47 protein-coding genes and 5 pseudogenes are annotated in these 56,519 nt (G+C 71.2%); 28 read left to right on the top strand and 24 right to left on the bottom strand.

Annotated features, from left to right (window positions below):
- Positions 1–25: 25 nt before the first annotated feature.
- Both ACT2CW_RS45435 and ACT2CW_RS45430 read right to left on the bottom strand, forming a co-directional pair.
- Positions 26–805, bottom strand: coding sequence for an ABC transporter ATP-binding protein (locus ACT2CW_RS45435; protein WP_445520798.1), 780 nt, complete (start codon positions 803–805; stop codon positions 26–28).
- The gene (locus ACT2CW_RS45430) at positions 772–1,593 is read right to left on the bottom strand and encodes an ABC transporter permease (protein WP_445520797.1); all 822 of its coding nucleotides are present in this window, start codon (positions 1,591–1,593) and stop codon (positions 772–774) included. The genes ACT2CW_RS45435 and ACT2CW_RS45430 overlap by 34 nt, the downstream gene beginning before the upstream one ends.
- Before the next feature lie 585 nt (positions 1,594–2,178).
- On the opposite strand from ACT2CW_RS45430, the gene ACT2CW_RS45425 reads away from it, so the two are divergent.
- The gene (locus ACT2CW_RS45425) at positions 2,179–2,844 is read left to right on the top strand and encodes a GntR family transcriptional regulator (RefSeq protein ID WP_445520796.1); all 666 of its coding nucleotides are present in this window, start codon (positions 2,179–2,181) and stop codon (positions 2,842–2,844) included.
- Positions 2,845–2,881: 37 nt separating this feature from the next.
- On the opposite strand, the gene ACT2CW_RS45420 is transcribed toward ACT2CW_RS45425, so the two are convergent.
- Both ACT2CW_RS45420 and ACT2CW_RS45415 read right to left on the bottom strand, forming a co-directional pair.
- On the bottom strand, positions 2,882–3,553 hold the full coding sequence (locus ACT2CW_RS45420; RefSeq protein WP_445520795.1) for an HAD family hydrolase: 672 nt from the start codon (positions 3,551–3,553) through the stop codon (positions 2,882–2,884).
- Positions 3,554–3,567: 14 nt separating this feature from the next.
- Positions 3,568–4,452: a MurR/RpiR family transcriptional regulator gene (locus tag ACT2CW_RS45415; protein ID WP_164427360.1), complete on the bottom strand. Its 885-nt coding sequence runs from the start codon at positions 4,450–4,452 to the stop codon at positions 3,568–3,570.
- Positions 4,453–4,845: 393 nt separating this feature from the next.
- On the opposite strand from ACT2CW_RS45415, the gene ACT2CW_RS45410 reads away from it, so the two are divergent.
- From ACT2CW_RS45410 to ACT2CW_RS45390, 5 genes and pseudogenes are all read left to right on the top strand, one after another.
- Entirely contained in the window at positions 4,846–5,967 is a 1,122-nt protein-coding gene (locus tag ACT2CW_RS45410; protein ID WP_445520851.1) for an aminotransferase class I/II-fold pyridoxal phosphate-dependent enzyme, read from the top strand.
- Positions 5,968–6,073: 106 nt separating this feature from the next.
- Positions 6,074–7,045 (top strand): amino acid ABC transporter permease, encoded by a 972-nt coding sequence (locus ACT2CW_RS45405; protein WP_445520794.1) that lies wholly within the window; start codon positions 6,074–6,076, stop codon positions 7,043–7,045.
- Positions 7,046–7,104: 59 nt separating this feature from the next.
- A pseudogene (locus ACT2CW_RS45400) lies at positions 7,105–7,860 on the top strand (amino acid ABC transporter ATP-binding protein).
- A gap of 51 nt (positions 7,861–7,911) precedes the next feature.
- The gene (locus tag ACT2CW_RS45395; protein WP_445520793.1) at positions 7,912–8,880 is read left to right on the top strand and encodes an ABC transporter substrate-binding protein; all 969 of its coding nucleotides are present in this window, start codon (positions 7,912–7,914) and stop codon (positions 8,878–8,880) included.
- An 85-nt stretch (positions 8,881–8,965) separates the two neighbouring features.
- On the top strand, positions 8,966–10,384 hold the full coding sequence (locus tag ACT2CW_RS45390; RefSeq protein WP_445520792.1) for an alkaline phosphatase family protein: 1,419 nt from the start codon (positions 8,966–8,968) through the stop codon (positions 10,382–10,384).
- Here ACT2CW_RS45390 and ACT2CW_RS45385 read toward each other — a convergent pair.
- Positions 10,314–11,468 carry a serine hydrolase domain-containing protein gene (locus ACT2CW_RS45385; protein WP_445520850.1) on the bottom strand — a complete coding sequence of 385 codons (1,155 nt, stop codon included), beginning with the start codon at positions 11,466–11,468 and terminating at the stop codon, positions 10,314–10,316. The two genes, ACT2CW_RS45390 and ACT2CW_RS45385, sit on opposite strands and share 71 nt — an antisense overlap.
- Before the next feature lie 167 nt (positions 11,469–11,635).
- Complete coding sequence (locus tag ACT2CW_RS45380) at positions 11,636–12,469, bottom strand: IclR family transcriptional regulator (RefSeq protein ID WP_445520791.1); 834 nt, start codon at positions 12,467–12,469, stop codon at positions 11,636–11,638.
- Positions 12,470–12,564: 95 nt separating this feature from the next.
- Here ACT2CW_RS45380 and ACT2CW_RS45375 point away from each other — a divergent pair, with 95 nt between their 5' ends.
- The 3 genes from ACT2CW_RS45375 to ACT2CW_RS45365 are packed head-to-tail and all read left to right on the top strand — an operon-like array spanning position 12,565 to position 15,898.
- Positions 12,565–14,094 carry an ABC transporter substrate-binding protein gene (locus tag ACT2CW_RS45375; protein WP_445520849.1) on the top strand — a complete coding sequence of 510 codons (1,530 nt, stop codon included), beginning with the start codon at positions 12,565–12,567 and terminating at the stop codon, positions 14,092–14,094.
- Entirely contained in the window at positions 14,091–15,065 is a 975-nt protein-coding gene (locus ACT2CW_RS45370; RefSeq protein ID WP_445520790.1) for an ABC transporter permease, read from the top strand. Before ACT2CW_RS45375 ends, ACT2CW_RS45370 begins: the two co-directional genes overlap by 4 nt.
- A complete protein-coding gene (locus tag ACT2CW_RS45365) occupies positions 15,062–15,898 on the top strand; it encodes an ABC transporter permease (RefSeq protein WP_445520789.1) in 837 nt (278 codons plus the stop codon). The genes ACT2CW_RS45370 and ACT2CW_RS45365 overlap by 4 nt, the downstream gene beginning before the upstream one ends.
- A gap of 30 nt (positions 15,899–15,928) precedes the next feature.
- Here ACT2CW_RS45365 and ACT2CW_RS45360 read toward each other — a convergent pair whose 3' ends face one another.
- Positions 15,929–17,128 carry an RNA-guided endonuclease InsQ/TnpB family protein gene (locus ACT2CW_RS45360; RefSeq protein WP_445520788.1) on the bottom strand — a complete coding sequence of 400 codons (1,200 nt, stop codon included), beginning with the start codon at positions 17,126–17,128 and terminating at the stop codon, positions 15,929–15,931.
- A gap of 155 nt (positions 17,129–17,283) precedes the next feature.
- Here ACT2CW_RS45360 and ACT2CW_RS45355 point away from each other — a divergent pair, with 155 nt between their 5' ends.
- Both ACT2CW_RS45355 and ACT2CW_RS45350 read left to right on the top strand, forming a co-directional pair.
- Positions 17,284–18,093: an ATP-binding cassette domain-containing protein gene (locus ACT2CW_RS45355; RefSeq protein WP_445520787.1), complete on the top strand. Its 810-nt coding sequence runs from the start codon at positions 17,284–17,286 to the stop codon at positions 18,091–18,093.
- Positions 18,090–18,962, top strand: coding sequence for an ATP-binding cassette domain-containing protein (locus ACT2CW_RS45350; RefSeq protein ID WP_445520786.1), 873 nt, complete (start codon positions 18,090–18,092; stop codon positions 18,960–18,962). The genes ACT2CW_RS45355 and ACT2CW_RS45350 overlap by 4 nt, the downstream gene beginning before the upstream one ends.
- Here the strand turns inward: ACT2CW_RS45350 and ACT2CW_RS45345 are convergent.
- Complete coding sequence (locus ACT2CW_RS45345; protein ID WP_445520785.1) at positions 18,949–19,914, bottom strand: ROK family protein; 966 nt, start codon at positions 19,912–19,914, stop codon at positions 18,949–18,951. The genes ACT2CW_RS45350 and ACT2CW_RS45345 overlap by 14 nt on opposite strands.
- Positions 19,915–19,933: 19 nt before the next feature.
- Between ACT2CW_RS45345 and ACT2CW_RS45340 the strand changes: the two genes are divergently transcribed.
- The 5 genes and pseudogenes from ACT2CW_RS45340 to ACT2CW_RS45320 form a co-directional block, all read left to right on the top strand.
- On the top strand, positions 19,934–20,695 hold the full coding sequence (locus ACT2CW_RS45340) for a creatininase family protein (RefSeq protein WP_445520784.1): 762 nt from the start codon (positions 19,934–19,936) through the stop codon (positions 20,693–20,695).
- A gap of 12 nt (positions 20,696–20,707) precedes the next feature.
- A complete protein-coding gene (locus ACT2CW_RS45335; protein WP_445520783.1) occupies positions 20,708–21,817 on the top strand; it encodes a mandelate racemase/muconate lactonizing enzyme family protein in 1,110 nt (369 codons plus the stop codon).
- Between the two features lie 78 nt (positions 21,818–21,895).
- A pseudogene (locus ACT2CW_RS45330) lies at positions 21,896–22,231 on the top strand (ATP-binding cassette domain-containing protein); the annotation flags it as partial.
- A gap of 130 nt (positions 22,232–22,361) precedes the next feature.
- Positions 22,362–22,780: pseudogene (locus ACT2CW_RS45325) on the top strand (LLM class flavin-dependent oxidoreductase); the annotation flags it as partial.
- Positions 22,781–22,986: 206 nt separating this feature from the next.
- A pseudogene (locus tag ACT2CW_RS45320) lies at positions 22,987–23,296 on the top strand (NAD(P)H-dependent oxidoreductase); the annotation flags it as partial.
- 9 nt (positions 23,297–23,305) lie between these two features.
- On the opposite strand, the gene ACT2CW_RS45315 reads toward ACT2CW_RS45320, so the two are convergent.
- From ACT2CW_RS45315 to ACT2CW_RS45300, 4 genes are all read right to left on the bottom strand, one after another.
- Entirely contained in the window at positions 23,306–24,238 is a 933-nt protein-coding gene (locus ACT2CW_RS45315) for a carbohydrate ABC transporter permease (protein WP_445520782.1), read from the bottom strand.
- Positions 24,235–25,221 (bottom strand): carbohydrate ABC transporter permease, encoded by a 987-nt coding sequence (locus ACT2CW_RS45310; RefSeq protein WP_445520781.1) that lies wholly within the window; start codon positions 25,219–25,221, stop codon positions 24,235–24,237. The genes ACT2CW_RS45315 and ACT2CW_RS45310 overlap by 4 nt, the downstream gene beginning before the upstream one ends.
- A gap of 87 nt (positions 25,222–25,308) precedes the next feature.
- Positions 25,309–26,553: a sugar ABC transporter substrate-binding protein gene (locus ACT2CW_RS45305; RefSeq protein ID WP_445520780.1), complete on the bottom strand. Its 1,245-nt coding sequence runs from the start codon at positions 26,551–26,553 to the stop codon at positions 25,309–25,311.
- 107 nt (positions 26,554–26,660) lie between these two features.
- Positions 26,661–27,725 carry a LacI family DNA-binding transcriptional regulator gene (locus tag ACT2CW_RS45300; RefSeq protein ID WP_445520779.1) on the bottom strand — a complete coding sequence of 355 codons (1,065 nt, stop codon included), beginning with the start codon at positions 27,723–27,725 and terminating at the stop codon, positions 26,661–26,663.
- A gap of 133 nt (positions 27,726–27,858) precedes the next feature.
- On the opposite strand from ACT2CW_RS45300, the gene ACT2CW_RS45295 reads away from it, so the two are divergent.
- The gene (locus ACT2CW_RS45295) at positions 27,859–30,003 is read left to right on the top strand and encodes an amylo-alpha-1,6-glucosidase (RefSeq protein WP_445520778.1); all 2,145 of its coding nucleotides are present in this window, start codon (positions 27,859–27,861) and stop codon (positions 30,001–30,003) included.
- Between the two features lie 56 nt (positions 30,004–30,059).
- Here the strand turns inward: ACT2CW_RS45295 and ACT2CW_RS45290 are convergent, their stop codons facing one another.
- Together ACT2CW_RS45290 and ACT2CW_RS45285 are read right to left on the bottom strand one after the other, a co-directional pair.
- A complete protein-coding gene (locus ACT2CW_RS45290) occupies positions 30,060–30,851 on the bottom strand; it encodes a class II aldolase/adducin family protein (RefSeq protein WP_445520777.1) in 792 nt (263 codons plus the stop codon).
- 99 nt (positions 30,852–30,950) lie between these two features.
- Positions 30,951–32,414, bottom strand: a complete 1,464-nt coding sequence (locus ACT2CW_RS45285) for a sodium:solute symporter (RefSeq protein ID WP_445520776.1) — start codon at positions 32,412–32,414, stop codon at positions 30,951–30,953.
- 303 nt (positions 32,415–32,717) lie between these two features.
- On the opposite strand from ACT2CW_RS45285, the gene ACT2CW_RS45280 reads away from it, so the two are divergent.
- Positions 32,718–34,307 carry a PucR family transcriptional regulator gene (locus ACT2CW_RS45280; RefSeq protein WP_445520775.1) on the top strand — a complete coding sequence of 530 codons (1,590 nt, stop codon included), beginning with the start codon at positions 32,718–32,720 and terminating at the stop codon, positions 34,305–34,307.
- A gap of 70 nt (positions 34,308–34,377) precedes the next feature.
- Here ACT2CW_RS45280 and ACT2CW_RS45275 read toward each other — a convergent pair whose 3' ends face one another.
- The 5 genes and pseudogenes from ACT2CW_RS45275 to ACT2CW_RS45255 form a co-directional block, all read right to left on the bottom strand.
- Positions 34,378–35,634, bottom strand: coding sequence for an exo-beta-N-acetylmuramidase NamZ family protein (locus ACT2CW_RS45275; RefSeq protein WP_445520774.1), 1,257 nt, complete (start codon positions 35,632–35,634; stop codon positions 34,378–34,380).
- Between the two features lie 38 nt (positions 35,635–35,672).
- Positions 35,673–36,294, bottom strand: a pseudogene (locus ACT2CW_RS45270) (FAD-binding oxidoreductase); the annotation flags it as partial.
- A 24-nt stretch (positions 36,295–36,318) separates the two neighbouring features.
- Complete coding sequence (locus ACT2CW_RS45265; RefSeq protein ID WP_445520773.1) at positions 36,319–37,488, bottom strand: anhydro-N-acetylmuramic acid kinase; 1,170 nt, start codon at positions 37,486–37,488, stop codon at positions 36,319–36,321.
- Positions 37,489–37,626: 138 nt separating this feature from the next.
- On the bottom strand, positions 37,627–39,192 hold the full coding sequence (locus tag ACT2CW_RS45260; protein WP_445520772.1) for a sodium:solute symporter: 1,566 nt from the start codon (positions 39,190–39,192) through the stop codon (positions 37,627–37,629).
- An 8-nt stretch (positions 39,193–39,200) separates the two neighbouring features.
- Complete coding sequence (locus ACT2CW_RS45255) at positions 39,201–40,196, bottom strand: N-acetylglucosamine kinase (RefSeq protein ID WP_445520771.1); 996 nt, start codon at positions 40,194–40,196, stop codon at positions 39,201–39,203.
- 214 nt (positions 40,197–40,410) lie between these two features.
- Here ACT2CW_RS45255 and ACT2CW_RS45250 point away from each other — a divergent pair, with 214 nt between their 5' ends.
- From ACT2CW_RS45250 to ACT2CW_RS45240, 3 genes are all read left to right on the top strand, one after another.
- Entirely contained in the window at positions 40,411–41,358 is a 948-nt protein-coding gene (locus tag ACT2CW_RS45250; protein ID WP_445520770.1) for a MurR/RpiR family transcriptional regulator, read from the top strand.
- 44 nt (positions 41,359–41,402) lie between these two features.
- The gene (gene murQ / locus ACT2CW_RS45245) at positions 41,403–42,299 is read left to right on the top strand and encodes an N-acetylmuramic acid 6-phosphate etherase (RefSeq protein ID WP_445520769.1); all 897 of its coding nucleotides are present in this window, start codon (positions 41,403–41,405) and stop codon (positions 42,297–42,299) included.
- A 430-nt stretch (positions 42,300–42,729) separates the two neighbouring features.
- Positions 42,730–42,933 carry a hypothetical protein gene (locus tag ACT2CW_RS45240; RefSeq protein WP_445520768.1) on the top strand — a complete coding sequence of 68 codons (204 nt, stop codon included), beginning with the start codon at positions 42,730–42,732 and terminating at the stop codon, positions 42,931–42,933.
- A 20-nt stretch (positions 42,934–42,953) separates the two neighbouring features.
- Here the strand turns inward: ACT2CW_RS45240 and ACT2CW_RS45235 are convergent, their stop codons facing one another.
- Positions 42,954–44,690 carry a sensor histidine kinase gene (locus ACT2CW_RS45235; RefSeq protein ID WP_445520767.1) on the bottom strand — a complete coding sequence of 579 codons (1,737 nt, stop codon included), beginning with the start codon at positions 44,688–44,690 and terminating at the stop codon, positions 42,954–42,956.
- A 313-nt stretch (positions 44,691–45,003) separates the two neighbouring features.
- On the opposite strand from ACT2CW_RS45235, the gene ACT2CW_RS45230 reads away from it, so the two are divergent.
- A complete protein-coding gene (locus ACT2CW_RS45230; RefSeq protein ID WP_445520766.1) occupies positions 45,004–45,762 on the top strand; it encodes a vitamin K epoxide reductase family protein in 759 nt (252 codons plus the stop codon).
- A 67-nt stretch (positions 45,763–45,829) separates the two neighbouring features.
- Here ACT2CW_RS45230 and ACT2CW_RS45225 read toward each other — a convergent pair whose 3' ends face one another.
- Positions 45,830–47,035: a globin domain-containing protein gene (locus ACT2CW_RS45225; RefSeq protein WP_445520765.1), complete on the bottom strand. Its 1,206-nt coding sequence runs from the start codon at positions 47,033–47,035 to the stop codon at positions 45,830–45,832.
- Between the two features lie 336 nt (positions 47,036–47,371).
- Between ACT2CW_RS45225 and ACT2CW_RS45220 the strand changes: the two genes are divergently transcribed.
- The 3 genes from ACT2CW_RS45220 (at position 47,372) to ACT2CW_RS45210 (ending at position 48,947) form a co-directional block, all read left to right on the top strand.
- A complete protein-coding gene (locus ACT2CW_RS45220; RefSeq protein WP_445520764.1) occupies positions 47,372–47,869 on the top strand; it encodes a hypothetical protein in 498 nt (165 codons plus the stop codon).
- Positions 47,866–48,309, top strand: coding sequence for a pyridoxamine 5'-phosphate oxidase family protein (locus ACT2CW_RS45215; protein WP_445520763.1), 444 nt, complete (start codon positions 47,866–47,868; stop codon positions 48,307–48,309). The genes ACT2CW_RS45220 and ACT2CW_RS45215 overlap by 4 nt, the downstream gene beginning before the upstream one ends.
- A 179-nt stretch (positions 48,310–48,488) precedes the next feature.
- Positions 48,489–48,947, top strand: coding sequence for a cyclic nucleotide-binding domain-containing protein (locus tag ACT2CW_RS45210; protein WP_445520762.1), 459 nt, complete (start codon positions 48,489–48,491; stop codon positions 48,945–48,947).
- A gap of 19 nt (positions 48,948–48,966) precedes the next feature.
- Here the strand turns inward: ACT2CW_RS45210 and ACT2CW_RS45205 are convergent, their stop codons facing one another.
- A complete protein-coding gene (locus ACT2CW_RS45205; protein ID WP_164427425.1) occupies positions 48,967–49,656 on the bottom strand; it encodes a response regulator in 690 nt (229 codons plus the stop codon).
- A 167-nt stretch (positions 49,657–49,823) separates the two neighbouring features.
- Entirely contained in the window at positions 49,824–51,398 is a 1,575-nt protein-coding gene (locus ACT2CW_RS45200; RefSeq protein WP_445520761.1) for an MFS transporter, read from the bottom strand.
- Positions 51,399–51,526: 128 nt separating this feature from the next.
- On the opposite strand from ACT2CW_RS45200, the gene ACT2CW_RS45195 reads away from it, so the two are divergent.
- From ACT2CW_RS45195 to ACT2CW_RS45185, 3 genes are all read left to right on the top strand, one after another.
- Positions 51,527–52,465 carry a LysR substrate-binding domain-containing protein gene (locus tag ACT2CW_RS45195; RefSeq protein ID WP_182473109.1) on the top strand — a complete coding sequence of 313 codons (939 nt, stop codon included), beginning with the start codon at positions 51,527–51,529 and terminating at the stop codon, positions 52,463–52,465.
- A gap of 110 nt (positions 52,466–52,575) precedes the next feature.
- Positions 52,576–53,472: a universal stress protein gene (locus ACT2CW_RS45190; RefSeq protein WP_445520760.1), complete on the top strand. Its 897-nt coding sequence runs from the start codon at positions 52,576–52,578 to the stop codon at positions 53,470–53,472.
- 164 nt (positions 53,473–53,636) lie between these two features.
- A complete protein-coding gene (locus tag ACT2CW_RS45185; RefSeq protein ID WP_445520848.1) occupies positions 53,637–54,512 on the top strand; it encodes a universal stress protein in 876 nt (291 codons plus the stop codon).
- 1,097 nt (positions 54,513–55,609) lie between these two features.
- Here ACT2CW_RS45185 and ACT2CW_RS45180 read toward each other — a convergent pair.
- Positions 55,610–56,158 (bottom strand): tRNA-dependent cyclodipeptide synthase, encoded by a 549-nt coding sequence (locus ACT2CW_RS45180; RefSeq protein ID WP_445520759.1) that lies wholly within the window; start codon positions 56,156–56,158, stop codon positions 55,610–55,612.
- Positions 56,159–56,519 lie beyond the last annotated feature (361 nt).

The following is a 56,519-nucleotide window of genomic DNA, read 5'->3' as shown; positions in this document are numbered from 1 at the left end:
GTCCGCGGCCGGTGTCCGGGCTGATTCAGGCGGCTTCGGTTCCGGCGGACGCGGGTTCGAGCAGGTCCTGGAGGATCTCCTCCTTCCAGGCCACGAGGTCCGGGTGCCCGCGCCGGTCCCCGCGGGGAAGGTCGACCCTCAGGTCTCGTCCGAGCGAGCCGGCCGCCAGGACCAGTACGCGGTCGGAGAGCACCAGCGCTTCCTCCACGTCATGGGTGACGAGCAGGACGGTGCGCGGCTGGTCCAGCCAGAGCCGTTCCACGAGTTGCTGCATCTTGATCCGCGTGATGGCGTCCAGGGCACCGAACGGTTCGTCCAGCAGCAGGAGTTCGGGGTGGTGCAGCAGGGCGCGGGCGAGGGCGACTCGCTGCTTCTGCCCTCCGGACAGTTCGGTCGGCCAGGCGCTTCCCCGGCCGTCCAGGCCCACGGCTCGCAGCAGCGCACGCGCCTCGTCCCTACGGCCGTTGACGCCCAGCCGGACGTTGTCCTCGACGCTGCGCCAGGGCAGCAGACGGTCCTCCTGGAACATCATGCGGGCCGTGACGGGCCCCGGTCCGCTTCCGCGCAGGGTGACACCGCCTGTGCTCGGCTGCTCGAGTCCGGCGATGATCCGCAGCAGTGTGCTCTTGCCCACGCCGCTGGGGCCGAGGAAGGAGACGAAGGAGCCGGACTCGATCTCCAGGTCGAGGTTCCGCAGAATCCAACGGTCGCCGTACCGCCGACCCACGGCGTCAAGCGAAAGCCCGGCGCCCTGGGAAGCCTGCGGACGGGTCACGGGGACGGGCGGCGGTAGCTGGGGTGCCATCGCAGGATCCTTCGTTCGATGAGCCGGGTGAGGAGGTCGGCGAGCAGGCCGGCGCAGGCGTACAAGACGATGGCGAGCACGATCTGATCGGTGCGGAGCATCTGGCGCGCGTCCTGGGCGAGGTAGCCGATTCCGTCACTGGCCGAGATGGTCTCGGCGATCACGAGCGTGATCCAGGCGACGCCCAGGGAGTACCGGATGCCGGCCAGAATGGTGGGCATCGCCCCGGGCACCGCGATCTCCCGGACCAGGGCCCATCGCCCCAGTCCGTAGGAACGGCCGAGCTGGAGCAGTTTGGGGTCCACCCCGCGGATGCCGGTGACGGTGTTCAGGTAGATGGGAAAGAACGTGCCCAGCGCCACGAGAAGGATCTTGGGCTCCTCGCCGATGCCGAACCAGGCGATCATCAGGGGCACCAGTGCCAGGTGCGGGATGGTGCGGACCATCTGTAGTGAGCGGTCCAGAAGTATGTCCGCGATTTTCGACATGCCCACCAGAAACCCGAGCATGAGACCGGTGACCGCGCCCAGCCCGAACCCCTGCGCGATGCGACGCAGGCTGGCGAGGATGTGCCGCTCGAGTTCGCCGGTGGCGGCGAGATCGGAACCTGCCCGTACCACCACCTCGGGGGCGGGCAGTACGGAGGGCGGGAGGACGCCGTTCCGAGCGGTGACCTGCCAGACCACGAGAGCCAGCAGCGGTACGGCCCAGGGGCCGACCGCACGACCGAGGGCGGGTAGTCGGCTGACGATCCGGCGCGGGACAGCGGATCGGGACGAGGGTGGCACCGGCCCGCGCCCCGCTTCGGATCCGGTGCTCCCCACCGGCTCGGAAGGGAGCCGACCCCCTTCTTTTGTGAGCAGTTGCCGCTCGGGCATGGATCTCCCCTTCAGGAATGATCGCCTCGGTCCTCACCCGCACAGGAGTCGGCGCGGGAGCCGAACCGAGTGTGAGGCCGTGGGAGGGTTCCCGCGCGCGGCGGGTGGCGTGAGGGACACATCGCCCGGGCTGGGCCGAAGGCGACGTGCTTGGGAAACGCTCACGTGTGAGAGCCGGGCTCGCCGGACGTGAAGCTACGAAGTGATCAAGATCAGCGACAGCGCGCGCTGGAGCTGCGCATGAGGTCGATGTGCCGACGGCACGTCAACTTGGTCCGCCACGGGAAGGCGATCACGACGGCCAGGCGGGCAGGACCCCGCCGTGACTGGGCATCGCGATGCATCTGGAACTCCCCTGGACATGGAGGTCGGCCGTCTGCCGTGCGCTCCGAGCCTTGCGGAGCACTTGGGGGGATCATAACCACAGCTGCATCTATGTGCAAACATCTGTATACACTTGTATCGAGTGGTGGACGAGATGACAAGGAAGAGGACGTGACCGCTTCACAGGACGATGGACGCACCATCAGCCACTACGCCCGCATCCGGCAGCGCATCGTCAATGGGCAGGCGGGACCGGGGACCGTTCTGATCCCATCGGCTCTGAGCGCCGAGTACAACGTCTCGCGCACCCCGGTGCGGGAGGCTCTGATCAGGCTTGAGCAGGACGGGCTGGTCGAGCAGGCGACTCGCGGCTACGTGGTCCGTACCCGTACCCCGGAGGAGATCCTGGAGATCTGCGAGGCGCGCATCGCGCTCGAGTCGACGATCGCGCAGGCCGCCGCCATGCGACGGACGGAACTCGACCTCGCCCGTCTCGTCCACGTCCACGAAAGCACGGCGGACACCACCGATCCCGCCGAACTGCGGGACCTCAACAGCGAATGGCACGTGGTGCTGCGCGAGGCCGGGCACAACCCCACCATCTCCGAACTGATGGACCGTCTGGACGCCCAGTTGAAGACGTACGACGCACACACCTCTTCGGCCACCGACCTGCCCGACAACCTCGAGCAGATCCTCACGGAGCACGCGGGGATCCTGGACGCGGTACGACACCGCGACGCGTCCGCCGCGCGCGACCGCATGATCGCGCACCAGAGCCGCACCCGTGACCTGCGCCTCGGCGCGCTGGCCCGGGCGGCGCGGGGCACGTCGTAGTGTCCGCCTTCTGCGCATCGGCCTTCCGCGACCCGCTCTAGTCGAAGTTCACGAGCACTTCTCCCAGGTTGTCGGCGATAGCGGTGTGCGGTGCGGCCTCGAGCTGCTCCCTCTGGTGTGCTCCACCGAGGACTCCGATGACATGTCCGGCTCCGGAGCGTGTACCGGCGAGCAGGTCGTTGGCCGTGTCGCCGGCGACGAGGACGCGCTGCACCGCGTCGATCCCGAGGCTGATGACCGCGGTGAGGATCATGTCGGGGTAGGGGCGGCCACGGAGTGTTCCGGACTGGGCAACGGTGAGGTCGACGAGGTCGCGCCAGCCGAGCGTGTCGAGGAGCGCACCCTGGACCGCGAGGTCGAAACCGGTCATGAGACAGGTCTTGACCCCGCGTTCTCGCAGGGCGACGAGGACTTCCTCGGCGCCGTCCCTGGCGGGCAGCTCACCGGCGAGCACCGCCTTGAGCATGAGGTCCACGAAGTTCTGGTGGGCTTCCGAGGCCTTGTGCGGATCGGGCGCCAAGCGGTTGAACATGTCGGTCTTCGCCATGCCGCGCAGGGGCCGGAGCGCTTCCGGGGTGATCGCATCGAGACCCGCGAGGAACAGGGCTTCGTCCACGGCCCGTTCGACGATGCCGTTGTCGGCGATGGTGGTGCCGGCCATGTCGAGGACGGCCAGGTCGATCACTGGGGAGTGGTCGTGGTGGGGCACTGGGTGTGTTCCTTCTACAGGGAGTGTTCGATCGTGGTGTCGGCCATCACGTCGAGCGCTTTGGTCGATGCCTGGGGACGGCGGACCGCGATGCCGACGAAGAGAGCGTCGACGATCCCCAGGTGGGCGAGGCGGCTGGCCATCGCTTCGAGGCGGAAGCCGTATTCGGGCCCTCCCGCGATCAGCGCGGTGTCCACGACGCGGGTCAGGGGCGAGTTGGTGAAGCTGGTGATGGCGACGGTGAAGGCGCCTGCCGTCCGCGCCGCCTCCGCGGCCCGCAGCGACTCGCGGCTGGCACCGGTGTGGCTGACGACGAGGCACACACAGGACTCGTCCAGGTGCCGAGCGGCCAGGTGCTGGGCCATGACATCGGTGGGAAACATCGTGACGAGGCCGAGCGCGGAGAGCCGGTAGGCGGCGTCATGGGCCGGCGCCGCGGAGGTGCCGTTGCCGATGACGAGGACACGGCCGGCCGCAGCGATGCGGTCGATGGTGAGTGACAGCGACTCGGGGTCGACGGTCTGTGCCGCGTCGACCAGGGCCCTGCCGCTGCGGCGCAGGACGCGGTCGAGGATGTCACCGGCAGGCGTCTGGCCGTCTATCCCCTCCTCGTGAGCGAGTTCCTGCTCCTCCTCGCCCTGCTGGGCGAGGTCGCGGGTGATGGCGAGCTTGACGTCCTGGTAGCCCCGGTACCCGATGCGCTGGCAGGCACGGACCGCCGAGGACTGCGCGACACCGGCCCTCTGGGCGAGCTCGGTCACCGAGCCGCGCACCACCGCTTCGGGGTCGCTGAGGATCAGCTCGATGAACCGCTTGTCCGTCGCGCCCAGGCCGGGCAGCGCGGCTTGGGCACGAGTGACGAATTCACCGCTCACCAGGGACGACTTGGCCGCAACCACGGAACCTCACTTCGCTCGCCATACACGGATCGACTGTCGATGCGAGCAGGAGACTAGCACGGGATAGATGATCCATCCTGAGTTCTAAGCTGTATCTGGATAGTTCATCCTTCGGTAACCCCAGCTTGGCTCGCGCGCCACCCACGACTCCGAGCCTGACACCACCGACGCGGGTCGGCAGGTATGCGAACACCCCTGCGCCGAGCGGCCGCACGGGACAGCGACACCGACCCGAAGTGACCCCATGAGCGCGGAGGGTCACTGCACATTCCAGGTGGCCTGCCGGGCCCATCGACATCGGCGCGGCACCAAGACCCCGCACCAGGGCCTTGCGTCCGCCGCCTCCGGGCGGCCGATCAACTCCGGAAACGAGGAACAACCCCCGTGATCACCATGTCGCCGACCGCCACGTTGCGCCAACGCGCCGCGAGACTGCGCCGTGCGGGCGTCCAGGTCTTCGACTTCTCCGCAGGCGAACTCGACCTGCCGACCCCCGCCCACATCGTCTCCGCGGCCATCGACGCCGCGCGCAGGCCGGAGAACCACCACTACGGGCCGACCGGCGGCGAGACCCGACTGCGTCAGGCGATCGCCGACCGGCTCACCCCAAGGGCCACGACACCCCTCGACGGCTCCAGCGTGCTGGTCACCCATGGTGCGAAACAGGCGTTGTTCAACACGTTCATGGCGCTGCTCGAGCCCGGGGACGAGGTCCTGATCCCCGCGCCGTACTGGGTGACCTTCCCGTCCTCGGTCCGGCTGGCGGGCGCCAGCCCGGTGATCGTCCAGCCGTCCGACGGCGAGCTGAAGATCACCCCGGACCACCTGGAGGCGGCCCGGACCCCGTCCACCCGGGCGATGGTGCTGTGCTCGCCGAACAACCCGACGGGACTGGTCTACGACGCGTCGGAGCTGCGTGCGCTCCTGACCTGGGCGGCGACCCACGGCGTCTGGATCGTCTCGGACGAGACCTACGTCGACCTCGGCTTCCGGCCCGTCCCCGCACCAGGCCAGGTCGCACCCGGGGTGAGCGACCGGCTCATCACGGTCGGCAGTGTGTCCAAGTCCTACGCCATGACGGGCTGGCGGGTGGGCTGGATGTCGGGCCCGAAGCAGGTCATCGACGCGGCTGCCGCCGTCCAGTCCCACACCACCTCGAACGTCAGCCGCATCGCGCAGGCGGCCGCGCTGGCCGCCCTGACCGGCCCGGATGTGACGGCCGGATTCCGGGCGATCCTCGGCGACCGGCTGAAGGCGTGCCAGGCCGTCCTGGAACCTCTCGGGCTGTTCCGGACGCCTCCCCACGGCGCGTTCTACGTCTTCCCCGACATCCGCGGGTTCGCCCCCGACGACGTCACCCTGGCGGACCGCCTCCTGGACTCCGGCGTCATCACGGTGCCCGGTGCCTCTTTCGGGGCTCCCGGACATCTGCGGCTGAGTTTCGCCATCGCGGAGGAACACCTGCGCAGCGGACTGTCGACCATGGCCGAGCTCCTCGACGGCTGGGCCGCTTGATGTCCTCGTCCGTCCGGCAGGCGACGCGCACCGTGTTCCACCGCTTGCTCCGCCCGTCCGGGCTCCCCGAACTCACCGCTGAAACCGCTGAATCGGAGACGTCATCATGACCGCTGCCACTGACGGCAGAGCCGCGCTCGCACCACCGGGCAGCGGTGCCGAGCAGCCCAGAGCCCCCAAGATCGTCCCCGTCCGGCACCCCGGCCGCTGGGTGGCCGTGGCCATCGCCCTCGTCCTGGTGGCGCAGTTGGTGCACGCCCTGGCCACCAACCCCGGCCTGGAGTGGGCGACCTTCCGGCAGTACTTCTTCGACCGCAGCGTTCTGCACGGCGTATGGGTGACCATCGAGCTCACCTTCTACGCCGCGTTGGCGGGTTTCGTGGGCGGAATGGTGCTGGCCTTCATGCGGCTCTCCGCCAACCCCCTGCTCCGGGTGATCGCCTACGGCTACGTCTGGGTCGTGCGCTCCGTGCCGCTGCTGGTGCAGGTGCTCTTCTGGTTCAACATCTCCTACCTGTACTCGCGCCTGAGCATCGGGGTGCCGTTCGGACCGGAGTTCTTCTCCTTCAGCACCACCAATCTGGTCAGCTCGGTGAGCGCGGCCGTCATCGCGCTCTCGGTCAACGAGGCCGCCTTCGCCTCGGAGATCGTCCGTGCGGGGGTGCTGTCCGTCAGCCATGGCCAGCTGGAAGCCGCCGCCGCGCTGGGGATCCCCAGGCGCCGTCAGCTCATGCGCATCGTGTTGCCGCAAGCCATGCGGACCATCGCGCCCAACGCGGCCAACCAGCTGATCTCGCTGTTCAAGAACACCTCGATCGTCTCCGTGATGGCGATCATGGAGCTCTTCTACACCGTCCAGGTCATCTACGGGCGCACTTCCCGCATCGTGCCCATGCTGCTCGTCGCGACCGCCTGGTACGTCCTGCTGACCACCCTCCTCTCGATCTTCCAGTACTACGTCGAGCGGCGCTTCGCCAAGGGCACGACGCGGGCGCTGCCGCCGACCCCTGTCGAGCGGGTGCGCCTCGCCATTCGCAACCTCCGCGCGGCTGCCGCGGATGAAGGGACCCAGCGGTGACCACGACATCGCCCTCCGCCGGCCGCCGTTCCCGCGAGGCCGCGGCCGATCCCGCCCGGGTGGTCGTCGACATACGCGGCGTCCACAAGAACTACGGCCTGGTCGAGGTGCTCAAGGGCGTCGATCTCCAGGTCCGCGTCGGCGAGGTGACCGTTGTGCTGGGCCCATCCGGATCCGGCAAGTCCACCCTGCTGCGGTGCATCAACCACCTGGAGAAGGTCAAGCGCGGCACCGTCACCATCGACGGCGAACTGATCGGCTACCGGCGGGCCGGCGACAGGCTGCACGAGCTGCGCGAGCGCGAGGTGCTGCGTCAGCGCACCCACATCGGCTTCGTCTTCCAGAACTTCAACCTCTTCCCGCATCTCACGGTGGAGGACAACCTGGTCGAGGCACCCGTCTCCGCGCTGGGGGTGCCCCGTGCCCGGGCCCAGGAACGCGCCGAGCGGCTGCTGGAGCGCGTCGGCCTGCGCGACAAGGCGACCGCCTAGCCCGGGCAGCTGTCCGGCGGCCAGCAGCAGCGCATCGCCATCGCTCGCGCGCTCGCCCTGGAACCCAAGGTGCTGCTCTTCGACGAGCCCACCTCCGCCCTCGACCCGGAGCTGGTCGGTGAGGTGCTGGATGTGATCAAGGATCTGGCACGCGCCGGCACCACCATGATCGTCGTCACCCATGAGATCGGCTTCGCCCGAGAGGTCGCCGACACCGTGGTCTTCATGGACGACGGCCGGATCGTCGAGCAGGGGACACCGGCCGACGTGCTCGACTCCCCCCGGTACGAGCGCACCCGCACCTTCCTCTCCAAGGTCCTCTGACCCCGCCTCCAAGGTCCTCCGACCCCGCTTCTTCCGAAAGACAGGACCACCATGTCCGTACTCATCCGCCCCAAGCTCACCGCGCTCACCCTGGCCATCGCCGCCGCGCTCACCCTGAGCGCCTGCGGCGGCCCGGCCAAGGACGCATCCGGACCGGCGTCCAAGGAGCGCTTCAACACCGGCCCCGACCAGAACCGCTACTCGGCACCCAAGGTCGCCTCCATCGCCGCTGAAGTGCCCGCGGCCGTCCGGTCCCGGGGCACCCTCGAAATCGGCAACTCCAAGGGAAGCACCGCACCACTCACCTTCTTCGCCACGGACAACAAGACCCTCATCGGCGTGGAAACGGACATGGCGTACGCGATCGCCTCGGTGTTCGGCCTCAAGGTGCACTACAACCCGGTCTCCTTCGAGCAGATCTTCGTCGGTCTGGACAGCGGCAAGTACGACGTCGGCGTCTCCAACATCACCGTCACCGAACTGCGCAAGCAGAAGTACGACATGGCCACCTACCGCAAGGACGCACAGGCGTTCGAGGCCAAGAAGGGCGCGACATGGCGCGTCACCGGCCCCGAGGACGTGGCGGGCAGGACCATCGCCGTGCCCACCGGGACCAGTGAGGAGAAGGTCCTGCTGGACTGGAGCGCCCAGAACGTCAAGGCGGGCCGCAGGCCCGTCAACGTGAAGTACTACCAGGACGAATCGGCCTGCTACCTGGCCCTCCAGTCCGGCCAGATCGACGCCTATCTGCATCCCAACCCCGAGGCCGAGTACCACGCCAAGACCTCCGGCCAGACCCAGGTCATCGGCGCCATCATCGGAGCCGGGGGGCATCTCCAGGGCCTGATCGCCGCGACCACCAAGAAGGGCGACGGCCTCGGCAAGCCGCTCAACGACGCGATCAACTACCTGATCAAGAAGGGCACCTACGGGAAGATCCTGGCGCGCTGGGGTCTCACCAGCGACGGGGTGAACACCTCGCGGCTCAACCCGCCCGGCCTGCCGATCGAGGGCAAGTGAGCGCCCGAACACGGAATGCCGGACCCGGACACCTTCCTGGCCCGGGTCAGCCCTCATGGACAGAACCTCGATCGGAGAACACTGAATGGTGAGTACGCTCCTCGTGGTCGTCGATGGCCTACGGGCGACCGATGTACAGAAGATGCCGTTCCTCACGGAACTCGCACAGCGCGGCGTGTCCTACCGGCAAGCGCGCTCGGTCGCACCGTCGCTGACCCGCCCCGCCGCGGCGTCCCTGGCCGGCGGAGCACCCCCCGGCGTGACCGGAATCGCGGGCAACCGCCTGTGGGCCGATGGACACCTCATCGACACCGGCCGCCCCGACCACCTGGAGCTGCTCCGCTCCCTGCGGGGTGATCGGCTGCTCCCCGTGCCGACTCTGGGTGAACACCTCGCCGACCACGGGCGCAAGCTCGTCGCCGTCGGAACGGGTTCGAACGGCTGCACACTGCTGCTCAATCCGGGAGCGGTCGACGGGCACGGGGCCGCGATAGGCGCACGTCCGTTCGGCCATGATGCCTTCTACGCGCGGCCCGAGAGTGTCCGGCGCCGCCTCGCGGGCAGTCTCCCCCAGGCCGGGGACGGTCCGTTCCCCGCATTGGCCTGGGCAATCGACCTGATCGTCGACTACGTCATTCCGGAGCTGGCGCCGGATGTCCTCGTCCTGTGGTCGGGCGAGCTGGACGACGTGCAACACGGCAACGGCGTCGATGGCCCGGCCGGGGACGATGCCCTCTCCGAGATCGACCGCCGGCTGCGTCGGCTGATCGACCGGGTCCGTGAGCAGGCACCGCACACCGATGTCATCGTGACGGCCGACCACGGCTTCTCGAACGCGACGCACACGGTCGACGTGGCCGACATCGAGTCCCTGATTCCGCCGTCGCTCGCCGATGCCGTACAACTCGTCGACAACAACGGCGGGTTGTTGGTGTACGCGCGGCGGCGCCTCCGGACCACGCAGATCGATGCGATCCTCGACGCCATCATGTCGGCGGAGTGGTCCGGGCCGGTCTTCGCCGACGGCGACGTCCCGGGGGTCCTTCCGCCGGCCGGTCTGTGGTCCGCCCGAACAGTCGCCGACGGCCTGCTCGCGTATGTGTCGCTCACCTACCACGACCGACTCGGCAATCCGCGCATCGGGCACAGCGTCCGAGGCGGCGCGCGGTTCGCGGGGGGCCACGGCTCCACCTCGGCCGCCGACATGCGCATACCACTCGTACTGAACGGGCCGAGCTTCCGAACCGCCCATGAATCCCCGCTCCCGGCCGACCACCTCGACATTCCCCCGACGATCTGCCGGCTCATGGGGCTGCCGGTCCCGCCGTCCATGTCCGGGCGGGTGCTGAGCGAAGCCGGTCTTCTCGCTCCGGGAAACGCGTCAGCGCTTCCGGAGGACCGACGGGTCGTCGCGGAGCGCGGCGCCGCGGATGTCACCACGGCCCACTTGCAGCATCTCGCCGGCCGGCAGTACTTCCTCTCGGCCGACCGGCACCGAAGCTGAGCCGGACCGCGGCGGGTGAGGCCGCCGCGTGGTGGTGGAAGGCGCGGCGGACCGCGGGGAAGCGGCGGGGATCACGGCTGGGGTGGACGCGGTTGGTGAGGAGGACGTAGTAGCGGCCTTCCGCTCCCGCCCTGTCCGCCCCCGTCCCGTCCGCTCCCGCCCTGTCCGCCTCGGTTCCGTCCACCGCCGGCTCCACCCACAGGCTCGTCCCCGTGAAGCCCGTGTGGCCGTACGAGGACGGCCCCATCGCCGTACCGACCGGCGACCCCACCGCGTCCCGCCCCTGCCAGCCGAGGCAGCGGCGCAGCGGGAGGCCCTCCGTATGGCAGGCGGTCATACGGGCGAAGCCGGGCGCGCTCAGCAGGCCCTCGCCGCCCGCCGCGAGCGCCCGGCCCAGCCGGTCCATGTCGGCCAGCGGTGCGAACAGACCGGCGTGGCCGCAGACTCCGCCGAGCACCACCGCGTTCTCGTCGTGCACCTGGCCGGTCACCAGACGGCCGCGCCAGGTGCACAGCTCGGTGGAGACCGCGCGTTCACGGGCCGCCGGGCCGGGCGCGAAGACCGTCTCGCGCATCCCGAGCGGCTCGCACACCTGCTTCGCCACCAGCTCGTCCAGGCCGGTCGCGGCGGCCCGTTCCAGGATCAGACCGAGCAGGACGAACCCCGCGGAGGAGTACTCCACCACCGTGCCCGGCGCCCCGCGGAGCGGCAGTCCGCGGAGGGCGGCCAGCAGCCCGTCCCGGTCGGAGTGCGCGCGCCAGAGCGGGGTGCCGCCGGGCAGGCCGGAGGTATGGGTGAGCAGTTGGGTGACGGTGATGTCCGCCTTGCCGGGCACGCGGCGGTACTCCGGCAGATACGCGCCGACCGTGTCGTCCAGCCGGAGCGCTCCCGTCTCCGCCAGCCGCAGTGCGGCCAGGCCCACGATCGGTTTCGTCACCGAGGCCAGATCCCACAGCTCGGTGCCGTTCAGCTCTGCCCCGCCCCAGCGACGTGTGCCCAGGTGCCCGTGGGTCTCCCGCCTGGTCGCGGTGCCGACCGACCAGGCGGCAGCGGAGTAGATCCCGGCCTGGCGGCCGGCCGCCAGGAGTGCCGCGAGCCGTGCCGACCGGTCCGCTGGTGGGCCTGTCTGCCGGTCCGCCGGTGCGCCTGCCTGCCGGTCCACTGGTGGGCCTTGCTGCCGGTCCGCCGGGAGCGGGCAGGCCGTTCCCGTCCGTTCCGCCCCCTGTGGGATCCGGCCGCCCGCGGCCCCGCTCACTCCTGCCCCCGTACGATCCCCAGCGCCCCCGCCCCGCCGCGCAACGCCGCCGTCACCGTGCCGGCGGCGGCCCGCACCATCGGCCCCAGCACCGCCACGCTCTCCTCGTCCAGCGTGAACGTCAGCCCGATGATGCCGACCGCGCCGGCGACCCGGTCGCCCGGCCCCAGCACCGGGGCCGCGATGGCACGGACGTCCTGCTCCGCGTATTCGTCATCGACCGCGTAGCCCCGCTCGCGCACGGCGGGCAGCGCGGCGAGCACGGCCCCCGGGTCCCGCACCGTCCGTGCCGTACGGCCCGGGAGCTGCTCCGTGCCCAGAAGCTCCGCCGCCGCCGGCGACGGCAGGGCCGACAGCATCGCCCATCCCACCGCCGAGCAGTACAGCGGGACTTCGCCGCCCGCGGTCAGCGGCATGCGGTAGGTGGACGACGGCTCCGACTGCGTCACATGCACCGCCACGGCGCCGTCCCGTACCGAGAAGTGGGCCAAGTGGCCGGTGCGCAGCCGCAGGTCGTCCAGGACCGGGCGGGCAAGACGCAGCTCGCTGCTGGCGGCCAGCGCCGTGGCGGCGAGCCCGAGCAGGCGCGGCCCGGCCTGATAGGTGCCGCCGGGGCCCGGGACCGCGTACCCGGCCTCGGCGAAGGTGTGCAGCAGGCGGTGGACGGTCGGCTTCGGCAGTCCCGTGCGGGCGGCGAGGTCGGCCAGGCGGTGCGGGGCATCGGGCTGGACCAGCGCGTCCAGCACCGCGAGTGCCTTGTCCACGGGGCCCGTCGCGGCGGCGGGCGACTCCTCACGGCGGGAGGCGGAGGTATTGACCGGCTTCGGCATGTCGCCTAGCTTAACGCATCATCGTTCCGGCTCCCGGAACGGACGAACCGTTCAATGGAACATCCCGCGGAGGGCAGATCGTGACTCCTCCATCAATGTCGCGCCGCAAGGCCCTTCGGCTGGGCGGGCTCGCACTCCCCGCCATCGCCGCGCCGACAGCGCTCACCGGATGCGGAACGGCCGCGGGCGCGGGCGGCGACGGCGTCCTCCGGGTGGCGCAGCCGACCGACCCCACCACGCTCGATCCGCACAAGCAGGGCGACATGGTCTCCATGAACGTCCTGATCAACATCTTCGACACCCTCACCACCCGGGATGCCCGTGGCCGGCTCGCCGCCCGGCTCGCCACCTCCTGGGAGCCCCGCTCCAGGACCGTGTGGCGCTTCCGCCTCCGGAGAGGCGTGCGCTTCCACAACGGGGAGGAGTTCGACGCCGATGCGGTCAAGTTCTCCATCGAGCGGGTCCTCGACCCGAAGACGCGGTCGCCGATCGTCGAGCTGCGGTATGTGACCTCGGTCCGCGTGGTCGACCGCCACACCGTCGATGTGCACACCACACTGCACGACCCGATCCTGCCCGCGAAGCTGTCGCTCTTCGGCGGTGTGATCGTGCCGCCGAAGTACCTCGCCGATGTCGGCGACGCCGCCTTCGCCAAGCGGCCGGTCGGCACCGGGCCGTTCGTCTTCCAGTCCTTCCGGCGCGACCGCGAGCTGCGGCTGCGCGCCAACCGCCGCCACTTCCACGGCTCCCCCGGGGCCGACCGCCTCGTCTTCCGCGCGCTGCCCAACCCCGCCTCCGCGCTGGCCGCGTTGCAGAGCGACGAGGTCGACCTGGTCACCGGGCTCACCCCGGACGCCGCCCGGCAGCTGTCCGGCTACGCGGGCGTGGAGCTGGAGAGCCACCGGGGCGTGCGGACCGCGTACCTCAACCTCGACACCACCTCCGGACCGCTGCGTGACCGCCGCGTGCGCCAGGCGCTCAACCACGCCGTCGACGTGCCACTGCTCATCAAGGCCGTACTGGACGGCAAGGCGCGCGAGGTGCCCGCGATGCTGCCGCGCGGCGTCGTCGGTTTCGACGGGTCGGTCGAGCCTTTCCGGCGCTCCATACGCACCGCCCGGCGGCTGCTCGCCGAGGCCGGCCACCCGCACGGCCTCACCACCACGCTCACCGCGTCCAACGACGACGCCCAGGTCGCCGAGGCCATCTCGGGCCTGCTCGACCGCGCCGGCATCCGGGCCCGCGTCGACCTGCTCGACCCCGGCACCTTCTCCGCCCGCCTCACCTCCGACAACCGGCACGCGCTCGGCCCCGTCTACCTGGCCGCCTCCACCGCCTGGACGCTCGACGGCGCGTCCATGGTGCAGTCGAACGTGCGTCATGACCGCCGGCAGAGCCGGTGGGTGTCGAAGGAGGCCGACCGGCTCATCGACGCCGAGGAGCTGTCCATGGACCCCGAAGACCGGCAGCGCGCGTTCACCGCGCTCCAGCGCCTGATCAAGCGCGAGGCCCCGTTCGTACCGCTCTACCAGCAGGACATCATCCTCGCCCGGACCACCCGGGTGCGCTGGACACCGGTCGTCAACGGCTCACTGGCCATGGAGAGCGCGGAGGTGCGGGCATGACGGCCGCTTCCGTCCGGCCGACGGCCACCGTCCCGAAGCCGAGGTCCGGTCTCCTCCGCCATGTCCTGGTCCGCCTCGCCACCGCCGTCGGCGTGCTCTTCGCCGCCGCCACCCTTGCCTTCGTTCTGGTACGGCTCTCCGGCGACCCGGTCAAACAGCTGCTGCCCCCGGACGCCACCGCCGCCCAGGAGGCCACGCTGCGCTCCCAACTCGGCCTGGACCAGCCCCTGATCGCGCAGTACGGCGACTTCCTGTGGGGGCTGCTCCGGCTCGACCTCGGCGACTCTCTCGTCTACCACGAACCGGTCGGCCAGGTCATCGCCGACCGCGTCCCGGCCACCCTCGAACTCGCCGCCGGCGCCCTGGTGCTCAGCCTCGTCATCGCCATTCCGACCGGGATCTACGCCGCCACGCGCCGTGGCCGGGCCGGCGATACGGGCGTGATGACCGCGGTGCTGCTCGGCCAGTCCACCCCGCCGTTCTGGGTCGGCATCCTGCTGGTCCTGCTCTTCTCGGTGCGGCTCAAGGTGCTTCCGGCCTCCGGCTACGGCACCTTCGCGCATCTGGTGCTGCCCGCCGTCACACTGTCCGTCTACTCCATCGCGGTCATCGCCCGGCTGCTGCGCTCCTCGCTCATCGACGTCCTCGGCTCGGACCACATCCGCACCGCGAAGGCCAAGGGACTCGGCCCGGCCAAGGTGGTGCTCGCGCACGGGCTGCGCAACGCCTCGCTGCCGACCGTCACCGTGATCGGCCTGGAGTTCGGCGGGCTGCTCGGCGGGGCCATCCTCACCGAGCAGGTCTTCTCCTGGCCGGGCATCGGACGGCTGACCGTGGAGGCCATCTCGCACCGGGACTTCCCGCTGGTGCAGGCGGCCGTCCTGTTCTTCGCCGCCGCCTTCGTGCTCGTCAACCTGCTGGTCGACCTCTCCTACAGCCTCCTCGACCCGAGAGTGCGGGCCCAGTCATGACCGTCGTACGCAACCGGCTCGCCCTTGCCGCCCTCGGCGTCCTCGCGCTGCTGGTGATCGCCGCCGTCTTCTCGCCGCTGCTCGCCCCGGACGACCCGGCCGAGCAGCAGCTCCTCGCCCGGCTCACACCCCCGGCCTGGGAGGGCGGCGGCAGCCTCGCCCACCCGCTGGGCACCGACCAGCTCGGCCGCGATGTGCTGTCCCGGGTCATCTACGGCTCCCGGGTCTCGCTCCTCGTCGGCATCGGGGCGGCGCTGCTCGCGGGTGTGGTGGGGGCGGTGTGCGGGCTGTTCGCCGGCTTCCGCGGCGGATGGCCGGACCGGATCCTGATGCGCTTCGCCGACATCCAACTCGCCTTCCCCTCACTGCTGCTGGCGCTCGCCATCGTCGGCTTCCTCGGCTCCGGGCTGTGGAACGTCGTCCTGGTGCTCGGCTTCACCGGCTGGGTGGCGTACGCCCGTGTGGTCCGCTCCGAGGTGCTGTCGCTGCGCACCCGCGACTATGTGACCCAGGCCCGGGCGACCGGCGTCACGGACCTCACGATCATGCGCCGGCACCTGCTCCCCAACGTCCTGCCGCACCTGGCCACCATCGCCACCCTGCACATCGCGGCGGCCATCGTCGCCGAGGCCTCGCTCAGCTACCTCGGCCTCGGTGTGCCAAAGGAGACCGTCACCTGGGGCTCGATGCTCGCCGACGGCCAGCTCTATCTCGGCACCTCGTGGTGGGTCGCGGTCTTCCCCGGACTGGCGCTGATGCTCACCTCCCTGGCCATCAACATCCCCGGCGACGCACTGCGCGACGTCGCGGACCCGAAGGCATACCGCCGTTGACTTCCTCCTCCTCGTTAACGAGGGGGATTCCTACGGCTCGCGCCGTAGGGCTTCCTGCTTCGTCACCGACTGCCCCGTCCGGGAGGACTCCCGTTGAGGTCTTACACCGGCTCCACAGGCCGACACCGCCAGCCCGGCGGCCAGAAGGTTCTTCGCCGCGTTCACGTCCCGGTCGTGGGTCGTGCCGCAGTCGCACGTCCAGGTGCGGACGCCCAGCGGCAGCCTCCCTCGCAGGGTGCCGCATACGGAGCACAGCTTGGAGGAGGGGAACCAGCGGTCGACCGCGATCACTTCGCGGCCGTACCAGGCGGCCTTGTACTCCAGCATGCTGCGGAACTGCGACCATGCCGCGTCGGAGATCGCCCGGGACAGCTTGCCGTTGCTGAGCATGTTCCGGACGGTGAGGTCCTCGATCACGAGCGTTTGGTTCTCACGCACGAGTCGAGTGGTGAGCTTGTGCAGATGGTCACGGCGGCGGTCGGTGATGCGGGCGTAGACCTTGGCGACCTTGCGGCGCGCTTTGGCCCGGTTGGCGCCGTCGCCCCGGGCCTTGCGGGCGAGGTCGCGCTGGGCGCGGGCGAGGCGGGCGCGGTCGCGCCGCTCGTGCCTGGGATTGGTGATCTTCTCACCCGTGGAGAGGGTGAGCAGGTGGCCGAGCCCAGCATCGATACCGACCGCCGAACCGCCGGCGGGAAGCGGCTGGACGGCGGGGTCCTCGACGAGGAGAGAGACGAACCAGCGTCCGGCCGCGTCCTGGGAGACGGTCACCGTGGAGGGGAGGGCGCCTTCGGGCAGGGGCCGGGACCAGACGATGTCCAGCGGCTGGGCCATTTTCGCCAGCGTCAGTTTCCCGTCCCGGAAGCGGAAGGCGCTGGAGGTGTACTCGGCGGACTTGCGGGACTTCTTGCGCGACTTGAACCGCGGGTACTTCGACCGCTGGGCGAAGAACGCGGTGAACGCCGCCTGGAGGTGGCGCAGGGTCTGCTGGAGCGGAACCGAGGACACATCGTTGAGGAACGCCAGTTCCTCGGTCTTCTTCCACGCCGTCAGCATCGCCGATGTGGCGTTGTAGTTGATCCGCTCCTGACGCAACGTCCACGCCTCGGTCCGGGCCGCGAGCGCCATGTTGTAGACCTTCCGCACGCATCCGAACGTGCGCGATAGCTCAACTGCCTGCGCATCGGTCGGATAGAAGCGGTACCGATACGCCCGCTTCACATGAGTGGACATGACTCACAAACTAGCACATCGGCTCGTGACCGTATGACGGGTTGTCAGTGGCGGACACCGCATCGCCCCGACGGCGATTCGGCTCTCCCTGCCCTACTCCGCAGGAGTCCGGTCCCTCCCCCGCCTGAAGGCGGGGCCTTCCTCGGAGGTTCCCGATGACCACACCCGCTCCCGTGCTCGAGATCCGCGATCTGCACGTCGACTTCCGGCTCGCCACCGGCCCCGTGCACGCCGTGCGCGGTGTGAGCCTGGCGGCACACGCCGGAGAGACCCTGGCCGTCGTCGGCGAATCCGGCAGCGGCAAGTCGGCCACCATGCTCGCCGCGCTGCGGCTCAACCCCGAGCCGCCGTGTGTCTACCCCGGCGGCGAGATCCTCCTCGACGGCCGCGATCTGCTCGCGCTGCCGGAGAAGCGGTTGCGCGAGGTGCGCGGCAACGACGTCGCGATGGTCTTCCAGGACCCGATGACCAGCCTCGATCCGCTCCAGCGGGTCGGCAACCAGGTGGCCGAGGTGCTGCGCACGCACCGCGGGGCCTCGCGCGCCGGGGCCAAGGCGGAGGCGGTACGGGCGCTGGACGAGGTCGGTATCCCGGATCCGGAGCTGCGGGCGCGGCAGTACCCGCATGAGCTGTCCGGCGGGCTGCGTCAGCGCGTGATGATCGCGACGGCGCTGGTCGGCCGGCCACGGGTGCTCATCGCCGACGAGCCGACCACCGCCCTGGATGTCACCGTGCAGCGGCAGATCCTGGACCTCCTCGCCAAGCTGCGCGCCCGGCACGGCATGGCGGTGGTGCTGGTCACCCACGACCTGGGGGTGGTCGCGGAGACCGCCGACCGGGTCGTGGTGATGAACGCCGGCCGGGTCGTGGAGCACGGCACGGTCGCCGAGGTCTTCGAGACGCCACGGCAGCAATACACCCGCGACCTGCTGGCCGCCACCCCGCGACTGGAGCCGACATCATGACGACCACCAAAACGTCCCGGAGGACGAGACTGCTCGAACTCGACGGTCTGTCAAGGGAGTTCACCGGACCGGGCGCCACCCGCACCCTCGCCGTCGACAACGTCACGCTCACCGTCGAGGACGGCGAGACCCTCGCCCTCGTCGGCGAGTCCGGCTCCGGGAAGACGACCCTGACCCGGCTGCTGCTGGGCCTGCTGGACCCCACCGCCGGGACGGTCCGCTTCGACGGCCACGACCTCGCCGCACTGCCGCCCGCCGAGCTGCGCGCGCTACGGGCCGGGATGCAGGTCGTTCTCCAGGATCCGTACTCGAGCATGAACCCGCGCATGAGAGTCACCGATATCGTGGCCGAGCCGCTGGTCACCCATGACGCCACCTACCGCGGTCGGGGCGCCAGGGCGCGGCTGCGGGAGCGGGTCGGCGAGCTGCTGGAGTCGGTGGGACTGACGGCCGGGTTGCAGGACCGGTACCCGCACGAGTTCTCCGGCGGGCAGCGCCAGCGCATCTCCATCGCCCGTGCGCTGGCGTCCTCGCCGCGGCTCGTGGTGCTGGACGAGCCGACCAGCGCCCTCGACGTCTCCGTCCAGTCCCAGGTCCTCGACCTGCTGGCCGAGCTCCAGCGGCAGCACGGCCTGACCTACGTGTTCGTCTCGCACAACCTCGCCGTGGTCCAGCGGATCGCCGACCGGGTGGCGGTGCTGCGGCGCGGCAGGGTGGTCGAGTGCGGGGAGACCGCCGCCGTGCTGGGCGCGCCCCGGCACCCGTACACCCGCGAGCTGCTGGCCGCCGTGCCACGCCCCGACGCGTACCGGACCAGGGCCGGGAACAGGACGGGGACCGGGATCGGCGGCGGGACTACCGGTGGGTGAGGACCAGCCCCGCGCCGCCGAGCAGCGCCACGTCGTCCGGCCGGCCCGCCTCCCCCAGCACCACCCGCGGCGGGGCGGCCGTCGACCAGCCGCTGTCCCGCCGCAGCCGCTCCTCGACCCGGGCCCGGAACCCCTCCCCGCCCTCGACGGCCTCGCCGTGCAGCACGAACAGACCGGGCGCGAAGAGCTGCTGGATGTTGACCAGGCCGAGCGCGAGGTTGTCGGCGTACTCCTCGACCACCGGCCGGCCACCGTCCCCGCGCCGTACCAGCGCCTCGAGCGTCATTCCGGTGCCCAGTCCGCCCGCCTGTGCCCGCCGCCGCAGCCAGCGCGTCGTGGCCACGGTCTTCCAGCAGCCGCGCGCCCCGCAGGTGCACGGCTCGCCACCGGCCAGCACCGTCATATGGGCCCCGCTGCGGCCACCGTGCGGGGCCAGCAACTCACCGCCGAAGAACACCCCGACCCCCAGCACCTCGCCGGTGGACACCGAGGCGAAGGACCGAAGGCCCCGGCCCACGCCGAACCACCGGTCGCCCAGCACCTGGAGCCGGGCCCGGTGCTCGATGTACACCGGCACCCCCAGCGCCCGCCGCAGCACCTCCGCGACCGGATAGCCGCGCAGCGAAGGCACGTCGTTGACCTCGATGAACGTGCCCTGCTCCGGGTCCACCAGGCCGGCCGCGGCCACCCCGACCCCGGTCAGCTCACGCCCGTCGAAGCACTCCAGGGCGGCCTGCCGCACCGCCGCGTCCACTCCGGCCGGCTCCCGCGCCGCCGGGTCGAAACCGGCCGCGGTGCGCCGCAGCAGCTTTCCGGAAGTGTCGACCAGCGCCGCGCGCACCTGTCCCGGCACCACCTCCACCGCGCCCAGCAGCGGGCGTGCGGGGGCGACCGGGGGGTCGGGCACCAGGCGGAGCCGGGGGCGTCCGCCGTCGGGGGCGAGTGCGGCCATGCGCAGACTCTGCCACGCCATGAACCCAGGAGGTAGTACCACAGTGCTCCGGCTGACCGAACTCACCTGGCGGGAGGCCCGGGCCGCGGGCGCGGACGCCATCGCCCTGCTGCCCATCGGCTCGCAGGAACAGCACGCCGCCCATCTGCCGATGGGCACCGACACCCTGCTGGTCACGGCGGTGGTGGACCGGGCGGCCGAGCTGCTGGCGGGTGACGGGCCGCCGGTCGTACGCCTGCCCGCCCTGCCGTACGGGCACAGCCCGCACCACCTCTTCGCGGCCGCGGTGTCGCTGTCGGCGGGCACCCTGGCGGCGGTCCTCGGCGACATTCTGCGGTCCCTCACCGAGAGCGGCTTCCACCGCGTCATGGTCGTCAACGGCCACGGGGGCAATGACGAGATCATGCGCCTGGCGGTCAAGGAACACGCACTGCGTGCCGAGGGCGCGTTCGCGGCCTGCTCCTACTGGAGCCTCGGCGAGTCGCTGGAGAACCCCGGGCACGCCGGCCGCTACGAGACCTCCCTCATGCTCGCCGCCCACCCGGACCTGGTCCGTACGCCCATCGAGCCACACTCCCCCGCCGGGCCCCCGCCGCTCTTCAACGCCCCGCCGCACCCCGGCCTCACCGCCGAGCGGCACGGCGAGTGGGCACGGGTGGGCGGGATGACCGACGACCCGTCCACGGCTCGCCCCGACCCGGGCGAGCTGTCCGCCCGCGCCACCGAACTGGCCCGCGCGATCCGGGCGTTCGCCGAAGCAACCGCCCCCGGTGCCATCTGAGGAGCCTCGTACATGAAGGTCACACACGTCGACGTCTGGGTCGTGAACCTCCCCCTCTCCTCCCCGTTCACCAGCTCCTTCGAGACCAAGACCGGCGAGACCCGCACCGTGGTCCGGATCCGGACCGACGAGGGGGTGGACGGCTGGGGCGAGACGATGTGGGGGCAGCCGGTGGCCGCGCTCGTCCGCAAGCTCGCGCCCGATCTCATCGGCACCAGCCCGTTCGCCCTGGAGTCCTTCCACCGCAAGCAGCACATGGTGCCGTTCTTCCACGGCTACCTCGGCTACGCCGCCATCGCCGCCCTGGACGTGGCCTGCTGGGACGCCATGGGCAAGGCCACCGGCCACGCGCTCACCGATCTGCTCGGCGGGGCGGTACGCGACACCGTCCCGCTCACCGCGCTCGTCACCCGCGCAGACGGCGCCACCCCGGAAGCGCTCGCCGAGCACGCCACCCGGGTGGTGGCCGAGGGCGGTTTCCCGGCGGTCAAGCTCAAGGGCACCGGCGACGTGGACGGCGATGTCGCCAACCTCCGCGCGCTGCGGGCCGCGCTGCCGGACACCGAACTGCGTGTCGACCCCAACGCCGCCTGGTCGGTGCCGGACTCGGTACGCGCGGGCATCAAGCTGGAGGAGCTGGACCTGGAGTACCTGGAGGACCCGTGCCCCGGCATCGAGGGCATGAGCCAGGTGCGGACCAAGGTGCGCATACCGCTGTGCACGAACATGTGCGTCGTCCGCTTCGAGGACTTCGCTCCGGCGGTGCGGCTCGGCGCGGTGGACGTCGTCCACGGCGATGTCTACAAGTGGGGTGGCATCGCACCGACCAAGGCCCTCGCCGCCCACTGTGAGACCTTCGGCCTCGGCATGAATCTGCACAGCGGCGGCGAGCTCGGCATCGCCACCGCCGCCCATCTCGCCGTGGTCGCCAGCACTCCGCTGCTCGGCCGTGCCATCGACAGCATGTACTACCTGCACGCCGATGACATCGCCGACCCGATCCCGCTCATCGACGGCCGCCTCGCCGTCCCGCGGGGCCCGGGCCTGGGGGTGCGCGTCGACGAGGAGAAGCTGCGGCACTACTCGGCGGTGAACGAGCGGGAGGGCGATCTGACGGGATGACGTCTCCGCCCTGCCCGGCAGGCTCTGAGCTGCGGCAACTGCGCTCAAAAAACATCCCGCACAATGAGATACCAATAGGTCTCGCCGACCGTCGCCCCGGGCGAGACCCTCGACATCATCGGCGAGACCGGATCGGGCAAGTCGACGCTCGCACGGGCCGTGCTCGGCCTGGTACGCGCCTCGGCGGGGTCGGTCGTCATCGGCGGGGAGGACGTCAGCGCCTACGATCAGCGTCAATGGCGCGGTCTGCGCCGTCGCGGCGTGGTCCAGTACGTCTTCCAGGATCCGCTGTGCAGCCTCGACCCGGACCTCACCATCGAGACCTCCCTGGCCGAGCCGCTGCTGATCGGGGGCGTCCCGTTCGATGAGGCGGCGGCGCGCGTCCGCGCGTTCGTCCCCCGCGTCCGGCTCTGCGGATCCTCGAGGACCCCGGCTGCTCGTCAGCTCCGCGCCCACGCTGCGCGCCGCGCCCGCCGACCGGGCCGAACGCGAGGCACTTCGCGCACTGCTGCACGCCTGAATCCGACCACAGGGAGGAACCCCCATGTCCCGCACGCTCCACTTCGCGCTGCACCCGTACGGTGTCGGCGGCCGGGCCAGCACAGGCTGTGGAAGGACCCGCGCGTCCCGAAGAACGCGAGCATCGTCATCAACTACTACATCCGGCAGGCGCAGGCCGCCGAACACGCCCTCTTCGACGCCCTGTTCATCGTCGACAGCCAGTTCATCAACGCCACCTACCCGGCGCACTACTTCAACCGGCTGGAGCCGCTGACGCTGCTGTCGGCGATCGCCACCCACACCCGGTACGTCGGACTGGTCGGCACGGCGAGTTCGACGTACAACTCCCCCTTCAACCTGGCCCGGCGGTTCGCCTCCCTCGACCACATCAGCGGTGGCCGCGCCGGCTGGAACGTCGTGACCAGCTTCGACACGGGAGCCTCCCGGAACTTCGGGCTCGACTCGCCGAGAAGGGCGGCCGGACCGGCGCCGCCAAAATCATCGCCCGCGCCACGGCGGGGAAACTGACGCTGGCCGAGCCCGTCGGGAAGTTCCGGCGTTCGCCGTTCGTCGGTGCGCCGGAGACGGTCGCCGACACCATCGAGCGGTGGTTTTCCGCCGGCACCTTCGACGGCGTGCCCTCACCCACCCTCCTGGAAGGTCCCGCCATGACCGCCATCCTGTCCGTCTCCGGAAGCCCCTCCGCCACCTCCCGCACGGCGCGACTGCTGCGCCATCTCGACGACCGCCTCCGCCTCCAGGGCCACGACGTGACCGTACTCGACGTGCGCACCCTTCCCGCCGACGCACTTCTCGCCGCCGACTTCCGGTACCCGGCCATCGCTCACACCGCGGCCCGGTTCGAGCGCGCGGACGGCATAGTGATCGGCACTCCCGTATACAAGGGCCGCCTATTCGGGGCTGCTGAAAGCACTGCTCGACGTACTCCCGCAGTACGCCCTGACCGGTAAGACCGTATGTCGGCCGCTATTCCTTGACCGCCCCCGAGTTCGCCCCCTGCACGAAGTGGCGCTGGAAGCAGAAGAACAGCGCCGCCACCGGCAGGGTCGCCAGCAGGGCCGCGGCCAGCTTCAGCGGGTACTGCGTACCGCCGCCCAGCCCGCCCGAGACGAACCGCGCGAGCCCGGTCGTCAGCGTCTCGTACTGGCCGGACTGCGTGGCCACCAGGAAGTGGGTGAACTCGTTCCACGAGCCCTGGAACGACAGGATCGTCAGGGTGATCAGCGCGGGCCGGGCCATCGGCAGCACCACCGACCAGAAGGTCCGGATCACCCCGGCGCCGTCCACCCGTGCGGCCTCCTCGACCTCCCGGGGGATGGACTCGAAGAACTGCTTCATGATGAAGATCCCGGCCGCGTCCACCATCAGCGGAAGGATCATCCCGGTGTAGGTGTCGAACAGCCCGAAGGTGTTCAGCACCAGGAACTTCGGGATCAGCAGCGCCACCCCGGGCACCGCCATCACCCCGACGACGAAGCCGAACAGCAACGAGCGGCCCCGGAAGCGCAGCCGCGCCAGCGCGTACCCCGCCATCGAGTCGAACAGCACCCGCCCGGCGGTGACCAGGACCGCGACCAAGGCCGAGTTGCCCAGCCAGCGCAGGAACGGCACCCCGTCCCCGGCCTGGCTCAGCCCGAACAGCCGCTGGTAGGCGGCGGTCGTCGGGGTGGTGGGCAGCAGTCCGAGGGGATGCGCCGCCGCATCCGGGTCGGTCTTGAACCCGGTCACCAACTGGAGCACGAACGGCAGCAGGTACACCAGCCCGGCACCCACCACCAGCGTGTACCCCAGCACCCGCAGCGGCGGCGGGAACCGGCCGAGCACCGGACGCCCCCGCGCCGGGGCGGAGGCCTTGGCCTTGGCCTTGGTCTTGAGGGCGGCCGTGGCCTGGGCGTTCATCGGTTCCTCCCGGGGCGGGGACCGCGCTCCCGCAGCGCCCAGCGCTGGAGGGCGGTCATGCACAGGATCAGCGCGAGCAGGATGAAGGCGATGGCCGCGCCCTGCCCGAAGTCGGCGTCGTCGAAGGCCGTCGAGTACGACAGGAAGGCCGGCGTCAGCGTCGTGTTGCCCGGGGCGCCCTGGCCCATCACATACACCTGGTCGAAGACCTGCCAGGTGGCGATCGTCCCCAGGGTGAGGACGAGGAAGAGCACCGGCCGCAGCGCGGGCAGCGTGATGTGGCGCAGCATCTGGCGGCGGTTCACGCCCTCGATGGCGGCCGCCTCCTCCAGCTCGCGCGGGATGTCCTGGAGGGCCGCGAGGAAGATCAGCATGAAGGTGCCGGAGGTCGTCCACACGGCCAGCAGAATGATCGTGCACATCGCGACGGACGGACCGGACAGCCACTCGTACCAGGAAAGCCCCATGAAGGAGTGGCCGGCCAGCACACCCGGGGGGTGGCCGGGGTCGACGATCCCCAGGCCGCCGAGGAGCGCCGAGAGCACCCCGCGCGAGTCGGCGAACCAGTTCGGGCCCTTCACCCCGATCCAGGACAGCAGCGTGTTGACGGCGCCACTGCCCTGGAAGAGGAAGAGGAAGACGGTGGAGACCGCGATCGAGCTGGTGACCGACGGGAAGAAGAACGTGGTGCGCAGGGCGCCCCGGGCGCGCAGCAGCCGCTGGTTGACGATCAGCGCGAGCACCAGCGCGAGCCCGGTCTGAAGCGGCACGGTCAGCGCCACGTAGTAGACGTTGTTGCGCAGCGAGGTCGCGAAGAGGGTGCGGTCGAGGCCGTCCTCGGTGAGCAGCGCCCGGTAGTTGTCCAGGCCCACGAACTTCGCCTGCCCGGTGAACGGGTTGGACTGCCCGTCCCAGTCCAGCAGGCTGACCCACAGGGCCATCACGATCGGCAGCACCAGGAACAGGCCGAGGATCAGCACCATGGGGCTGACGAACAGCCAGCCTTAGGCGCCTTCGCCACGGGGGATGTGGCGCGCCGTGCGGTGGGGGGTGCGGAAGGGCATGGCGGCTCAGTCGCCCTTCGCGAGGGTCTGTTCGCCGTTGCGCTGGAGGTCGGCGAGGATCTTCTTCGGGTCCGTGGTGCGCAGCGACTGGAGCTGGGTGTTGAACTGGCTGAGCACCTTGTCGAACCCGGCGACGGTCACCGGGCCCTGTGCGTAGACGCCTGCGTCAACCCAGGCCTTGGCGTCCGGCTCCTGCTTCGCGTAGTCGGCGAGGGCGCTGGTGCGCGAGGGCATCACCCCGAATCGGTCGGCGAACTCCAGCTGCCGCTCACCGGAGCTGAGGTACTTCACCAGGTCCACGGCCGCCGACCGGTGGGCGCTCTCGGCGGCCACGCCCCAGCAGTTGCTGAAGGCCAGCGTGGCCTTCCCGGCCGGTCCCGCGGGCAGCGGGACCACCTTGTACGGCACCTTGGGGTAGTCGAGCTTCATGCCGCCGGTCAGCCAGTTGCCCTCGATGGTCATGGCGGCCTTGCCCTTGCCGAGGGCCTCGCCGCCCCAGCTGGTGTCGACCTGCTTGGCGTACTTCATCGAGCCGGACCGCAGCAGCGACCGCACGAAGCCCAGCCCCTCGGCGTTCTTCGCGCTGTCGGCGGTCATCTTCGTCTGCTTCGCGTCGGTGATCCATCCGCCCGCCTGCTTCATGAAGACGCCGAGTCGCTGGTATTCGTCGCTGGTGACCAGGCCGGTGACCCCGTCGCCGGTGAGCTTGTCCGCGACCTTCCTCAACTCGTCCCAGGAGGTGGGGTAGTCCTTCTCGGTCAGCCCGGCCTTCTTCCACAGGTCGGTGTTGATGGCGAGGGCGAGGGTGGAGGTGTCCTTGGGCAGGCACACCAGCTTCCCGTCGTAGGTGAAGGAGGTGCGCAGCGGCTCGGCGAAGTCGTCCACGTCCTTGATCTTGTCGCCGTACGGGTACAGGGAGCCGCCCTTGGCGTAGTTCGCGAACTGGTCGGAGTTGACGTAGAAGACGTCCGGCGGCCGGTGCCCGGCGAAGGACTGGGCCAGCTGCTGGTTCATGTCCTTGGCGGCTTCGACGGTCACCTTGTTGCCGGACCGCTTCTCGTACGCGGCCGCGGCCTCCTTGACCGCCTTGGTCTCGGCGTCGCCCGAGGTGGCTATCAGGACCTTCAGGTGCTGTTCGGCGCCGGTGTCCTGCTGCGTTTTCTTGTCGCCGCCGAAGCTCGACGAGCAGCCGGTGGCGGCCAGGAGCGCCGCGCAGGTGACGAGGGCGGCGGTGGCCGTGCGGGGGGCCATGATTCCTCCGTGGATTCGGGATGGTACGTGCGGCTCGAGGGGGGTGGAGGAGAGGTGGTGTCGGGAGCGCGGCGCCTCACGGCGCCGGCGCGGTCAAGGCCCGGTCGTCAGGGCGCCGGTGCGTCGGAGTCCGGCGCCGGGGTGCTGTCGCGGACGACGAGCGACGGCTCCAGCAGGACGCGCTCCGGTGGCGCGGCCGGGTTGGCCATCCGGGCCAGCAGCAGCCGCACGCACTCACCTCCGACCGCCTCCAGCGGCTGGGCGACCGTGGACAGGGAGGGCGAGAGGATCCCGGCGATCGGCGAGTCGTCGAAGCCGATCACGGCGACGTCCCGGCCCGGGGTCGCGTTCCGCTCGCGCAGCGCGTGATAGCAGCCGAGCGCCAGCGTGTCGCTGGCCGCGACCACGGCCGTGGCGCCCGCGTCCAGTAAGGGCTTCACGGCGATCCGGGCCGCCTCGACGTCCCCCGCGCTCTCCGCGCGCCGTCCGCGCGTCGGGAGCCCGTGCCGGCGCATGGCCCGCTGCCAGCCCTCGGCACGGTCGTCACCGACGCCGGAGCCGCGCGGCCAGCCCAGGAAGGCGATCCTGCGGTGCCCGAGGGCGACCAGATGCTCCACGGCGGCGTCGGTGCCCGAGGCGCCGTCGACGTCGGCCCAATCACCGATCTGCCGCCCCGACCACATCCGGCCGAAGCCGACGAACGGTACGCCCCGCTTGGCCAGCCACGCCTGGCGCGGATCCTGGCGTGCGGTGTTGCTGAGCACGAAGCCGTCGACGTCGTGCCGGCCGAGCAGTTCCTCGTACCCTTCCAGGCTCGGGCCGCCGGGCGGGCAGGCGAAGAGCAGAATCCGGTAGCCGGCCTCGTCGGCGGCCTGCGACAGGGCGTGCAGAAAGCGGTCCATGACCGGGGCCGTGTCACCGCCCGGAGTCGGCTGGATGCCGTAGCCGATGAGCTTGCTGGAGCGGGTGCGCAGGCTCTGCGCGGCACGGCTCGGGCGGTAGCCCATCTCGTCGATCGCCCCGCGGACCCGCTCCAGGGTCTCGGGGCGCAGCAGCTCCGGCGAGTTGATCGCGTTGGACACGGTCTGCGGGGAGACACCGGCCCGGCGGGCGACCATGGCAAGGGTCACCGGGCTGCCCTTGGGCGAGGGACTGCTGGTGGAGCGGGGCATACGGGTCTCCGGCGTACGAGGGTCTGAAGCCTGGTCCTACGAGCTTGATTTGAGCGTTCCAAAGGCATTGTCAGCGCTCTGATAAGGCCGTTAGTGTCTTTGGATCGATCTAATGCTGAGAGGTTCTACTCCTTTGGACACCACTGTCAAGGCCCAGGACACCAACGGACCGGTCTCGACCCCCACTTCGGTGGCGGCGGACCTACAGCCGTTCCTGCACGACGCGGTCGTCACGCTGTACGCGCCGAGCTTTGTGATCTCGCGTGCGGATGGGCAGCTCGACGGGGGTGCGGACGGCTTCTACCACGGTGACGGCAGGGCGCTGTCCCATCTGACCGTCGCGGTGGGGTCCATCGCCCTGGCGCCGGTCGGCGGTGGGCTCAGGGGAGCCGACCGGGCGGACTTCCGGGCGATCCTGCGGGGGCTCGGCGAGGTGACGCCCGACCCGGCGGTCGCCCTGAACCGCCGCCGTACCGTCGCCTCCGGGCGGTTGGAGGAGAGCGTCGAGGTCACCAACGCGGGCACCCGGCGGGTCGGCTTCCGGCTCACGGTCACGGCCGGCACGGATCTGGCCCCGATGGAGCGGGTGAAGTCGGGCCACGTCCTGGACCCGGTACCGGCGCGGGCCGACGGCGCGGACGGCGCCGGGGGCGGCGATCTGGTGTGGTCCCGCGACGATTTCGCCGTACGCCTGGTCAGCGAGCCCGCGCCGGACACCCTGGAGGCGCCGGAGGGCCGGCTGTCGTACGACGTCGAACTGGACCCCGGCGCCTCATGGACGGTGGCGCTGCGCTGCACGGCGGCGTACGCGGACGGCGACCAGTTCCCGGCCGCCCCGGCGGACGCCGTACCCTGGCGCGGCCCGGCCCTGCGCAGCGCGGACCGGCGCTTCGACCAGTGGCTGGACCAGTCGGTCGCCGACGCGGACCGCCTGCGTCTGATGGACCCCCGGTCCGCGAAGGGGCACACGGGCGGCGTTGATCAGTTCCTCGCCGCCGGAGCCCCGTGGTTTCTGACCCTCTTCGGCCGTGACGCGCTGTGGGCCGCCCGCATGCTGCTGCCGCTCGGCACCGAGCTCGCGGCCGGTACTCTGCGCACCCTCGCCCGCCGCCAGGGGGCGGTGGCCGACCCCGCCACGGAGGAGCAGCCGGGGAAGATCCTGCACGAAGTGCGGCGCGGCACCCAGAACTTCACCGACACCTTCGCCGTCCCGCCGGTGTACTACGGCACGGTCGACGCGACCCCGCTGTGGATCACCCTGCTGCACGACGCCTGGCGCTGGGGCCTGGCCCCCGAGCAGGTGGAACAGCTGCTGCCGCACACCGAGTCGGCGCTCGCGTGGCTGCGCGACCAGGCGGCCGCGGCCGGTGACGGCTTCCTCAGGTACATCGACCGGACCGGACGGGGCCTGGCCAACCAGGGCTGGAAGGACTCCGGCGACGCCATCCGCCATCGCGACGGCCGGCTCGCCGACCCGCCGATCGCGCTGTGCGAGGTGCAGGCGTACGCGTACGAGGCGGCGCGGGGCGGGGCGGCGCTGCTGCGCGCCTTCGGGCGGCCGGGTGCGGACGCGTGGGAGGAATGGGCGGAAGGGCTCGCCGCCCGCTTCCGGAAGCGCTTCTGGGTGGAGGACGCGCGGGGCCCGTACCCGGCGGTCGCACTCGACCGCGACAGTCGGCCGGTGGACTCGGTCACCTCGGGCTTCGGCCATCTCCTGGGCACGGGCTTGCTGAACCAGGAGGAGAGCGCGGCGCTGGCGGCCCGGCTGACCGGCCCCGGCCTCGACTCGGGCCACGGTCTGCGCACCTTGAGCAGCGACTCGGTGGGCTTCAACCCGTACGGCTACCACATCGGTTCCATCTGGCCGCACGACACCGCGATCGCGGTGCACGGCCTGGTCAGGGCCGGTTTTCCGGACGCCGCGGCGCCGCTGGCGGCGGGCCTGCTGACGGCGTCGGCGGGGTTCGCCGGACGCCTGCCCGAGCTCTTCGCAGGGCACGGCGCCGCGGCGGGCCCGCACCCCGCCCCCTACCCCGCGTCGTGCCGTCCCCAGGCCTGGGCGGCCGCTTCCTCGGTCCTGGTGCTGCGTTCGGCCCTCGGCCTGGACGCGGACGTCCCGGGCGGCACGGTCACGGTGGCCCCCGCCTTCGCCGCGGCGTACGCCCCGCTGACGGTGACGGGGCTCCAGGTCGGCGGGGTCCCACTGGACATCACGCTGGCGGCGGACGGAGCGGTGGACGTGACGGCGCCGGAGGGGCTGACGGTGGTCCCGGCCTGACGCGGCGCCCCGGTGCTTCGGCGGCAGCTCTACGAGCTGTGCGTGAACCCTGGGCTTCAGTCCTTGTAGTCGGGGGCGATGCGCTCGACCATCCGGAGCAGTGCCGCCCAGGCGAGGTCGTACGCCTTGTCGTCCTGGAGGTCGGAGCTGTCGTCCTCGCCGGCCAGTTGGCGTGCGGTGAGTTCGCAGACGTCGGGGTGGGGGGTGATGAGCTCGGTGCCGGCGGCCATGGCCGCGGTCTGGATCTCGCATGCCTTGTCCAGGTAGTACATCCGCAGGAAGGCTTGGGCAGGGGTTTCGCCGACCGTGAGCAGGCCGTGGTTGCGCAGGATCAGCGCGGGGTGGTCGGCGAGGTCGGCGACGAGGCGGCGCTGTTCGGCGAGGTTGAGGGCGACGCCCTCGTAGTCGTGGTAGCCGACCCTGCCGTAGAACTCCATGGAGATCTGGTTGAGCGGGAGGAGGCCGTCCTCCTGCGCGGCGACCGCGCAGCCGGCCTTGGTGTGGGTGTGCAGGACGCAGTGGGCGTCGGGGCGGGCGGCGTGGATGGCGCTGTGGATGACGAAACCGGCGGGGTTCACGGGGTAGGGGGTGTCCTCGACGGGGTGGCCGGAGAGATCGATCTTGACGAGGTTCGATGCGGTGATCTCCTCGAAGAGCAGTCCGTAGGGGTTGATCAGGAAGTGGTGTTCGGGTCCGGGGAGCCGGACGGAGATATGCGTGAAGATCAGGTCGGTCATCCGGAAGTGGGCCACCAGGCGGTACACGGCGGCGAGTTCGCGGCGCAGGCGGTGTTCCTCGTCGGAGGTGGCCTGGGCGGTGTGATCGGTGCGGAGTGTCACTTCGGTCATAAGGGATCCTTCTGTCGTGGGCCTGAGGGCCGGCGGGGCCCCGGGCCGGTTTGCCCGGGGTCCGGGTCGGTGAGTGAGCTGCCGACGCCGTCGTTGTGATCAGACCGCGCTGAATTCGGGGGTGCCGGCGGGCTCGCCCGCCAGGCGGCGGCGCCATGCCGCGACGACGGCTTCTTCGGTCGGCTTGGTCGCGAGGCTGACGGCCACATAGCCGACGAGGCTGGCCAGCAGGCCGTAGTAGACGGGTTCGTTGGCGAGGAGTCCGTCGGCCACCATGAAAGTGATCACTGTGGCGCCGCCCGCGATCATCGAGGCCATGGCGCCGGGCAGATTTCCGCGCCGCCAGATCAGGCCGCCGAGGATGGGTACGAGCAGGCCGCCGACGAGCAGGTTGTAGGCGACGGTGAGGGCCTCGATGACGTCCCCGAGGAGGCAGGCGATGACCATGGAGGCCACGCCGAGGATGGCGATGGCCAGGCGGTTGGAGCCGACCTCGTCCTGGTCCTCCGGGCTGACGGAGGCCTCGTGGCGGCCGCGGTGACGCAGCCGGGCCCAGATGTCATTGGTGGCGACGGTGGCGGAGGCGATCAGGGCGCCGCTGGCGGTGGACATCATCGCGGACAGGGCGGCGGCCAGGACCAGGCCCTTGATCCCGGTGGGCAGGGCGTGCTTGACGATGGTGGCGAATGCCTCGTCGGCGCTGGCCAGGTTGGGGTAGAGCACCTTGGTGGCCATGCCGATGAAGGCTCCGGCCAGGGCGTAGACGAGACAGTAGACACCGGCGACGGTGCCGCCCCAGGCGGCGACCTTGTCGCTGCGGGCGGTGAAGACCCGCTGCCAGATGTCCTGCCCGATGAGCATGCCGAAGGTGTAGATCAGTACGAAGGTGAAGATGGCCTGTCCGCCGATGGAGGTCGGGGAGAGGTAGCCGTGCGGAAGACGGTCGGCCATGGCGGCGAATCCGCCGGCCTTGACCACCGCGATGGGCAGCAGCAGGACGAGGACGCCCAGGCTCTTGACCACGAACTGGACCATGTCGGTGAGCGTGATGGACCACATGCCGCCGAGCGCCGAGTAGCCGACGACGATCGTGCCGCCGATGACGACCGCGAGCCAGCGCGGGACGTCGAACAGGACGTCGAAGACGCTGGCGTAGGCGATGGTGGAGGTCACGACCAGCATGAGGGTGTAGATCCACATGACGATGCCGGAGACGATACCGGCGGCGTCGCCGTAGCGCAGGGAGAGCATCTCGGCGACGGTGTAGACCCGCAGCCGGGCGATCCGGGCGGAGAAGAAGACGCTCAGGGCCAGCAGCCCGAGTCCGATGGAGCAGACCATGGCGGCGCCGGAGACGCCGTAGGTGTAGCCCAGGCGTACGCCGCCGATGGTGGAGGCGCCGCCCAGGACGACGGCGGCCATCGTGCCGGTGTACATGAGGGGGCCCAGCCGTCTTCCGGCGACCAGGAAGTCGCTCTTGGAAGCGGCGCGTTTCTTGCCCCACCAGCCCACGCCGACGATGCCCAGCAGGTATCCGGCCATGACGAGGTAGTCGACGGTCATCAGGGTCCTCCGATTCGCTGCGGCCGGCGCCTGACGCGCGAAGCCGTCAAAGGGGCTGTTCGAGGGGAAGGCGACCGCCGCGCGCCGGGTGGGGAGGCCGGCGGCGCGGTGCCGAGGAGAAGAGAGAGCGAGGCAAGGGGATGTGCACATGGGCAAGGGCCGGGGGTGGTGCCCTGCTGGTCACACGACCGTAGCCACCGGTCGTCCTGTTGCTGAAGTGCGGGTTCCATCCAATATGGAGTCATCCGTTGGATAAAACCGGCACTCCCGCGCAGTGCCGCCGGGCTGGGAGGATGCCTCCTCATGACCGAGAGCGAGCAGCCGTCCGTTCCCCTCAGCGTGTTGCTGGCCGACCCGGAGCTGGGCCTGCGCCAGGTCGCCGGACCGGCCGAGGACCGCCGTATCAGCACGGTCGGCACCACGGAGGTCGAGGACCCCACGCCCTACCTCGTCGGCGGCGAACTCCTCCTGACCGCGGGGGTTCGCCTCTCGCGCTCCGCGGACGGTATCGACACCTACCTGCGGCGCGTCGTCGCCGCCGGGGTGGCCGCGCTCGGGTTCGGTGTCGCCCCCGTACACGAGGAGGTTCCACCCGAACTCGCCGCGGCCTGTGACCGCCACGGGCTGCCGCTCCTGCGGCTGCCGCCGGCCACACCGTTCGTGGCGGTAGGGCAGGCCACGTACGCCGCCATCGCCGAGGCCCGCAACCGTGAGCTGAGGGACATCTCCAGGGCTCAGTCGGCTCTCGCCTCCGCTGCCGCCCGTCCGGATGCGCTCCAGGCCGTGCTCACCCAGCTCAGCGCCCACACCAGGGCCTGGGCGGTGCTTTTCGACGCCCAGGGCAACGAGCTGTTCGGCGCCGGTCCGCGCCCCCCGGCTCCCGCACCGCAGCGCCTGCGCGACCTCGCCGTGCGCACCCTCGCCCGCACCAGCCGACGTCACACGGCGCACAGACCAGCTCCTCCCGCGGCGGCAGCGGATCACCACGGAGGCATCCACCTGACCGTCCACACCCTGCCCGGCGCCGACGGCGGCACCACGCCGCTGGCCCTTGCCCAGGCCACCACCGCGGCCCCGACTCTGGTGCACCGCCACGTGACCAGTACGGCGACCGTCTTGCTGGCCCTGCTCACCAGCCCGCGGCACGCCCTGGGCACCGACACCCACAGCGTCGGCGCGCTGGTACGGCTGATGCTCGGGGCCACCCCCGCCCAGGTGGCACCCGCCCTGGCCGCCGCCGGCCCCCCGAGCGGCGAGCACTGGATCGTGGTCCACGGACGGCACATCCCCGGACGCTCCACACCGGCACCGCCGGCCGGTGACGATCCGGCCCAGCTCGCGACGCTGGGCACCGCCCTCGGCACGCCGTACCTGTACATCGACGGGCCCGGTCTGAGGGCGCTGATCCCCAGCGCATCGGACACCCGGCCCAGCGCCCCCGCACAGGCCGCCGACCTGGGGTGGGTCCTCGGCTTCAGCGCGCCCGTATCCGCCCCCGACCTGCCACCAGCCGACCGCCAGGCCGAGCGCGCCCTACAGCGCGCGATCGCCGCCGATGCCCCCGCCGTCGTGCACTCCCCCGACCCGCTCAGCCTCGATGCGATCGTCGCGCCGGCCGACGCCCAAGAGCTTGCCCGGACCCGCTTCGCCCCGCTGGACCAGGCCGGCTCACCGGGCGCCACGGTCCTTCTGGACACCCTGCGGACCTGGCTGAACCTGCACGGCAGCTGGGACCGCGCCGCGGCGGCCCTGCGGGTGCACCGCAACACCGTGCGCCACCGCCTCGCTCGGGTCGCCGAACTGCTCGACGTCGACCTTCAGGACCCGGGCGTCCGCATGGAACTCTGGTTCGCCCTGCACTGGTTGCCCGACGAGCATCGCACGCACCCTTGACCGGCGACGAGGCCTGTGCGGCGCCCTGATCGGGGGCCCAGCCAGGTCCTGGACCGGGTCGGCCGGGCTGTCAGCGGTAGAGGAGGTAGTGGCGGCGGATGCCGCGGAACACCGCCAGCTCACTCTCCCAGGCCGCCGCCACCTCGTCCGCCCCGGCGCCCGCGTCGATCATCGTGCGGACCCGCGCGCTGCCCGTCAGCCGGTCGATGCTGTGATCGGGCCGCCAGGCGAAGTCGCTCCACACACGCTTCGCGGTCACCAGTAGCGCCACTCCCGTGTGTACGGGGTCGTACACGTCGCGGTCGTGGACGTGGACCTGCACGCCGCCCACAGTCTTCCCCTGGAACTTCGAGAACGTGGGGGCGAAGTACGCCTCACGGAACTCCACCCCCGGCAGGTCGAGGGCGTTGGCGGCCTCGGCCCACCGGGCGTCGATGCCCTCGGCCCCGAGCAGTTCGAAGGGACGGGCCGTGCCGCGCCCCTCCGACATGTTGGTGCCCTCGAAGAGGCACGTCCCGGAGTAGACGAGGGCGGTGTCGGGTGTCGGCATGTTCGGGCTGGGAGGCACCCAGGGCAGACCGGAGACGTCGTGGAAGTCCGAGCGCCGCCATCCGGTCATGGGCACCGTCTCGAGGTGCACCGGGGTCCGCAGGAACTCGCCGTTGAACAGTCGTGCCAGCTCCGCGACCGTCATGCCGTGCGCCTGGGCGATGGGCTGGCGGCCGACGAAAGACGCGAACTCCTTGTGCAGCACGGGGCCGAGCGCGCCGCGTCCCGTCACCGGGTTGGGCCGGTCCAGGACCACGACGCGCTTGCCCGCGAGCTGTGCGGCCTCCATGCAGTCGTAGAGCGTCCAGATGTACGTGTAGAAGCGCGCGCCCACGTCCTGGATGTCGAACACCACGGTGTCGACGCCGGAGGCGGTGAAGATGTCGGCCAGCGGCCCGCCGTTTTTGAGATAGGTGTCGTACACCGGCAGGCCCGTCGCCGGGTCGTCGTAGCGGCCCTCCGATCCGCCCGCCTGCGCGGTTCCGCGGAAACCGTGCTCGGGTCCGAAGACGGCGACCAGGTTCACGCGGTCGTCCGCATGCATCACGTCGACGATGTGGCGTACGTCGCGGGTCACGCCCGTCGGGTTGGTGACGATGCCGACACGTTGGCCGTGGAGCGCTGCGTATCCGCCCTCGGCGAGGCGTTCGAAGCCGGTACGCAGCCGGTGGCCGTTGCCCCGAGCCGCGGCGGCCGGTGCGGCGGCGGCCGCGCCGGTGACCGTCAGGGCCCCCGCGGCGGAGCCGGCGGCCAGCAGATTCCGTCGGGACAGGTTCATGGTGTGACCTCCGTGGATCGGGCGGTGGCTTCGTCGAGGAGTTCGGGCTCGCGGGCGCGCAGTGCCTCGTCGGCGGCGGGGGCCGCGGTGTCGATCACGGTCCCGGACGGCAGCACGAACCGCAGGGACTCCATGGTGCGGTAGGCGTTGTCCCGCGTGCCGCAGTTCATGCCGCTGGAGTTGTTGGCGACCAGGCCGCCGATGGTGCAGGCGGACTCGCCGGCCGGGTCGGGGCCGAGCCGGCGCCCGTAACGGGCGAGGCGCGCATTGGCCTGGCGCAGCGTCAGGCCCGGTTGCGGCCGGATGCGCCGACCCTCGTCGAGGACCTCCGCGCCGCGCCAGTGGCTGCGGACGTCCACGAGGATGCCGTCGCCGCTCGCCTGCCCGGCCAGGCTGGTGCCGCCCGAGCGCAGGGTGAGCGACAGCCCGGCCGCTTCGGCCCCGGCCATCAGGGGCGCCCACCTCGGCCGCCGACGCGGCGCGCACCACGGCGCGCGGCGTGCACAGGTACGGCGAGGCGTCGTGGGCGACCGCGGCCCTGCGCGGCACATCGGTCGTCACCCTGGACGGGTCGCTGACGCACGCGGCCAGAAGCCTGGCCAGGCGGGCGTCCCCTTCCGGGGCAGGCGGCGCGGGGGCAGTCGGGGTGGAGGGGGTCATGGGTCCTCGATGCCGGAGTGGGGGTCAGTGCGTGATGCGCAGCAGGTGTGGCGGCTGTGCGGCGGGTTCGCACGGGCGCAGCGGCAGCAGGCCGGGCGTGATGCTGCCGAGGAGCGTGGCGCGGCGGGCCCCGGTGCCCGAGGGGAACGTACCGGGCAGACCGTTGACGGTGAGGAAGCCGAGAACGGCGAAGGCCAGGGCCTCCTTGGCGTCGGAGGGCAGGCCCAAGGCGTCGCTGGAGCGGACCGGCACGCCCGGCAGCTCCTCGGTGATCGTACGCATCAGCTCCGGGTTGCGGGCGCCGCCGCCGGAGACGATGAGTTCGGTGACGCCGTGACCGCGGCAGGCGTCCGCGACGGTGACGGCGGTGAGCCGGGTCAGGGTGGCCAGGACGTCGTCGGGCCGGGGCGTGGCCACGGCGTCGAGGGCCCTTCGCAGGTAGGGCAGGTGGAGGTGTTCCTTGCCGGTGCTCTTGGGTGCGGGCCTGCGGTAGTAGGGGTCGTTCAGCAGGAAGGCGAGCAGGTCGGGATCGGTTCGGCCGGCGGCGGCCCCGCGGCCGTCCTCGTCGTACGCGGCGGCGCCCGCGGTGAAGTGCCGTACGGCGGCGTCCAGAAGGGCGTTCGCCGGCCCCGTGTCGAAGGCCAGGGGGTCGGTGCCGGGTGCGACGACGGTGACGTTGGCGATGCCGCCCAGGTTGAGTGCGGCGGGGGTGCCGGGCAGGGCACGCAGGAGCAGTGTGTCGGTCATGGCGACCAGTGGGGCGCCCTGGCCACCGGCGGCGACGTCCCGGCTGCGCAGGTCCGAGACGACGGGAAGGCCGGTCGCTTCCGCGATCCAGGCCGGCTGACCGAGTTGGAGGGTGCCGCGGACGGTGCCGTCCTCCACCCAGTGGTGCATGGTCTGGCCGTGCGAGACCACCAGGTCGGCGCTGCCGTCGCAGAGTTCGTGCAGAGCGTGTCGGGCGGCGGCGGCGAAGGCCTGGCCGATGCCGGTGTCCAGGGCGCAGACGGCCTGGACAGTGGTGGCCGCCGGCGGGAGGGTGGCGGCGATCAGGTCGCGCAGGTCGCCGGGGTAGGGCCGGGAGAGGTGCCCGAGAGGCCGCAGGCGCAGAATGTCGCCGTCCAGGGTGAGGTCGGCGGCGGCTGCTTCGATGGCATCGTAGGAGGTGCCCGACATCAGCCCGATCACGCGCATGGCGCCTCCTGTCCCACGTTCCGCCGCGCGGGCACGGGCGGCTGCGGTTGCTGCATGGCTTCTTCTCCCGAGGGGCTGTCGCTGTACGGGGGGGGGCGGGGGCCGCGAGGCCCCGCACCGGGCCGGGTGCGTGCTTCGTCACTCCGGGCCGACGGCCGCCGCCGCACGGTCGGGTCCGGACTTACCGGCGCTCTGAGCGGCCCCGGCGGTCTCGGGGCCGCGGTGGAACAGGCTCATCAGGCCGCCGACGACCAGGGTGACCACCACGCCGATCGGGACCAGCCACTGGGCGGCGATCGCGGTGGGCACGGTGGCCCCGGCCACCGTGACGTCGATCTTCACCTCGCGCACGATGTAGGTCATGACCGCGACCGTCACCACGAACGCCACGATGGAGTCGGTCTCGTTGGCGCGCCTGACGAGCCGTCCGAGGAGGAACGCGCCGAGGAGCGCGCCGTAGGTGTAGCCCGCGATGGTCAGGCCCGTGAGATAGACGTTGCCGGTGCTGGTGCTGAAGGCGCAGGCGAACACCGCCATCAGCACTGCCCACACCAGGGTCATCACCCGGGCGAGCCTGAGCAGGAACTCCTCGGAGGGCGCGCTGCGGAAGAAGCTGTGGATGATGTCGGCGACCGTCGAGTTCGACATCGAGTTCAGCGCCGAGGACAACGAGCCCATCGCCGCGCCGAGGATTCCGGCCACGATCAGCCCGGAGACCACTACGGGCAGGCCGTGGAGGATGAAGTCCGGGTACAGGTTGTCGGAGCTGGCCAGGCCCAGCTCCTTGAAGCTGCGGCCCCGGTTGTACGACCACAGCAGGGCGCCAACCAGGGAGAAGGCGGCGAACTGGACGGTGACGAAGACACCGGAGGCGATCATGGCCTTCTGGCCGTCGCGCAGGGTCCGGGTGGCCAGGATGCGCTGGACGATCAGCTGGTCGGAGCCGTGGCTGGCCATCGCGAAGATGGCACCGCCGACGATCGCGGTCGGCAGGGCGAACGGGCTGGTGAGGATGTGGGCGAGGCCGAAGTCGGTGTCGAACAGCTGGAACCTGCCGGAGTGCAGGGCGTCCGCGAAGCCGGCACCACCGACGTGGCTGGACAGCACCGCGATGGCGAGGATCGCGCCACCCAGGTACAGACCCATCTGAATGGCGTCGGTCCAGATGACCGCCTTGATGCCGCCGAGGTAGGTGTAGACGACGGTGATCAGCGTGAGGACGACGATGATGACCCGGTAGCCGACGTGCAGTCCGAACTCATCGAGCAGCAGCTTGATCGGGAGCGCGGAGGCGAACAGCCTCACCCCCTCGGCCAGGAGCCGCGTGAAGACGAAGGTCACCGAGGCGAGCCCCTGCATCTTGAGCCCGAACCGGTCACGCAGGTACTGGTAGGCGCTGACGAACCCGCCACGCTTGTAGAGGGGGATGAGCACGATGGCCACGACGACGCGGCCGATGACGTAGCCCAAGGCGAGTTCGACGTTCCCGAAGGCCTGGCCGCTGTAAGCGCCGCCGGGCACACTGATGACCGTGAGCACGCTGGTCTCGGTGGCCACCACGGAGAACGAGACCGTCCACCACGGCACGTGGCTCTCACCGACGAAATAGTCCTTCGACGTCTTCTGCCGGCCGGCCAGCCGCAGTCCGATCACCGCGATGGCGACCAGATAGATGACGACCACGACGAGGTCGAGTTGGCGCACGCTCACTCCTAAACAGCGGCCGACGATGTCAACGGCGGGGTGGGGACGTTGGGCGCCGCCCGCCTTACACGGGTGACGTGGGATTCGTGCGGTGCCGACGCGTCCAGCGCCAGCAGGCCCGCGCCGTCCAGCGGGTCCCCGAGCGGGGACCGCCACTCAAGGGGATGCGGGGAGCCGGTGAGCGCCGACCGCAGCGGACCGAGGAGCGGTTCGCCGAGGCCGGTGAGTCCGCCGGTGACGGTGACGACGTGGGCATCGCCGCCGATTCGGCGGGCGGCGGCGAGTACGGCCTCGGAGAGCGCTCCGGCGGCATCCCGGACGATCGCGGATGCCGTCGCGTCACCCTCGGCGGCCGCCCGTGCCACGTCCGGGGCGAAGGACGCGATGGTGCGGGCCTGGTTGCCGTCCCGGCTGACGGCCGAGGGCAGCCGGTCGGGGTCGCCGAAGCGCTCGACGGCGGCGGCCAGCAACGCGGTGGCCGGTCCGCGCCCGTCGTGAGCGCGCAGCGCGGCCCGCAATCCGGCGGCACCGATCCAGGCGCCGCCCCCCTCGTCGCCGAGCCAGGGACCCCAGCCGTCGGCCCGGGCGTACGACCCGTCGTCCCCGATACCGACGGCGACGGAACCGGTGCCGATCGCGAGCACCACGCCCACGCGACCGCCCAGGGCGCCCGCGTGAGCGGTGACGGCGTCGCTGGTGACGGCCACCTCAGGCACGGGCAGGTCCTCCAGGAGCCGGACGGCCAGGGCACGGGCCGCCTCCGGTGCGGCGGCCGCCCCCGCCGCACCGACGCAGACCGTGGCAGGCCGGAGCGAGGGCTCCCGTTCCAGGAGCGGCAGGACGGCGGCGTGCACGGCCGCACGGGCCGTCGCCACTCCGTTTTCGGCGGCGAGCCCAGGAGTTCCGGGCACCTCATGCACGGTACGGGCGGGATCGGCACCGTCGGCCCGTACAACGGCACGGCAGCCGGTCTTGCCCAGGTCCACCGCTATCGCTGCTGTCATACGGCATGCCTTCGGTCGGTGGGGATCCGCCGCATCGGGCGGTCACCGGCCAGGTGGCTGATCGGTGACCGGCGCGGATCGCGGTCCAGCGAGTATCAGGAGGCCGCCCTCCGCATGTCAATAACTAACCTCGCGAGACTCTTTCCGTAACTTTTTGACCTTCCCCTTGCGGCGCGGTTAGCGTGTGGCCCAGCCACTCAGGAGGGAGCGACCCATGGCCCGACGGGAACCACCCCGCACCGCCGCCCGGCCCGCGGAGGAAACCTCCCCCGCCGAGACCCTGGCGCGCATCCGCGCGGCACTTCCGTCCCTGGCCCCCGCGGAACGGCGAGTGGCGGACATCGCCCTGGCCGACCCGGCTCAGGCGTCGGAGCTGTCCATCAGCGCGCTCGGGAAACGGGCCGACACCTCGGTGGCCACGGTGACCCGCTTCTGCCGGGCCGTGGGGATCCCCAACTACCCGCAGCTGCGCCTCGCCCTGGCCGCCGCGGCGGCCCGCGAGCACGCTCTCGGCGGCGAGCGCCCCGTACCGGGCACCGACATCAGCGCCACGGACACACTCGGCGACATCGTCGGAAAGATCATCTACAACGAGGTGCGCGCTCTGGAGGACACCGGCGCCGGGCTGGACGTCGAGGCGCTGGGCCGCGCCGTCACCGCTGTGGCCCAGGCCCGCCGCATCGACATATTCGGCGTCGGCGCCAGCGCCTTCGTCGGCCAGGACCTGCACCAGAAACTCCACCGCATCGGTCATATGGCCTTCGTCTGGACCGACCGGCACGCCGCCCTGACCGCCACGGCCCTCCTCGGGCCCGGCGACGTCGCCCTGGCCATCTCCCACTCCGGGGAGACCGAGGACACCGTCGAGCCCCTCCGGGCCGCCGCCGAACGCGGCGCCACCACCATCGCCCTCACCAACGTTCCGCGCTCCACCCTCGCGCAGAACGCGGAGGTCGCGCTGACGACCTGCGCCCGGGAGACCCCCTTCCGCTCCGGGGCCACCGTCAGCCGCATCGCCCAACTCGCGCTCATCGACTGCCTGTTCGTCGGCGTCGCCCAGCGATCCTTCGACGCCACGACCACGGCCCTGGAGGAGACCTACGGGGCCGTCCAGCGTCGCCGGCGCCCGCAGGCGCAGCGCCGCACCCCGACCGAGAACTGAACCCTTTCGCCGACCAACACCTTCTCCGAAAGGATGCCCGCGCCGTGGACCTGAGCACACTCGGCACCGAGGCTCGCAACGAGCGGACCACCGAACTGGACCGCATGCCGGTCTCCGAACTGCTCTCGGTCATGAACGCCGAGGATCAGACCGTCGCCCTCGCGGTCCGCGACGCCCTCCCGCAGATCGAGGCCGCCGTCGAGGCGGTCGCCGAGTCCCTGCGGCGGGGCGGACGGCTCATCTACCTCGGCGCCGGCACCAGCGGCCGCATCGGACTGCTCGACGCCGTCGAGTGCCCCCCGACCTTCGGCACCTCCCCCGATCAGGTCGTGGGCCTGCTCTCCGGCGGCCCGGGCGCCTTCGTCATGGCGGTCGAGGGGGCCGAGGACGAACCCGCGAGGGCGGTCGACGACCTCGAGAAGATCGGTGTGAACGACCGCGACACGGTGGTCGGACTGGCCGCCAGCGGCCGTACTCCCTACGTCGTCGGTGGACTGAAGCACGCCGCCGCCCAGGGTGCCGTCACCGTGTCGGTCGCCTGCAACCGCGACACGGTGGTCAGCCGCTACGCCGACATCCCCATCGAGGTCCCCACCGGCCCCGAGGTTCTCACCGGATCGACCCGGCTCAAAGGCGGCACCGCCGAGAAGATGGTCTGCAACATGCTCTCGACCGCGTCGATGGTGCGGGTCGGCAAGGTGTACGGGAACCTCATGGTCGATGTCCGGGCCAGTAACGAAAAGCTCGTCGACCGGGCCCGACGCATCGTCGTCGAGGCCACCGGGACCGATGCCCACACCGCCGCCGAGGCGCTGCGAGCCGCCGACGGACATGCCAAGACGGCCATCGTCATGCTGCTCGCCCGCTGCACCGCCGAGGAGGCCGCCCGGCGCCTGAACCTGGCGCACGGCGACACGCGCACCGCCGTGGGCCACCCATGAGCCGAGGTGAACGACGTGGCCGGTGGCAGCCTCCAGCCAGCGGTGGCCGGCCGGTCCGGCCGTCGTAAGCGCCGGAAGTCGGCCAGGTCCATTCGCCCGGTGTTGTGGAACGCCAGGATCTTTCCGTCCCGCACGATCTTCGTCTGGATCGCATGCCACTCCCCCGCTCGCGGTCCTTCGCAACCTCACCGGCCATGGGACACGCGGCCACAGCCTCAGCCGTTCGGGTGTGTGTACCGCACATTGGCCCCGTGCCCTATGTGTATGAACACTTGCTTCCGACATCCGCGAGCCGCATGGCAGGCACCTTGATCGGCGCGGCCCTGGCCGACGGCGCGATCGGCGGACTCGACGACCCGGTCCTGCGGTACGTCCCCGAGCTGAAGGGCAGCGCCTACCGGGACAACACGATCCGCCAGGCTACGGCTACTTGTGGTGGGCCATCCCGCCCGGTGTCGCCGGCGCGCGCGGCCGTGTCCCGACCTTCGTAGGGCTCGGGCACGGCGGGCAGAAGCTCTACATCAACCCCGCGGAGGGCATCGTGGCCGTGCTGTGGAGCGCTCTGCGGCCCGGGGTCGACGTGGATCCTGAGCTCTTCGCGCTCCTCGACTCCGTGGTCCGCGCCCTGCGCTGAGCCCGACATCTCACCCCCGCTCACGGGGCGGCGTGCAGCGGCGCGGCCCATTCCACGACGGTGCCGCTCGGCTCGTTCGGGCGGAGGGAGAAGGAACCGCCCAGTTCCTCGGCGCGTTGCTGGAGGTTGGCCAGGCCGCTTCGGCGGGTGACGGCCGGGTCGAGGCCGTGGCCGTTGTCCGCCACTTTCAGCCGCAGCACCGTGTCGGTGACCTCCACGCTGACGTCGACGGCGGTGGCCTGGGCGTGCCGGGCCGCGTTGGACAGGGCCTCACCGGCCACGGCCAGCATGTGCTCGGCGTGACCGGCGGGGACGTTGGTGTCCAGCAGGCCGGTCATGCGCAGCGCGGGCGCGAAACCCAGGGCTTCGGCGGCCCTCTCCATGGCCGCCACCAGCCGGGCGCGCAGTCCTTCGCTCCGGGACCGTTCCTGCTCGCCGAGCGAGTAGATGGTGGAGCGGATGACCTTGATGGTGTCGTCCAGGTCGTCGACCACCCGCTGGACCCGCGCGCCCTCCTGCGGCCTGTCGGCGAGGCGGCCGAGCGTGGACTGCAAGGTCAGCGCCCCGGCGAACAACCGCTGGATGACGAGGTCGTGCAGATCGCGGGCGATCCGGTCACGGTCGTTGAGGACCAGCATGCGATCGGCGTCCTGCCGGTGCTCGGCGACCTCGAGCGCCAGCGCCGCCTGGTTGCCGTACCCGATCACCATGTCGATGACGGCGTCGGTGAAGACCGGGCCGCCCGGCACGTTGGCCACCTGGAGCACGCCCCGCACATGGTCGCGGGTGCCGAGGGGGACGAGGAACGCGGGGCCCAGCTCCACAACAGCTGCGCTGCCGCCGGTGGCGCGCGGATCGGCACTGACCGCGTCGCTGGTGATGGTCTCCCCGGAGGCGAAGACCTTCGCGGCCAGGGTGGCGGCACCCAGGACCAGACCGCGCGCATCCTCCGCGCACGTTCCGGAGGCGGCCTCGATGACCAGCTCGCCGCTGTCGCCGACCGGGATGGCCAGGGTGACCAGGTCCGCACCGGCCATCTCCCGCAGAGTGGCGGTGAAGGACTCCAAGACCGCGGTGGGTTCGGTTCCGGACAGCAGACTACGGGTCAGCTCGTTGCTCGCCGCCAGCCACCGCTGCCGACGGCGGGCGTCGTCGTACAGCCGGGCGTTGTCGATCGCCACACCGGCCGCCGCGGCCAGGGTGCGCAGCACCGCCTCGTCGTCGGCGTCGAACTCCGCGGCGCCCTGCTTGTCGGTCAGGTACAGGTTGCCGAAGACCTGCTCGCGCACCTTGATCGGGGTGCCGAGGAAGCTGGTCATCGGCGGGTGCCCGGACGGGAAACCCACGGAAGAGGGATGCCGCGCCAGGTTGGCCAGGCGCAGCGGCTCCGGGTGGCGGATCAGCAGCCCCAAGATGCCCTCACCCCGCGGGTAGTGACCCATTCCCGCGATGGTCTCCTCGTCGATGCCGACGGTGAGGAACTGCTTGATCGTGCCTTCCTCGCCCAGCACGCCGAGCGCCCCGTACTCCGCGTCGACCAGGCTGACGGCCGACTCCACGATGCGCTGCAACACCACCTCCAGCTCCAAGTCGGAGCCGATCACGAGCACCGCGTCCAGCAGCGTGTGGATGCGGTCGCGTGCCGACCGCACCTGCGCCACCTGCTGTTGCAGACCCTCCAGCAGCTCATCCAGCCGCAACTGGGGCAAGGCCCCGGACACCGGGATATCGCGGGGCTCCTGACCGCACTCGTCCACCACAGTTGCTCCCCTTTTCCCTCACGCCGACCTCACCAGGATGCCCGACGTGTGGACGCGGATCGACGGCGCCCTGGGGAGCGGTTCGGCGGCGGGTGCACACGCGGTTCCGGCGCGCCAGGGTGGCGGGAAATTGGCCAAGGTGCCGGTCGGCTGGGTCGTGTACACGTGGTGTGCGTCCGGCCGCCCGGGCGACCCTCGGATACCGCCCACTCGGCCCTGATCACGGCTCCGGAGAGGGCCGGAGCGGTCTCCCGGCAGGGACGTTCGGCCCCAAGGCTGGGCGCGGGGTCGGCGCCTAGCGTTCGTGACCATGGAGAACGACAAAACCACGCGCCCCTCGCAGCGGCGCGCGGGCGGAGGCGGGCCGCTGGGCGCACGACAAGGTGGTGCGCTCCACGAGTACGACTCCGGCACCAATGGTACGCGGCGGCTCGGCCCCCGCATCGCGTACCGGGCGCGCCGCATGAGCCGGGACCGCCCTGGACGGGCGGATCGGCGCACCGGTTGGCTGCTGACCCTGGCCGGCGCCGTCGGCTGGCTCGCCTCCTTCCAGCTCGCGGTGGATGACTGGCGGCTGCTGAAGGACCCGGCCTATCAGCCGCCGTGCGACATCAGCCCGATCGTCAGCTGCGGCAGCGTCATGTCCAGTCCGGAGGGCAGCGTCTTCGGCTTCCCCAACATGCTGCTCGGCCTCGGCGCCTTCGCCGCGGTCGCCGTCCTCGGACTGGCCGTGCTCACCGGAGCCCGGCTGCACCGGATGCTGTGGCTGGCGCTGAACGCCGGTGCCCTCGCCGGTGTGGTGTTCGCGCACTGGCTGATCTACCAGTCACTGTTCGGGCTCGGCAGGCTCTGCCCCTACTGCGCCGTGGTCTGGGCCGTCACCATCACCCTGTTCTGGTACGTCACGCTGCACAACCTCGGGCGGGGAGCCATCCCCGTACCGGCGGCCGGCCGGGGCGCCCTCGAACTGGTCCTGGAAACGCACTGGATGCTTCTCGCCGGCTGGTACGGAGTGATCGCGGTCCTCGTCCTCATCCGCTTCTGGTCCTACTGGAGCAGCCTGCTGTAAACGGGCCGGGCCCCACGGACCGGATGGTCCGCGGGGCCTGCTTCCTGCTGCCCGGCGGCCGGGCGTCTCAGCCCTCGGCGTGGGCCAGCCACAGGTCGGGGCCGAAGACCTCGTAGCGGATGCGGTGTGCGGGGATACCCGCCTGGAGCAGTTGGGCGCGGACGGCGCGCATGAAGGGGAGTGCACCGCACAGGTACACATCGGCGTCGGCGGGCAGGTCCAGTCCGTCGAGGTCCATCAGGCCCGTGCGCGCACCGGCTTCCTCGGCCGCGTTCTGTTCGTACCAGAACTCCGCGCGCGCCTCGGGCAGTTGGGCCACGAGACGGCGGGTGTCGGCCCGCAGGGCATGGTCGGCCGGAGCACGGTCGGCGTGCAGGACGAGGACCGGGCGGGCCGAACCGGTGGCGGCGAGGTGTTCCAGCATGACGACCATGGGGGTGCAGCCGATACCTGCGGACACCAGCACGAGCGGGGTGTCGGTGTCATCGAGGACCACGTCTCCGAACGGGGCCGACAGGGTGAGTTCGCCGCCGGCCCGCACGGTGCGGTGCAGTTGGCTGGACACCTCGCCCTCGGGGGCGCCGGCCACGCTCGCCACGCGTTTGACGGTGATGCGCCGCAGCCGGTCGCCGGGGGCGTTGGACAGGCTGTACTGGCGGGTCTGGTGGATTCCGTCGGGCATGAGCACCCGGACGCTGACGTACTGACCGGCGCGGGCAGCGGGCGGCGGGCCGTCATCGGCCGGGCGCAGCAGGAAGGAGGCCACGTCCGGGGTCTCCTCCCGCCGCTCCACGACGGTCCACCGCCGCCACGGGTGCCGCGGGTCGACCTTGGCTTCCTGGTAGAGGCGGGCCTCCTGGGCGATGAGGGCACCGGCCATCAGCCAGTACACCTCGTCCCAGGCGGAGGCCACTTCCGCGGTGACGGCATCGCCCAGCACCTCGCCGATGGCGCGGAACAGGTATTTGTGGACGATCGCGTACTGGTCCTCGGTGACACCGAGCGCGGCGTGCTTGTGGGCGATCCGGGACAGCAGCGCGTCGGGACGGGTGTCGGGACCGGCCAGCAGCGCCTGGGCGAAGGCCGCGATCGATCCCGCCAGGGCCTTGCGCTGCTCGCCGCTGGCCTGATTGCCACGGTTGAACAGCCCGTCCAGCAGCTCGGGCTGCTCGGCGAACATGATGCCGTAGAAACGTGCCGTGATCTCGTCCAGGGCCTCGCCGACAACGGGCAGGGTGGCGCGAATGACAGCGGCCGATTCAAGCGAAAGCATGGCTCTCCTCTGTGCGGGTGTGCGGGCACGTAGGGGGACGGCGCTCACCGCCACAGCCGGGTCCGTCGTGTGGATCGCACCGGTACATCGATCGTGCCGGTGGCACGGCGATCCCGAGTAGGGCCGAACTTCCTTGACGTCAGGGCCCGTCGGGCCGAGTGGACATGGGGCTCGACGGTTCGCGCGCGGACCGACGGAAACCAGAGCGGCGTCGGCTTCCCCCTCCGCAAGGACCGACCGGCCCTTTCCTCGTTCCGCTCGGCTCTGGCGCGCCGCGCCCGAGCCCGGAGACGATCACGCAGACCGGTGAGCGGTGAGGAGAAAGGACAGTCGGGAATGATCGCTGTCGTAGGCCATCCCGATCTCAGCACGTCGACGCTCGTGCTGGTGGAGGAGGAACTGCGAGCGCGTCTTGTCGGGTTCGCCCGGGCCGGCGGAGCCGGTCTGGTCCGCGCCGGAAAGGGGTTGCCGACGGCCTTCGGGAGGGCCGCCCGTAAGACCGGACTGGCCCTGGTGACGGTCCTGCCCTCGCGCAACGGCGTGCCCACGCAGTTGGCCGAGCTCGACCGCAGGGCCGCCGGCGAACTGCTGCTGCTGTCGGAGCAGGTGCGGCTGGTGGAGTACGACCCCGGCGACCGCGGCTCGTGCGTGACCGCGGACGAGAGCTTGCTGCGCCACTGCGCCCGCGTGCTCGCGGTATGGGACGGCTCGCCGTCCAACGGCCGGGACGTCACGGCGCATCTGGTGGCCTACGCGCGCAGTCACGGGGTCGATGTCGAGGTGATCTGGCCGCGGGGGGCCAGACACGGGACCGTCCGCCGGGAACCCTCATGACCGTTCGGCCCCTTCCTCCCGCTCCCGGCACTCGCATGGTGGAGCTGGACCGGAAGGAATCGCTCAGGCTGCTGACGGGCGTGTCCATGGGGCGGGTGGGCTTCACCCACCAGGCGCTCCCGGTGATCCGGCCGGTCAACCACCTCGTGAACGACGACGGCGACATCGTCATCCGCACCCACGCCGGTGCCGCGCTGCCGGCCACCGCGTCGGCGTCCGAGGTGGTGGTGTACGAGGCCGACCAGATCGACGAGGCCACGCACACCGGCTGGAGTGTGATGATCATCGGCACCGCGAGCCGTGTCACGGATCCGCGGGCACTCTCCCGCTACCGCACCGAGCTGACGCCCTGGATCAACACGGAGATGGAGCACGTGGTCCGCATCCGTGCCGAGTTCGTGACCGGCTACCGGCTGGAGACGACGGCATCACCCCGGTAGCACGGCCTCGCAATCCGTTGCTCCGTGCGAGTTCCGCGGACTTCACCGGCGCGTGGCCAGACCGGGCCCGCGACGGGGCCGTGGGGCCCGCCGTACGGACCGGACGGCCCCTCGTCCGGACCCGGCCGCTGCCACACGCTGGAGGCGGCAGATCGCAGACCCCGTCCAGGAGGCAGGCCATGAACACCCCCACCATGCTGCGCGCGCTGCCCGCCGATCACCGGCGGCGGCTCATGCGCCTCCCCCGGGAGGTGTCCTTCCCGCAGGGAACGCGTCTCTTCGACGAAGGTGCCCGCGCGGACCGGTTCTGGATCCTTCGCACCGGCTCGGTCGAGCTCGACACGCGGGTGCCCGGTCGGCGCGCCGCCGTCATAGAGACTCTGGGTGCCAATGAACTCGTGGGCTGGTCCTGGCTGTTCGCACCGCATGTGTGGCATCTGAGCGCCACGGCGATGACACCTGTGCGGGCCTACGAATTCGATGCCACGGCTATCCGCTCCATGTGCCAGGACGACCCGGCTCTCGGCCAGGCCGTCACCCAGTGGGTCGGCGAGGTGCTCGGCCACCGCCTGCGTTTCACCAGGACCCGGCTACTCGACCTCTACAACACCCCGTGCGGCGCCGGCGGCGTCGTCTGAACGGGCGAGACCTTGGTCTTCAGCGCGCTTCCCGCCGCTGCCGGTCCTGGGCCTGGGTGGCGATGACCGCGGCCTGGATGCGACGTTCCACGCCGAGCTTGGCCAGCAGACGGGAGATGTGGTTCTTCACCGTCTTCTCGGCCAGGTACAGCCGCTGGCCGATCTGGCGGTTGGTCAGCCCCTCGCCGATCAGAGCCAGGATCTCGCGCTCCCGTTGTGTCAGGCCGGGGAGAGCGTCGGGCTCCTCCTGCCGCTGATCTCCGCGCAGCCGGGCCATCAGCCTGGTGGCGGCGCTCGGGTCGAGCAGGGACTGGCCGTCGGCCAGGGTGCGTACCGCGGACACCAGGTCCGAGCCCTGGATCTGCTTCAGGACGTACCCGGAGGCGCCCGCCATGATCGAGTCCAGCAGGGCCTCCTCCTCGTCGAAGGAGGTCAGCATCAGGCAGGCGAGCTCGGGCATGCGCGAGCGCAACTCCCGGCACACGGACACGCCGTCGCCGTCGGGCAGACGGACGTCGAGAATGGCCACCCGCGGTCGCAGCGCGGGGATGCGGACCAGGGCCTGCTCCACCGTCCCGGCCTCACCGACCACGCTGATGTCCGGCTCGTCGTCGAGCAGATCGCGCACACCACGCCGTACCACCTCGTGGTCGTCCAGCAGGAAGACCCGGGTGGGGTTGCCGGGGCCCGGCCGCTCGCTGTCCGCCATGGATGACTCCCTGTAAGTTCCGCGTTCCGTCAATGCCCGATCGCGTCGGGATCGGGCACCGAACCGAGATCTTTCTCGCATTCGGGCCGAAGTACCAGGGCCGGTCGGCCCCATTCCGCCTACGGCGCCGGGCCGGGCACGGTGTGGCAAAGGCGCCGGGGCCGGTGTCAGTCCGTGGCCGGGAAGCGGCGCGGCGCCAGGAACAGCAGGACCAGGAACGCCAGCGCCGCCGCGCAGCCCGCGCCCAGGTACACGGCGCGCACGGCGTCCGAGACGGCCCGCCGGGCCGCCTCCGGCGCGGTCCCGGCATGGAGCGCCCGGGTCACCGAATCGAGGTCGCCCATGCCCACGAGCCGCGCTGCCAGCACCCCGTTGACGATCGCGCCGAAAAGCGACGCGCCGATCGTCTGGCCGGTCTGGCGGCAGAAGAGAACCGAGGCGGTGGCCGTACCCCGCTCCGACCAGCCCACCGTCGACTGGACGCCGACCATGAGCGGGAGCTGGAACAGTCCGAGCGCGGCGCCCAGCAGCAGCATCAGGGCCGTTGGCTGCCAGGCCTGGCCCGGGTACGGCAGGAGGGGGAAGGCGAACAGGAGCAGCGTGGCCGCGCCGATGCCGAGCATCGCGGTGTTGCGGATGCCGATGCGCCGGTAGACATGCTGGCTGAAGGAAGCGGAGACCGGCCAGCTGAGCGTCCACACGGACAGGACGAATCCGGCGGCCACCGGGCCCAGGCCCAGAACCGACTGGGCGTACGTCGGGAGGAAGAGGCTGGGGGCCACCGTCACCAGGCCCAGCGCGCCGAGGGCGAGGTTGACGGCGGCGATGGGACGGCGGCGCCACACCCAGCCGGGCATGATGGGCTCGCGGGCCCGCCGCTCGACGACGACCACGAGCGCGGCGAGCGCGAGTCCGGTGGTGAACAGGGCGAGGGACGGGACCGACAGCCACGGCCAGGCCACCCCGCCCTGGACCAGCGCGCCGAGCAGCACTCCCCCGCAGGCGAAGACCGCGAACGCGCCCGCCCAGTCGATGCGCGGCCGGTCGGCCGGCCGGTGGTCGGGCTCGTGGAGGTGGCGGACGACGAGCCACAGCACCACCACGCCGACCGGCAGGTTGACCAGGAAGATCCAGCGCCAGTCGGCGTACGCGGCGAGGACGCCGCCGAGAGCCGGGCCGGCGATCGCCGACACCGCCCAGACCGAGGAGAGTCGTGCCTGGATCTTGGGTCGCTCCGCCAGGGGGTAGAGGTCGGCGGCGAGCGTCTGCACCGTGGCCTGGAGGGCACCGCCGCCGAGTCCTTGTACGACGCGGAAGGCGATCAGCGCCGCCATGTTCCAGGCAGTGGCGCACAGCAGGGAGCCGAGCAGGAAAATGGCCGCGCCCACGATGAGCACGGGTTTGCGACCGAAGGTGTCCGACAACTTGCCGTAGACGGGCAGGGAGACCGTCACGGCGAGCAGATAGCCGGAGAACAGCCACGAGAACGCGGAGAAACCGCTGAGGTCGCCGACGATCTGCGGAACGGCGGTGGAGACGACGGTGGAGTCGAGCGCCGCCAGCGCCATGGCCAGCATGAGGGCGACGACGACGGCACCCCGCTTCCTGGGCGGGGCGTGCTCCGTCGCCTCGTCGCGTACCGCGGGCTGGGTGCTGCCCGTCCCGGGGTCCGCTGGCCCGTGCGGGGTGAGTGGTGTCGGCCGGTTGGGGGGATGCCCGCGCCCGTCGGCCGCCCTGGTCATCGTGGAGTGCCTCCTTCATTGGCCGGGTCTGCGTTGCCATCGTCGTGACCCCCGCACCAATTTAGGAAGCGAATTGATCCAATAATTCTTATTGTGAATCGCAATGAGGGTGCTTAGCATCGGAGCCCATGGTCTTCCCTCCGGAGCAAGTGCGAACATTTCTCGCGGTGGCGCAGTCGTTGAGCTTCACTCAGGCCGCGGCGGCGCTGGGCCTCGGGCAACCCACGGTGAGCCAGCACATTCGGAAGCTGGAGCAGGCGGTGGGGCGGCCGTTGCTGGTCCGGGACACGCGCAGCGTGGTGTTGACCGTCGATGGGGAAGCCATGGTCGGCTTCGCCCGTTCCATCCTCGCCGCACACGCCCAGGCAGCGGACTACTTCACCGGCACAGGGGTGCGGGGCCGGTTGCGCTTCGGAGTGACCGACGATCTCGCATTGACCCAAGTGCCGCGGATCCTGCGGGATTTCCGGCATCTCAACCCCGGTGTCACCTTGGACCTCACCGTCTCCCAAGGGGTACATCTGCAACGCAGAGTGGAATCCGGCCACGTCGACGTCGCCTTCGTCAAGACGAACGCCGGAGACGGGCGAGGCCGGCTGGTGCGCCGGGACCGGCTGGTCTGGGCAGCCGCCGAGGGAACCGGCCTGCGGTGGGACGAGGAACGGCCGGTGCCGCTCATCGTGTACCAGGCGCCCAGTCCCAGCCGGGATCTGGCCGTGCAAGCGTTGGAGCAGGCGGGCATCAAGCACCGTGTGGTCTGCACGGCGCGCGGGGTCAACGCCGTCCTCGCCGCCACCCGCGCCGGGCTCGGCCTCGCGATCTTTGTCCGCAGCCTCCTGCCGAGCGACCTGGTCGAGCTTCCCGGCAGCACCGGCCTGCCCGAACTCGGCGAACTCGACCTCGTCCTGCTCACCAACCCGCACGCCCCCGCCGAACCCGTCGAGGCGCTGACCACCGCCATCCTCGCCCACACCGACCGCATCCGCTCCATCCACGGCACCCGCCGCTGGCCGGCCGAGCCGGGGCGTGCGGGGGCCGCGGGAACCCGTCCCGAGAGAACGGGGTGAGACCGGTGCTGCATGGGGCCGGTCGGCCGCGCTCAGGGGACCTGGGGCCCATCCCGCCGCCCCGTCCCCGACGAGAGGGTGGGAGCGCGTCCCGGAAGGAGGTCCGCACCATGCCCGGTACTGTCACCGTCGGCCTGGACGGTTCACCCGAGAGCCTCGCCGCGGCGGACTGGGCGGCCCGCGAGGCCCAGCGCCGCGGGCTGCCGCTGAGCCTCGTCCACGCGCTGGACTGGCATTCGTTCACCTACGCGCCACTCACCGGAGTCGAGTCGCTGGCCCAATGGGCCGAGCGCCTGCCGAGCGACACCGCGGCGCGGCTGCGGCGCGACCACCCGGGCCTGCGGATCGTCCATGCGCAGGTCGCCCGCGAACCGGTACCGTCACTGCTGGCGGCCGCCGAGAACGCCGAGTTGCTGGTGCTCGGCTCACGGGGCTTGAGCAGGGTCACCGGGATTCTGGTCGGCTCCGTGGCGCTGTCGATCGTGGCCCGGGCAGAGCTGCCCGTCGTCCTGGTACCGGCCGGCGGGGCCGGCGGTGGCGACCGCCGGACCCACGTGGCCGCCACCGCCTCTCCGCGCCTGGCACGCCGCGATGTGGTGCTGGGGCTCGACCTCCGGCGGCCCGCCGCCCCGGTGCTCGACTTCGCGTTCGACGCCGCCGCCCGCCGGGCGACGGCACTGCGCGTCATCCACGGATGGAGCCCGTCCCCTGCCTCCGGCTACGTCCCCTCAGGCAACGGACAGTCGGCTCAGGTCGCGAGCGAGCTGACCGACGTCCTGCGCCCGTGGCGGGCGAAGTTCCCCGGCCTCGAGGTGAGCGAGCAGGCCGTGGTCGGCAGCCCCGCGGCACACCTGGTGGACGCATCGGCCCACGCCGCTCTGATGGTCGTCGGCCGCTTCACCCACGGCCCAAGGCCCGGCACGCGGCCCGGCCCGCGCGTCGGTCCGGTCACCCACGCCGTACTGCACCACTCCTCCGCGCCGGTGGCAGTGATCGCGCACAGCTGACCCCCGTCGAGAGGCAGCCGCGCGGCCGACGCCTTTCCTGGCCGGCCTTCGCAGGGAGACCGTCCATGCACAGAACCACGCATTCGCCCGACGACCGTCGAGCGATGAATCCCCCAGGCGCGGAACAACCGCTGCACACCCCTTCACGCACGGAGGTACATGTGATGCTTCGCCCCGTCATCGTCGGGCTCGACGGCTCCCCCGAGAGTTTCACCGCGGCCAACTGGGCGGCCCGCGAGGCCCAGCGCCGCGGGCTGCCACTGCACCTGGCGCACGCCTGGCTCTGGCAGACCGGCGACCTGCCCGCCGCGGACAGCGAGGACACCGTGCGGCACTGGGCACAGCGCATCCTGCGCGACGGCGAGAAGGAACTGAGCGGCCGCTACCCGAACCTTCCGCTCACCGCCGAGCAGGTGACCACCACGGCCGTCACAGCGCTGCTGGAGCGGGCGGAGGCCGCCGAGATGCTGGTGCTCGGCTCGCGCGGGCTCAGCGCCCTCACCGGCTTCCTGCTCGGCTCCGTCGGCCAGCAGGTCCTCGCCCGGGCGACGTGCCCGGTGGTGATGGTGCGGGCGAACGAACGATCCGCCGCCGAGCGGCCGGGCGACGAGGTCGTCGTCGCGCTCCAGGACCTGGCGGAGGCCCCCGGGCCGCTGCTGGACTTCGCGTTCGCCGCGGCGTCCGCGCGCGGGGCGACGTTGCGAGCCGTGCACGTCCGCAAACTGCCGTCGTCCGACTACGGGTACGGCCTCGCCGCGGCCCCCGTCGGCTACCTGGACGGTGATCTGGAAGCCCAAGTGAACCGGGAGCTGGAAACGGCCCTGGAACCGTGGCGGGAGAAGTACCCGCGGGTGACGGTGGAACGCACGATCGATCTCGCGTTCGTGGCCGGAGCCGTGCTGCGGGCCACCGCCCAGGCCGGGCTGCTGGTGGTCGGCCGGCGGACACACCGTTCCGTCCCGGGTACACACATCGGCCCGGTCACGCACGCGGTGCTCCACCACTCCACCATTCCGGTGGCCGTCGTACCACACGACTGAACACCGACTCCCCGCGCCGGCCGGGCCCTCAGCCGCGCTCTCGTGGGCGGGGCACACACCCCGCCCACCGAGACCTACCGGCCCTGGGCCCGCCGTGCCGCCGTGCCGCCGTGCCGCCGTGCCGCCGTGCCGCCGGGGAGATCCAAAACCACGCGGTCCTGTCCCGGCCAGGGCTGACCGCGGTCACCGGCGAGATGAGGATGGCCAAGGCGGCGGCCCCCATATCGAGCGCCCCTGGTCGGTCACGGCCAACCTCCGGGTGGCCCCTGTCGGAAAGCCCGCCCGCCCGGCTCGGATGGACCCGGTCGGTGTGCCGCACCGCCCCGGGTTTTTGGTTTGGTGTTGGGGTTTATTTTGCTCGCTTCCCCCCTTCGCTCTCCCCCCCCCCCCCCCCCCTGCGACCGGGCTGAGAGCCCGGTCCCGGAGCCGCGTCACGTCCACGCGTTCAGTCTCATCGACGCCCCGGACCCGCTACGGCCGGATCGATCCCGCCGGCGCTTTGCCGCGACGCACGGCGTGTCCCCGGGCCGCGTCGACGACGGCTATGACGAGCAACAGGCTGACGATGCCCGCCGCGAGCAACGCCGCCGAGCCGTGCGGCCGGGGTTCGCCTGCCCCGTCCACAGGACCGCGGCAGCCACCGCGGTCGCCATGAGGAGTCCGGGCAGCAGCCATACCAGGAAAGCGCGGCACCGCGAGGAGGCGGATCGGGCCAGGGTCCCATACCCCCAGGCCGCCCAGTGTTTCTCCGTCTCCCGGAGTTCGCGTGCCCGGTGGACGCGGGACCGGGCGGCCAGCGCCGTGGTCGTGGCCACGCCCGTCGCGGCCACGACACCAATGACACCGCAGGACACCGAGGTGAGAAACAGCGGCGAGAGAAGCGCGACCGTACCCCAGCCGGTCAGGCAGATGAGGATTTCCATGGCGAGCCCGAAGTTGATGACGAAGCAGTCCGGGTCGGCGGGGACGGCCTCCCAGTGATCGCCGCGGGCGACCTCCAGACCTGGGGAGGTGGTCCGCAGGACGGTGAGGAAACCGTTCGTCCTTGTGGGAGCTGAGGCCGATGTCCTCGTACGCCGACCGGTAGTGGTTGAACGTCAGGTGGTAGGAGCCGGCCGACTGCGAGCAGCCGCCGGTGGCCCGTGCCCAGTCCTACATCCTGATGCGGTTTTCCCACTCGGCCTCGCCGATTCCGTGAGAGTGCTTGCGGTGAGCAGCACCTCGTCCTTGGCGAAGAACGTCCGCAACTCGGCGCGGAATTCGGCGAATTCACGACGATTCTGCACATCACTACAGTTCAGGAAGGTGAAGTCGGTCGAGTCACCATACTCGTCGAACACCTTCCGCTCGTTCTCGACGAACTGGCAACCGAGTTCCAGAGCGTGACCGAATGCCTCTTCGGGCGCCATTCCGCGGGTCGATTCCAGCGTGAGTCGATGAATACTGTCGCCGATGAGCACGGTACAGCGGGCGAACCTCCGGGAGATCCACTTGACCATGCTCGTGAGTTTCGCCGTGGCGAAGTTGCTGTTCTCGAGACTGACACCGAGAAAACAGGTGTCGTGCTGTTCGAACGTGGTTCTGATGGTTATGGGAGAGACCAATGCTATTTCTGCCTTGTAGCGCGTCCTGCGTGCCGGCTCCACCTGTCGATCAGGGCTCGTGCGTTCTCGGGCGGTGAGATGCCGCTGCCGGGTGAGGGTGGGTTGTCGGGGTGGGGGTAGGTGATCAACTGAAGGAAGCGGTTCGTGTGATGACGGAGGTGTCTGACGCCTCATCACAACGAACCGCTTCCGGATGCCATCGTCGCTGATTGCCGCTGTGTCCCGCCACCTCGACCACGATGCGGGCTCCCCGACGACCCCGACCGCCTGCTGGAACTTGCCGACGTCCTCGACATGCTGCCCGATCCGCGCCGTCGACAGGGCCGCCGTTACCGGCTCGGCCGCCCAGCGCTGTGGCCCGCCTCACCGGCTGGACCAACACCGCCCACCCCAGCGACCAAAC

The sequence above is a fragment of the Streptomyces sp. NEAU-174 genome (assembly GCF_052665095.1).
The sequence above is the reverse complement of the archived record's forward strand: the minus strand, read 5'-3'. Positions and strand labels throughout refer to the sequence as shown.

Excerpts from the sequence above, each read along its gene's own strand:
- ACT2CW_RS45435 (WP_445520798.1), bottom strand. The coding sequence starts at position 805 with ATGGCACCCCAGCTACCGCCGCCCGTCCCCGTGACCCGTCCGCAGGCT.
- ACT2CW_RS45410 (WP_445520851.1), top strand. The coding sequence starts at position 4,846 with ATGTCGCCGACCGCCACGTTGCGCCAACGCGCCGCGAGACTGCGCCGT.
- ACT2CW_RS45405 (WP_445520794.1), top strand. The coding sequence starts at position 6,074 with ATGACCGCTGCCACTGACGGCAGAGCCGCGCTCGCACCACCGGGCAGC.
- ACT2CW_RS45395 (WP_445520793.1), top strand. The coding sequence starts at position 7,912 with ATGTCCGTACTCATCCGCCCCAAGCTCACCGCGCTCACCCTGGCCATC.
- ACT2CW_RS45390 (WP_445520792.1), top strand. The coding sequence starts at position 8,966 with ATGGTGAGTACGCTCCTCGTGGTCGTCGATGGCCTACGGGCGACCGAT.
- ACT2CW_RS45380 (WP_445520791.1), bottom strand. The coding sequence starts at position 12,469 with ATGCCGAAGCCGGTCAATACCTCCGCCTCCCGCCGTGAGGAGTCGCCC.
- ACT2CW_RS45375 (WP_445520849.1), top strand. The coding sequence starts at position 12,565 with ATGTCGCGCCGCAAGGCCCTTCGGCTGGGCGGGCTCGCACTCCCCGCC.
- ACT2CW_RS45370 (WP_445520790.1), top strand. The coding sequence starts at position 14,091 with ATGACGGCCGCTTCCGTCCGGCCGACGGCCACCGTCCCGAAGCCGAGG.
- ACT2CW_RS45365 (WP_445520789.1), top strand. The coding sequence starts at position 15,062 with ATGACCGTCGTACGCAACCGGCTCGCCCTTGCCGCCCTCGGCGTCCTC.
- ACT2CW_RS45360 (WP_445520788.1), bottom strand. The coding sequence starts at position 17,128 with ATGTCCACTCATGTGAAGCGGGCGTATCGGTACCGCTTCTATCCGACC.
- ACT2CW_RS45355 (WP_445520787.1), top strand. The coding sequence starts at position 17,284 with ATGACCACACCCGCTCCCGTGCTCGAGATCCGCGATCTGCACGTCGAC.
- ACT2CW_RS45350 (WP_445520786.1), top strand. The coding sequence starts at position 18,090 with ATGACGACCACCAAAACGTCCCGGAGGACGAGACTGCTCGAACTCGAC.
- ACT2CW_RS45345 (WP_445520785.1), bottom strand. The coding sequence starts at position 19,914 with ATGGCCGCACTCGCCCCCGACGGCGGACGCCCCCGGCTCCGCCTGGTG.
- ACT2CW_RS45340 (WP_445520784.1), top strand. The coding sequence starts at position 19,934 with ATGAACCCAGGAGGTAGTACCACAGTGCTCCGGCTGACCGAACTCACC.
- ACT2CW_RS45335 (WP_445520783.1), top strand. The coding sequence starts at position 20,708 with ATGAAGGTCACACACGTCGACGTCTGGGTCGTGAACCTCCCCCTCTCC.
- ACT2CW_RS45315 (WP_445520782.1), bottom strand. The coding sequence starts at position 24,238 with ATGAACGCCCAGGCCACGGCCGCCCTCAAGACCAAGGCCAAGGCCAAG.
- ACT2CW_RS45310 (WP_445520781.1), bottom strand. The coding sequence starts at position 25,221 with ATGGTGCTGATCCTCGGCCTGTTCCTGGTGCTGCCGATCGTGATGGCC.
- ACT2CW_RS45305 (WP_445520780.1), bottom strand. The coding sequence starts at position 26,553 with ATGGCCCCCCGCACGGCCACCGCCGCCCTCGTCACCTGCGCGGCGCTC.
- ACT2CW_RS45300 (WP_445520779.1), bottom strand. The coding sequence starts at position 27,725 with ATGCCCCGCTCCACCAGCAGTCCCTCGCCCAAGGGCAGCCCGGTGACC.
- ACT2CW_RS45290 (WP_445520777.1), bottom strand. The coding sequence starts at position 30,851 with ATGACCGAAGTGACACTCCGCACCGATCACACCGCCCAGGCCACCTCC.
- ACT2CW_RS45285 (WP_445520776.1), bottom strand. The coding sequence starts at position 32,414 with ATGACCGTCGACTACCTCGTCATGGCCGGATACCTGCTGGGCATCGTC.
- ACT2CW_RS45280 (WP_445520775.1), top strand. The coding sequence starts at position 32,718 with ATGACCGAGAGCGAGCAGCCGTCCGTTCCCCTCAGCGTGTTGCTGGCC.
- ACT2CW_RS45275 (WP_445520774.1), bottom strand. The coding sequence starts at position 35,634 with ATGAACCTGTCCCGACGGAATCTGCTGGCCGCCGGCTCCGCCGCGGGG.
- ACT2CW_RS45265 (WP_445520773.1), bottom strand. The coding sequence starts at position 37,488 with ATGCGCGTGATCGGGCTGATGTCGGGCACCTCCTACGATGCCATCGAA.
- ACT2CW_RS45255 (WP_445520771.1), bottom strand. The coding sequence starts at position 40,196 with ATGACAGCAGCGATAGCGGTGGACCTGGGCAAGACCGGCTGCCGTGCC.
- ACT2CW_RS45250 (WP_445520770.1), top strand. The coding sequence starts at position 40,411 with ATGGCCCGACGGGAACCACCCCGCACCGCCGCCCGGCCCGCGGAGGAA.
- ACT2CW_RS45230 (WP_445520766.1), top strand. The coding sequence starts at position 45,004 with ATGGAGAACGACAAAACCACGCGCCCCTCGCAGCGGCGCGCGGGCGGA.
- ACT2CW_RS45225 (WP_445520765.1), bottom strand. The coding sequence starts at position 47,035 with ATGCTTTCGCTTGAATCGGCCGCTGTCATTCGCGCCACCCTGCCCGTT.
- ACT2CW_RS45220 (WP_445520764.1), top strand. The coding sequence starts at position 47,372 with ATGATCGCTGTCGTAGGCCATCCCGATCTCAGCACGTCGACGCTCGTG.
- ACT2CW_RS45215 (WP_445520763.1), top strand. The coding sequence starts at position 47,866 with ATGACCGTTCGGCCCCTTCCTCCCGCTCCCGGCACTCGCATGGTGGAG.
- ACT2CW_RS45210 (WP_445520762.1), top strand. The coding sequence starts at position 48,489 with ATGAACACCCCCACCATGCTGCGCGCGCTGCCCGCCGATCACCGGCGG.
- ACT2CW_RS45205 (WP_164427425.1), bottom strand. The coding sequence starts at position 49,656 with ATGGCGGACAGCGAGCGGCCGGGCCCCGGCAACCCCACCCGGGTCTTC.
- ACT2CW_RS45200 (WP_445520761.1), bottom strand. The coding sequence starts at position 51,398 with ATGACCAGGGCGGCCGACGGGCGCGGGCATCCCCCCAACCGGCCGACA.
- ACT2CW_RS45195 (WP_182473109.1), top strand. The coding sequence starts at position 51,527 with ATGGTCTTCCCTCCGGAGCAAGTGCGAACATTTCTCGCGGTGGCGCAG.
- ACT2CW_RS45190 (WP_445520760.1), top strand. The coding sequence starts at position 52,576 with ATGCCCGGTACTGTCACCGTCGGCCTGGACGGTTCACCCGAGAGCCTC.
- ACT2CW_RS45185 (WP_445520848.1), top strand. The coding sequence starts at position 53,637 with ATGCTTCGCCCCGTCATCGTCGGGCTCGACGGCTCCCCCGAGAGTTTC.